Annotated in this window: 66 protein-coding genes and 1 other RNA gene (2 of these 67 only partly in view); 23 read left to right on the forward strand and 44 right to left on the reverse strand. The window is 45.1% G+C overall.

What is annotated here, in order from left to right; all coding sequences use genetic code 11:
* Positions 1 to 799, reverse strand: the beginning of a protein-coding gene (recG, locus tag D0T92_RS10685) for an ATP-dependent DNA helicase RecG (RefSeq protein ID WP_191963699.1). The gene continues 1244 nt to the left of window position 1, outside the view; 799 of the gene's 2043 nt are visible here — the first part of the coding sequence; it begins with the start codon at positions 797 to 799; the stop codon falls past the left edge of the window.
* A 112-nt stretch (positions 800 to 911) separates the two neighbouring features.
* Positions 912 to 1310 carry an MliC family protein gene (locus D0T92_RS10690; protein WP_151052729.1) on the reverse strand — a complete coding sequence of 133 codons (399 nt, stop codon included), beginning with the start codon at positions 1308 to 1310 and terminating at the stop codon, positions 912 to 914.
* A gap of 238 nt (positions 1311 to 1548) precedes the next feature.
* On the opposite strand from D0T92_RS10690, the gene ileS reads away from it, so the two are divergent.
* Positions 1549 to 4335 carry an isoleucine--tRNA ligase gene (gene ileS / locus D0T92_RS10695; protein ID WP_151052731.1) on the forward strand — a complete coding sequence of 929 codons (2787 nt, stop codon included), beginning with the start codon at positions 1549 to 1551 and terminating at the stop codon, positions 4333 to 4335.
* Between the two features lie 209 nt (positions 4336 to 4544).
* On the opposite strand, the gene D0T92_RS10700 is transcribed toward ileS, so the two are convergent.
* Both D0T92_RS10700 and D0T92_RS10705 read right to left on the reverse strand, forming a co-directional pair.
* Positions 4545 to 5195 (reverse strand): site-2 protease family protein, encoded by a 651-nt coding sequence (locus D0T92_RS10700; protein WP_151052733.1) that lies wholly within the window; start codon positions 5193 to 5195, stop codon positions 4545 to 4547.
* Positions 5196 to 5365: 170 nt separating this feature from the next.
* Complete coding sequence (locus tag D0T92_RS10705) at positions 5366 to 5986, reverse strand: L-threonylcarbamoyladenylate synthase (protein ID WP_151052735.1); 621 nt, start codon at positions 5984 to 5986, stop codon at positions 5366 to 5368.
* 409 nt (positions 5987 to 6395) lie between these two features.
* Here D0T92_RS10705 and D0T92_RS10710 point away from each other — a divergent pair, with 409 nt between their 5' ends.
* The 4 genes from D0T92_RS10710 (at position 6396) to parE (ending at position 9537) form a co-directional block, all read left to right on the forward strand.
* Positions 6396 to 6656, forward strand: coding sequence for a hypothetical protein (locus tag D0T92_RS10710; RefSeq protein ID WP_151052737.1), 261 nt, complete (start codon positions 6396 to 6398; stop codon positions 6654 to 6656).
* Positions 6657 to 6851: 195 nt separating this feature from the next.
* Positions 6852 to 6932, forward strand: coding sequence for a hypothetical protein (locus D0T92_RS11655; RefSeq protein ID WP_263641715.1), 81 nt, complete (start codon positions 6852 to 6854; stop codon positions 6930 to 6932).
* The gene (locus D0T92_RS11860) at positions 6913 to 7332 is read left to right on the forward strand and encodes a transposase (RefSeq protein WP_404821654.1); all 420 of its coding nucleotides are present in this window, start codon (positions 6913 to 6915) and stop codon (positions 7330 to 7332) included. The genes D0T92_RS11655 and D0T92_RS11860 overlap by 20 nt, the downstream gene beginning before the upstream one ends.
* Positions 7333 to 7554: 222 nt before the next feature.
* A complete protein-coding gene (gene parE, locus D0T92_RS10720; protein WP_151052739.1) occupies positions 7555 to 9537 on the forward strand; it encodes a DNA topoisomerase IV subunit B in 1983 nt (660 codons plus the stop codon).
* 264 nt (positions 9538 to 9801) lie between these two features.
* Here parE and rplQ read toward each other — a convergent pair whose 3' ends face one another.
* The 27 genes from rplQ to rplC form a co-directional block, all read right to left on the reverse strand.
* Positions 9802 to 10179, reverse strand: a complete 378-nt coding sequence (rplQ, locus tag D0T92_RS10725) for a 50S ribosomal protein L17 (protein WP_151052741.1) — start codon at positions 10177 to 10179, stop codon at positions 9802 to 9804.
* Between the two features lie 24 nt (positions 10180 to 10203).
* The gene (locus D0T92_RS10730) at positions 10204 to 11190 is read right to left on the reverse strand and encodes a DNA-directed RNA polymerase subunit alpha (RefSeq protein WP_151052743.1); all 987 of its coding nucleotides are present in this window, start codon (positions 11188 to 11190) and stop codon (positions 10204 to 10206) included.
* A gap of 25 nt (positions 11191 to 11215) precedes the next feature.
* Entirely contained in the window at positions 11216 to 11836 is a 621-nt protein-coding gene (gene rpsD / locus D0T92_RS10735; RefSeq protein ID WP_151052745.1) for a 30S ribosomal protein S4, read from the reverse strand.
* A gap of 19 nt (positions 11837 to 11855) precedes the next feature.
* Entirely contained in the window at positions 11856 to 12251 is a 396-nt protein-coding gene (rpsK, locus tag D0T92_RS10740) for a 30S ribosomal protein S11 (protein WP_151052747.1), read from the reverse strand.
* An 18-nt stretch (positions 12252 to 12269) separates the two neighbouring features.
* Positions 12270 to 12632 (reverse strand): 30S ribosomal protein S13, encoded by a 363-nt coding sequence (rpsM, locus tag D0T92_RS10745; protein ID WP_151052749.1) that lies wholly within the window; start codon positions 12630 to 12632, stop codon positions 12270 to 12272.
* 187 nt (positions 12633 to 12819) lie between these two features.
* Entirely contained in the window at positions 12820 to 13038 is a 219-nt protein-coding gene (gene infA / locus D0T92_RS10750) for a translation initiation factor IF-1 (protein WP_003684714.1), read from the reverse strand.
* A gap of 7 nt (positions 13039 to 13045) precedes the next feature.
* The gene (gene secY / locus D0T92_RS10755) at positions 13046 to 14359 is read right to left on the reverse strand and encodes a preprotein translocase subunit SecY (protein ID WP_151052751.1); all 1314 of its coding nucleotides are present in this window, start codon (positions 14357 to 14359) and stop codon (positions 13046 to 13048) included.
* 12 nt (positions 14360 to 14371) lie between these two features.
* Positions 14372 to 14806 carry a 50S ribosomal protein L15 gene (rplO, locus tag D0T92_RS10760; protein WP_151052753.1) on the reverse strand — a complete coding sequence of 145 codons (435 nt, stop codon included), beginning with the start codon at positions 14804 to 14806 and terminating at the stop codon, positions 14372 to 14374.
* Position 14807: 1 nt separating this feature from the next.
* A complete protein-coding gene (gene rpmD / locus D0T92_RS10765; protein ID WP_151052755.1) occupies positions 14808 to 14993 on the reverse strand; it encodes a 50S ribosomal protein L30 in 186 nt (61 codons plus the stop codon).
* Positions 14986 to 15504 carry a 30S ribosomal protein S5 gene (gene rpsE, locus D0T92_RS10770; RefSeq protein ID WP_151052757.1) on the reverse strand — a complete coding sequence of 173 codons (519 nt, stop codon included), beginning with the start codon at positions 15502 to 15504 and terminating at the stop codon, positions 14986 to 14988. The genes rpmD and rpsE overlap by 8 nt, the downstream gene beginning before the upstream one ends.
* Before the next feature lie 16 nt (positions 15505 to 15520).
* Positions 15521 to 15874 carry a 50S ribosomal protein L18 gene (gene rplR, locus D0T92_RS10775; protein ID WP_151052759.1) on the reverse strand — a complete coding sequence of 118 codons (354 nt, stop codon included), beginning with the start codon at positions 15872 to 15874 and terminating at the stop codon, positions 15521 to 15523.
* Between the two features lie 13 nt (positions 15875 to 15887).
* A complete protein-coding gene (gene rplF / locus D0T92_RS10780; RefSeq protein ID WP_151052761.1) occupies positions 15888 to 16421 on the reverse strand; it encodes a 50S ribosomal protein L6 in 534 nt (177 codons plus the stop codon).
* A 13-nt stretch (positions 16422 to 16434) separates the two neighbouring features.
* Positions 16435 to 16827: a 30S ribosomal protein S8 gene (gene rpsH / locus D0T92_RS10785; RefSeq protein ID WP_151052764.1), complete on the reverse strand. Its 393-nt coding sequence runs from the start codon at positions 16825 to 16827 to the stop codon at positions 16435 to 16437.
* A 14-nt stretch (positions 16828 to 16841) separates the two neighbouring features.
* On the reverse strand, positions 16842 to 17147 hold the full coding sequence (gene rpsN / locus D0T92_RS10790; RefSeq protein ID WP_151052766.1) for a 30S ribosomal protein S14: 306 nt from the start codon (positions 17145 to 17147) through the stop codon (positions 16842 to 16844).
* Between the two features lie 3 nt (positions 17148 to 17150).
* The gene (gene rplE / locus D0T92_RS10795; protein WP_151052768.1) at positions 17151 to 17690 is read right to left on the reverse strand and encodes a 50S ribosomal protein L5; all 540 of its coding nucleotides are present in this window, start codon (positions 17688 to 17690) and stop codon (positions 17151 to 17153) included.
* Between the two features lie 9 nt (positions 17691 to 17699).
* On the reverse strand, positions 17700 to 18023 hold the full coding sequence (rplX, locus tag D0T92_RS10800; protein WP_151052770.1) for a 50S ribosomal protein L24: 324 nt from the start codon (positions 18021 to 18023) through the stop codon (positions 17700 to 17702).
* 12 nt (positions 18024 to 18035) lie between these two features.
* Positions 18036 to 18404: a 50S ribosomal protein L14 gene (gene rplN / locus D0T92_RS10805; RefSeq protein WP_151052772.1), complete on the reverse strand. Its 369-nt coding sequence runs from the start codon at positions 18402 to 18404 to the stop codon at positions 18036 to 18038.
* A gap of 238 nt (positions 18405 to 18642) precedes the next feature.
* Positions 18643 to 18906 carry a 30S ribosomal protein S17 gene (gene rpsQ, locus D0T92_RS10810; protein ID WP_151052774.1) on the reverse strand — a complete coding sequence of 88 codons (264 nt, stop codon included), beginning with the start codon at positions 18904 to 18906 and terminating at the stop codon, positions 18643 to 18645.
* Positions 18906 to 19097, reverse strand: a complete 192-nt coding sequence (rpmC, locus tag D0T92_RS10815) for a 50S ribosomal protein L29 (RefSeq protein ID WP_151052776.1) — start codon at positions 19095 to 19097, stop codon at positions 18906 to 18908. Before rpmC ends, rpsQ begins: the two co-directional genes overlap by 1 nt.
* On the reverse strand, positions 19097 to 19513 hold the full coding sequence (gene rplP / locus D0T92_RS10820) for a 50S ribosomal protein L16 (protein WP_151052778.1): 417 nt from the start codon (positions 19511 to 19513) through the stop codon (positions 19097 to 19099). The genes rpmC and rplP overlap by 1 nt, the downstream gene beginning before the upstream one ends.
* Positions 19497 to 20198: a 30S ribosomal protein S3 gene (gene rpsC / locus D0T92_RS10825; protein WP_151052780.1), complete on the reverse strand. Its 702-nt coding sequence runs from the start codon at positions 20196 to 20198 to the stop codon at positions 19497 to 19499. Before rpsC ends, rplP begins: the two co-directional genes overlap by 17 nt.
* Positions 20199 to 20207: 9 nt before the next feature.
* Positions 20208 to 20537 carry a 50S ribosomal protein L22 gene (gene rplV, locus D0T92_RS10830; protein WP_151052782.1) on the reverse strand — a complete coding sequence of 110 codons (330 nt, stop codon included), beginning with the start codon at positions 20535 to 20537 and terminating at the stop codon, positions 20208 to 20210.
* Between the two features lie 8 nt (positions 20538 to 20545).
* Positions 20546 to 20824: a 30S ribosomal protein S19 gene (gene rpsS, locus D0T92_RS10835; protein ID WP_009119027.1), complete on the reverse strand. Its 279-nt coding sequence runs from the start codon at positions 20822 to 20824 to the stop codon at positions 20546 to 20548.
* A 5-nt stretch (positions 20825 to 20829) separates the two neighbouring features.
* A complete protein-coding gene (gene rplB / locus D0T92_RS10840; protein ID WP_151052784.1) occupies positions 20830 to 21663 on the reverse strand; it encodes a 50S ribosomal protein L2 in 834 nt (277 codons plus the stop codon).
* Positions 21664 to 21668: 5 nt separating this feature from the next.
* Positions 21669 to 21983: a 50S ribosomal protein L23 gene (rplW, locus tag D0T92_RS10845; RefSeq protein WP_191963644.1), complete on the reverse strand. Its 315-nt coding sequence runs from the start codon at positions 21981 to 21983 to the stop codon at positions 21669 to 21671.
* Positions 21980 to 22600 (reverse strand): 50S ribosomal protein L4, encoded by a 621-nt coding sequence (gene rplD / locus D0T92_RS10850; RefSeq protein ID WP_151052788.1) that lies wholly within the window; start codon positions 22598 to 22600, stop codon positions 21980 to 21982. The genes rplW and rplD overlap by 4 nt, the downstream gene beginning before the upstream one ends.
* Entirely contained in the window at positions 22600 to 23244 is a 645-nt protein-coding gene (gene rplC, locus D0T92_RS10855) for a 50S ribosomal protein L3 (RefSeq protein ID WP_151052790.1), read from the reverse strand. Before rplC ends, rplD begins: the two co-directional genes overlap by 1 nt.
* Before the next feature lie 429 nt (positions 23245 to 23673).
* Between rplC and D0T92_RS10860 the strand changes: the two genes are divergently transcribed.
* Positions 23674 to 25059: a GntP family permease gene (locus D0T92_RS10860; RefSeq protein ID WP_151052792.1), complete on the forward strand. Its 1386-nt coding sequence runs from the start codon at positions 23674 to 23676 to the stop codon at positions 25057 to 25059.
* Between the two features lie 20 nt (positions 25060 to 25079).
* Positions 25080 to 25631, forward strand: a complete 552-nt coding sequence (locus tag D0T92_RS10865; protein ID WP_151052794.1) for a gluconokinase — start codon at positions 25080 to 25082, stop codon at positions 25629 to 25631.
* Positions 25632 to 25655: 24 nt separating this feature from the next.
* Here the strand turns inward: D0T92_RS10865 and trhP are convergent, their stop codons facing one another.
* Entirely contained in the window at positions 25656 to 27011 is a 1356-nt protein-coding gene (trhP, locus tag D0T92_RS10870) for a prephenate-dependent tRNA uridine(34) hydroxylase TrhP (protein ID WP_151052796.1), read from the reverse strand.
* 367 nt (positions 27012 to 27378) lie between these two features.
* On the opposite strand from trhP, the gene D0T92_RS10875 reads away from it, so the two are divergent.
* The 3 genes from D0T92_RS10875 to D0T92_RS10885 all read left to right on the forward strand — a co-directional run bounded on the left by D0T92_RS10875 (position 27379) and on the right by D0T92_RS10885 (position 29530).
* A complete protein-coding gene (locus D0T92_RS10875) occupies positions 27379 to 28128 on the forward strand; it encodes an amino acid ABC transporter permease (protein WP_151052798.1) in 750 nt (249 codons plus the stop codon).
* Between the two features lie 55 nt (positions 28129 to 28183).
* The gene (dtd, locus tag D0T92_RS10880) at positions 28184 to 28645 is read left to right on the forward strand and encodes a D-aminoacyl-tRNA deacylase (protein WP_151052800.1); all 462 of its coding nucleotides are present in this window, start codon (positions 28184 to 28186) and stop codon (positions 28643 to 28645) included.
* Positions 28646 to 28960: 315 nt separating this feature from the next.
* Complete coding sequence (locus tag D0T92_RS10885) at positions 28961 to 29530, forward strand: hypothetical protein (protein ID WP_151052802.1); 570 nt, start codon at positions 28961 to 28963, stop codon at positions 29528 to 29530.
* A gap of 189 nt (positions 29531 to 29719) precedes the next feature.
* On the opposite strand, the gene D0T92_RS10890 is transcribed toward D0T92_RS10885, so the two are convergent.
* The 6 genes from D0T92_RS10890 to D0T92_RS10915 form a co-directional block, all read right to left on the reverse strand.
* Positions 29720 to 30547 carry an undecaprenyl-diphosphate phosphatase gene (locus tag D0T92_RS10890; protein ID WP_151052804.1) on the reverse strand — a complete coding sequence of 276 codons (828 nt, stop codon included), beginning with the start codon at positions 30545 to 30547 and terminating at the stop codon, positions 29720 to 29722.
* A 73-nt stretch (positions 30548 to 30620) separates the two neighbouring features.
* Positions 30621 to 31328, reverse strand: a complete 708-nt coding sequence (locus D0T92_RS10895; protein ID WP_151052806.1) for a thiol:disulfide interchange protein DsbA/DsbL — start codon at positions 31326 to 31328, stop codon at positions 30621 to 30623.
* Between the two features lie 21 nt (positions 31329 to 31349).
* On the reverse strand, positions 31350 to 32186 hold the full coding sequence (locus tag D0T92_RS10900; RefSeq protein WP_151052808.1) for an SPOR domain-containing protein: 837 nt from the start codon (positions 32184 to 32186) through the stop codon (positions 31350 to 31352).
* 103 nt (positions 32187 to 32289) lie between these two features.
* Positions 32290 to 33780, reverse strand: a complete 1491-nt coding sequence (locus D0T92_RS10905) for a YifB family Mg chelatase-like AAA ATPase (RefSeq protein WP_151052810.1) — start codon at positions 33778 to 33780, stop codon at positions 32290 to 32292.
* Between the two features lie 5 nt (positions 33781 to 33785).
* The gene (locus tag D0T92_RS10910; protein WP_151052812.1) at positions 33786 to 34103 is read right to left on the reverse strand and encodes an accessory factor UbiK family protein; all 318 of its coding nucleotides are present in this window, start codon (positions 34101 to 34103) and stop codon (positions 33786 to 33788) included.
* A gap of 147 nt (positions 34104 to 34250) precedes the next feature.
* Positions 34251 to 35663 (reverse strand): amino acid permease, encoded by a 1413-nt coding sequence (locus D0T92_RS10915; protein WP_225315181.1) that lies wholly within the window; start codon positions 35661 to 35663, stop codon positions 34251 to 34253.
* Between the two features lie 355 nt (positions 35664 to 36018).
* Between D0T92_RS10915 and obgE the strand changes: the two genes are divergently transcribed.
* From obgE to D0T92_RS10930, 3 genes are all read left to right on the forward strand, one after another.
* Complete coding sequence (gene obgE, locus D0T92_RS10920; RefSeq protein ID WP_151052816.1) at positions 36019 to 37167, forward strand: GTPase ObgE; 1149 nt, start codon at positions 36019 to 36021, stop codon at positions 37165 to 37167.
* Between the two features lie 143 nt (positions 37168 to 37310).
* Positions 37311 to 38729, forward strand: coding sequence for a cysteine--tRNA ligase (gene cysS / locus D0T92_RS10925; protein ID WP_151052818.1), 1419 nt, complete (start codon positions 37311 to 37313; stop codon positions 38727 to 38729).
* Between the two features lie 406 nt (positions 38730 to 39135).
* Entirely contained in the window at positions 39136 to 39762 is a 627-nt protein-coding gene (locus D0T92_RS10930; protein ID WP_151052820.1) for an MlaC/ttg2D family ABC transporter substrate-binding protein, read from the forward strand.
* 77 nt (positions 39763 to 39839) lie between these two features.
* Here the strand turns inward: D0T92_RS10930 and D0T92_RS10935 are convergent, their stop codons facing one another.
* The 4 genes from D0T92_RS10935 to moaC form a co-directional block, all read right to left on the reverse strand.
* A complete protein-coding gene (locus tag D0T92_RS10935) occupies positions 39840 to 40586 on the reverse strand; it encodes a lysophospholipid acyltransferase family protein (protein ID WP_151052822.1) in 747 nt (248 codons plus the stop codon).
* A 59-nt stretch (positions 40587 to 40645) separates the two neighbouring features.
* Positions 40646 to 41398 (reverse strand): GNAT family N-acetyltransferase, encoded by a 753-nt coding sequence (locus D0T92_RS10940; protein WP_151052824.1) that lies wholly within the window; start codon positions 41396 to 41398, stop codon positions 40646 to 40648.
* A 176-nt stretch (positions 41399 to 41574) separates the two neighbouring features.
* The gene (locus tag D0T92_RS10945; RefSeq protein WP_151052826.1) at positions 41575 to 42315 is read right to left on the reverse strand and encodes a HesA/MoeB/ThiF family protein; all 741 of its coding nucleotides are present in this window, start codon (positions 42313 to 42315) and stop codon (positions 41575 to 41577) included.
* 27 nt (positions 42316 to 42342) lie between these two features.
* On the reverse strand, positions 42343 to 42840 hold the full coding sequence (gene moaC / locus D0T92_RS10950) for a cyclic pyranopterin monophosphate synthase MoaC (protein ID WP_151052828.1): 498 nt from the start codon (positions 42838 to 42840) through the stop codon (positions 42343 to 42345).
* A gap of 273 nt (positions 42841 to 43113) precedes the next feature.
* On the opposite strand from moaC, the gene ppc reads away from it, so the two are divergent.
* The 4 genes from ppc to pepN all read left to right on the forward strand — a co-directional run bounded on the left by ppc (position 43114) and on the right by pepN (position 50447).
* Positions 43114 to 45816 (forward strand): phosphoenolpyruvate carboxylase, encoded by a 2703-nt coding sequence (gene ppc / locus D0T92_RS10955; protein ID WP_151052830.1) that lies wholly within the window; start codon positions 43114 to 43116, stop codon positions 45814 to 45816.
* Positions 45817 to 46042: 226 nt separating this feature from the next.
* Positions 46043 to 47092 (forward strand): metallophosphoesterase, encoded by a 1050-nt coding sequence (locus tag D0T92_RS10960; protein WP_151052832.1) that lies wholly within the window; start codon positions 46043 to 46045, stop codon positions 47090 to 47092.
* An 87-nt stretch (positions 47093 to 47179) separates the two neighbouring features.
* Entirely contained in the window at positions 47180 to 47734 is a 555-nt protein-coding gene (orn, locus tag D0T92_RS10965) for an oligoribonuclease (RefSeq protein ID WP_151052834.1), read from the forward strand.
* 76 nt (positions 47735 to 47810) lie between these two features.
* Positions 47811 to 50447 carry an aminopeptidase N gene (gene pepN / locus D0T92_RS10970; RefSeq protein ID WP_151052835.1) on the forward strand — a complete coding sequence of 879 codons (2637 nt, stop codon included), beginning with the start codon at positions 47811 to 47813 and terminating at the stop codon, positions 50445 to 50447.
* A gap of 176 nt (positions 50448 to 50623) precedes the next feature.
* Here pepN and D0T92_RS10975 read toward each other — a convergent pair whose 3' ends face one another.
* Both D0T92_RS10975 and D0T92_RS10980 read right to left on the reverse strand, forming a co-directional pair.
* On the reverse strand, positions 50624 to 51631 hold the full coding sequence (locus D0T92_RS10975) for an IS5 family transposase (protein ID WP_151049983.1): 1008 nt from the start codon (positions 51629 to 51631) through the stop codon (positions 50624 to 50626).
* Between the two features lie 88 nt (positions 51632 to 51719).
* Positions 51720 to 52865, reverse strand: coding sequence for a cytochrome-c peroxidase (locus D0T92_RS10980; RefSeq protein WP_151052838.1), 1146 nt, complete (start codon positions 52863 to 52865; stop codon positions 51720 to 51722).
* 432 nt (positions 52866 to 53297) lie between these two features.
* Here D0T92_RS10980 and D0T92_RS10985 point away from each other — a divergent pair, with 432 nt between their 5' ends.
* The 6 genes from D0T92_RS10985 to rpsI all read left to right on the forward strand — a co-directional run.
* Positions 53298 to 54287 (forward strand): NAD(P)H-dependent glycerol-3-phosphate dehydrogenase, encoded by a 990-nt coding sequence (locus D0T92_RS10985; protein WP_151052840.1) that lies wholly within the window; start codon positions 53298 to 53300, stop codon positions 54285 to 54287.
* A gap of 114 nt (positions 54288 to 54401) precedes the next feature.
* A complete protein-coding gene (locus D0T92_RS10990; RefSeq protein WP_151052842.1) occupies positions 54402 to 54794 on the forward strand; it encodes a hypothetical protein in 393 nt (130 codons plus the stop codon).
* Positions 54795 to 54797: 3 nt separating this feature from the next.
* Positions 54798 to 55094, forward strand: coding sequence for a cell division protein ZapA (locus tag D0T92_RS10995; protein ID WP_151052844.1), 297 nt, complete (start codon positions 54798 to 54800; stop codon positions 55092 to 55094).
* A gap of 23 nt (positions 55095 to 55117) precedes the next feature.
* Positions 55118 to 55296, forward strand: a non-coding RNA gene (gene ssrS / locus D0T92_RS11000) — 6S RNA.
* Between the two features lie 179 nt (positions 55297 to 55475).
* Entirely contained in the window at positions 55476 to 55904 is a 429-nt protein-coding gene (gene rplM, locus D0T92_RS11005) for a 50S ribosomal protein L13 (protein ID WP_151052847.1), read from the forward strand.
* Between the two features lie 9 nt (positions 55905 to 55913).
* Positions 55914 to 56151, forward strand: partial view of a 30S ribosomal protein S9 gene (gene rpsI, locus D0T92_RS11010; RefSeq protein ID WP_151052849.1) — the 5' portion only. The gene runs 155 nt beyond the window's last position; only the first 238 of its 393 coding nucleotides appear in the window; it begins with the start codon at positions 55914 to 55916; its stop codon lies beyond the right edge, outside the window.

Below are 56151 nucleotides of genomic sequence, written 5' to 3' on the forward strand. Positions count from 1 at the left end.
GTTGCTGTGCCTGCGTAAGCCCGAACGGTAAAGCCGCAAGCAATTTATCCGACCAAGCCCCCGTACCCGTCAGCGGCTTGGCCTGTCCACTGACACGTTTCTGCCGTGCCAGCCGCATGGAAAGTTGTTGTGCCAATAATTCATCAAACTTCAAACGCTGCCACGCCGGCAAAGTGCCGTCTGAAAGCTGGTAAATACCATATTCAGGCGGCGGCGCGTGCAACAACCGCAGGCTTTCGGCCAAGTGCGGCAGTTTCAGACGGCCTAATAATTCATCCGGCAAAGTGTCATGTAACGATACGGCTTCTAAGGCCGTCTGAACAATCCGCCGTAAAGTGGGCTGGTTTAATCCGTTCACACTGGGATAAACCGGCGTTAGGCTTTCTGCCAAACCACTGTTTTCGGCATCACGGATTTTCGGGTGAATCATTTCGCTGCCATAGAAGCCGTGTTTGATTTCGCCAACCGCCCGTATACGTTTGCCCTCCGCCATTTGTTTTTGATGGCTGGGATAGAAATGAATAAACCGTAAAAACAAAACACTGCCGCCATCATCACGTATCTGCACGATAAGCTGTTTACGCGGCTTAAACCGAACTTCCTGATGAATCACCTCACCCTCAACCTGACAAGGCACACCGAGCGGCGCATCTTTTATCGGCATAATATGGGTTTCGTCTTCATAACGCAGCGGCAGATGCAGCACGACATCCCATGGTGTTTGAAGATGAAGCTTTTCCAATTTTTTGGCAGTCGCCTCTGTGATTTTGAGTAGTTTTTGATGTTCGGGGGTCATAATATTCAAGAAACGGTTTCAGACGGCTATTTTAAACGATTTTCTCAAAACCTTATTAAAAAGGCCGTCTGAAAACTTTTCAGACGGCCTGATATTCTAAGAAACAGTATTGACTTTATGAACCAAGACGACAAGTAGTTTCGGTTACATTGCCATAAGGGTCGGTAAAGGACAAGATGCCATCATCGGCTTTTTGCTGCCATGACGTTTTTTTGTCGGCAGATACATAACGTTCGCCTGAACCAGAAACGGCAATATCCAATACAGCGTTGTATTTTCTATCATTCAAACCATATTCAACGGCTACTCTGTCTGTACCCGCATCTTTAACCGTTACAGTAAAGGCATTGCGGCAAGTAAACGTTTGAGTAGGCCGGTGGGCATGGCTATGGCCTTCGTGTGCATGGCTGTGCCCATGATTATGATCTTCATGGTGGTGACGAGGTTCGTCTGAAGCACATGCAGCCAAAGCCAACGCAGCAGTTAAAGGTAAAAGCATTTTCAAAGTTTTCATCAATCATTCCTTAATGAATTAAAGCTAAAAATATAGCAGCCGCTTTCATACGGCTGAATATAATATAATGCCTGTCTGAGCATGACTCGCTCCGCTTAACCTGAATTTACCTGTGTTTTCCCAGTCTGTTGTGCTTTTCAGACGGCTCAATCCCTTATAAAATGAGAGAGTTTATTACGTCTGTCAAATAGGCGGCCTAAAAACTTTAATAAATCAATAATCCCATCACGAGAAAACCATGACCGATTACAGCAAAACCGTCAATCTTCACGAATCACCCTTTCCTATGCGTGGCAATCTGGCTAAGCGCGAACCTGCGTGGGTGAAAGATTGGCAGGATCAACAACGCTACCAAAAACTACGCCAAAAAGCACAAGGCCGCCCCAAATTTATTCTTCACGACGGCCCGCCCTATGCCAATGGTGATATCCATATCGGCCATGCCGTCAACAAAATTCTAAAAGACATTATTATCCGTAGCAAAACACTGGCCGGATTCGACGCACCGTATGTACCCGGTTGGGACTGCCACGGCCTGCCGATTGAAGTAATGGTAGAAAAATTGCACGGCAAAAACATGCCCGAGGCAAAATTCCGCGAATTATGCCGCGAATATGCTGCCGAACAAATCGCACGCCAGAAAAAAGACTTTATCCGTTTGGGTGTATTGGGCGACTGGAACCGCCCCTATCTGACCATGGACTTTAAAACTGAAGCCGATACCGTACGCACCTTGGGTGAAATTTATAAAGCAGGCTATCTCTACCGTGGTGAAAAACCCGTACAGTTTTGTTTAGACTGCGGCTCTTCACTGGCAGAAGCAGAAGTCGAATATAAAGACAAAATTTCCCCCGCCATTGATGTTGCCTATCCATTTAAGGATACCCAAGCACTTGCCCAAGCTTTTGGCTTAGAAAATATCGACGGCGATGCATTTTCGGTTATTTGGACAACTACCCCTTGGACACTACCCGCCAGCCAAGCCGTCAGTACAGGTGCAGAAGTGGTATACCAGCTGATTGATACACCCAAAGGTGTTTTAGTCTTAGCAAAAGATTTGTCGGAAGAAGCACTGAAACGTTACGGTATTGATGCAAGCGAAACCAAAGTTCTGGCGGAAACCACCGGTGACAAGCTTGAAAACCTACACATGAACCATCCGTTTTTAGAACGCGATATCCCGATGTTAAACGGTGAACACGTTACCACCGATGCTGGTACCGGTTTGGTACATACCGCACCGTCACACGGTTTGGAAGACTATTTCGTCTGCCTCAGATATAACATCAAGCTGGATAACCCGGTTAACAGCGAAGGCCGCTATCGTAGTGACGTACCGCGTGTAGCCGGAATGACGGTTTGGGAAGCCAACCCCGTGATTATCGAGTGGCTTACTGAAGAAAACCGCTTACTAGCCAACGCAAAAATCGAACACAGCTATGCTCACTGCTGGCGGCATAAAACCCCATTGATTTACCGTGCTACCGGCCAATGGTTTATCGGTATGGATAAAGCCGGCACAGATGGTAAAACTTTACGCAATAAAGCGCTGACTGCTGTAGACGATACCGAATTCTTCCCGTCATGGGGTCGCGCGCGACTGGAAGCCATGATTGAAGGCCGCCCTGACTGGGTAGTTTCCCGTCAACGCTATTGGGGCACCCCGATGACCTTTTTCGTGCATAAAGAAACCGGTGAGCTTCATCCTCGTTCTGCCGAACTGCTCGAAGAAGTTGCTAAACGCATTGATGAAAAAGGTATTGAAGCCTGGTTCTCACTTTCCGCCGAAGAGCTTTTAGGTGAAGAAGCTGCGGACTATGAAAAACTGAAAGACACCATGGATGTGTGGTTTGATTCGGGCAGTACTCACTTCTCCGTATTGAAGCAACGCGAAGAACTGGCATGGCCTGCTGATCTTTATCTGGAAGGCAGCGACCAACACCGCGGCTGGTTTCAATCCTCCATGCTGACAGGCTGCGCCTCAATAGGCCGCGCACCCTACAAACAACTGCTAACCCACGGTTTTGTAGTAGATCAAAACGGTAGAAAAATGTCGAAATCTATCGGCAACGTAGTGGCTCCGCAAGAAGTGTATAACGAGTTCGGTGCCGATATTCTGCGCTTATGGACAGCATCAACCGATTACAGCGGCGAATTGGCGATTTCTAAAGAAATCCTCAAACGGGTTACCGAAAGCTACCGCCGTATCCGTAACACACTCAGCTTTCTATTTGCCAACCTCAGTGATTTCCGCCCAATCGAGCACGCCGTGCCACAAGATCAAATGGTGGAAATCGACCGTTATGCGCTGATTCTGGCACGCCGTCTGCAAGAGCGCTTAGCCGGCGACCACTACCCGCGCTATGCTTTCCATTATGCGGTTAAAGATATTGTGAGCTTCTGTTCGGAAGACTTAGGTGCATTCTATTTGGATATTCTAAAAGACCGTCTCTACACAACCAAAGCTGACAGCCATGCCCGCCGCAGTGCCCAAACCGCGCTGTATCACATTACCCGCAGTCTGGTTTTGCTGATTTCACCAATTCTCTGCTTTACCGCAGAAGAAGCATGGGACATTATCGGTGGCGGCGAAGAAGATAGCGTTCTATTCCATACATGGCACGAATTTCCGCCCATCAATGAAAAAAGCGAAACCGAGCTGGTAAAAAAATGGCAGGCCGTACGCGAAGTACGCGAAGCCACTACTGCGGCGATCGAACCATTGCGCAGCAATAAAACTGTTGGTTCCTCATTGCAAGCCGAAGTGGAAATTACTGCCCCCGAAGAATTAGCCGACTATCTGAAAACATTAGGGGATGAATTGCGCTTTGTACTGCTGGTATCTAAAGCCACCTTAACCAAAGGCAACGAATTAAATGTTGTCGCCAAAGTTAGCAATGGTGAAAAATGCGAACGCTGCTGGCACTATACTGACGATGTCGGTTCGGTTGCCGAGTATCCAAATATTTGCAAACGCTGTGCCGATAATATCGGCGGAGAAGGTGAAGATCGTCTGTATGCTTAGGGTTCAAGCGGCCAATACAAACAATAATTGAATATAATCTTATTAAAAATTTGAGAGCAGATTATATTAATTTTTATACCAATCGGATATTTTCAAATTATTATTTTTATTGGTTAATAAATATTCCAAAAATAAATAAAAGGCTGTCTGAAATTTTTCAGACGGCCTTTATTATTTAAATTACAAAGAATACCTACCCATCTCAAACATCATTGAAATATACCCGCAATACTGCTAACCAATACAATAATGCCAGAAATAAAAGGCATCATAATTTTACCCAATAATCCCGTCATCAGCAGAATCAAAATAATCCAAGTACCATAAGGTTCTATTTTACGATACTGCATCGAAGCACGCACCGGCAGGAAACTGTCTACAAAACGTCCGCCGTCTAAAGGCAGAATCGGAATCATATTCAGCACAAACAATACCGCATTAATCAGCACACCATATTTTGCCATTTCACTTAACGGATATTGAAACGAATCGGGCACATAAGGTGCAAAAGCCAAGACCAATCCCCATCCGATCGCCATAATCATATTAGATAACGGCCCCGCAATTGCCACAACACGCATGCCCATACGCATATTACGAAAATTACGCGGTATAATCGGTACTGGTTTTGCCCAACCGAATAAAAACGGTGTAAATATAAACATCAGCAATGGCACCAAAATCGTACCAATCGGATCAATATGGGCAACCGGATTCAGTGTCAATCGGCCCAACTGCTCTGCCGTACGGTCTCCCCAATAACGTGCGGCATAACCATGCGCCGCCTCATGCACGGTTATAGCCAGCAAAACAGGCAGCAATGCCAGTAAAAATACACCTAAATCAAAATTTTGAAACATGGTTTTCCTTTTTGAGTATGTATGTAGCAAGAAACGGCATAATATTATCAGTTGAACAGCTTTTTCATACGATAGTGATTGCTATATTATTTAAATATAAAAATATGAATCTTAATTATTTCATGACCAATAAATGCTATTCCCCACCCTTCGTTTCAGACGGCCATATGCTATAAGCCGAATAAACTTTTATCGCCCTTACCTTCACGAATCAATTCTACACCATCAGTCATATCAATCACCGTAGTCGGTTCCGTACCGCACCAACCGCCGTCTATAACCAAATCAACCACATGTTCCAAACGTTCTCTGATCTCGTATGGATCTGTTAACGGTTCGCTGTCTTCAGGCAGCATCAATGTACAACTCAACAACGGCTCACCCAGTTCGGCCAACAATGCCAATGCAATTTTATTATCGGGAACACGCAATCCTATGGTTTTCCGTTTCGGATGCAACGTACGGTTAGGTACTTCTTTCGTTGCCTGTAGAATAAAAGTATAACTGCCCGGCGTAGCCGCTTTAAGCTGACGAAACTGGCTATTATCCACTTTGGCATAAGTACCTAAAGCGCCTAAATCGGCACACATTAAAGTAAGATGGTGTTTCTGATCAATATGACGGATATTCAGAATCCGTTCCATTGCCTCTTTGTTTCCTAGCTGACACCCTAAGGCATAGCATGAGTCGGTCGGATAAACCAATATGCCGCCTTTTTGTATAATTTCAACCGCTTGCTTAATCAACCTATCTTGCGGATTATCCGGATGAATAGCAAAAAATTGTGCCATATCGTATTCCTATAAAATGAATATAAAAGATATTGACATATTAAAATAAAAAAACAATATCAATATTTAGTCAAACTTCTTAAACCACCTATGTATCAAATTATATCGCAAAGCTCAGTACCCAATAACACTAATAAGCTTTTCCACACTTTATCTTCTAAACAATCAGATATATATATAGCAAAATCATAATGCAATTATAAAATAGCCAATAATATATAAAAACATCATAAAACTATATCCAAGCATTGATTTCCTATTAAGAAACGAATTTTAAATAAAATTGATATTTATCAAATATTGGTTATTTCATACAATACACACATCAACAAGGCAAGCAGCAATTTTAAATTGTTGCCAAATGCTGACCCAAACACAAAACACATCATACATAAAAGGATTTTTTATCATGAAAAAAACTGTACTTACTTTCGCCGCTTTAGCTACTTTTGCCGCTTCTTTCGCCTCTGCTAGAGGTGCTCATATGCCTAAGTATGACCATGCCAATGACTCAGGCCCGATTGCCGGTTTACAAGCAGTACAACATGAAGGCATGATCCGTGCCGGAAAAAATGATGACAGCGTTAAATTTATCGCACCCCGTGGTCAAACTTCCGATGCTGTATTCCAATATCACTATGACCACTTAGGCCGCACTGAAAACCGCTAATAAATTATTTGAGTGTTGATAACAGGATGAAAAGGCCGTCTGAAAAATATGAACTGCACCCCAAAAGTTGGACACCCTTCCAACCCATTAAGGTGCAGTTTTCTTATGAGCAAATATACATTAGACTTTAAATACCAAGCCGTATAATATTACCGGCATGTACGCAGCCAACAGCGTACTGCCGATCATTTTAATATTTCCCGTACCCATTTACGCCGTTGGATAGCCGCATACAACCAAGACGGCATCCGCGCACTTGAGCATCCGCGCACTTGAGCATCCGCAGGCCATTCTGACCATCAAACGCAAAAACCCCTTTATCGTCGACAAACCCGACCACGAAAAAACACAGGCAGAACTGATCGAAGAGTTGCGCTATATGCGGGCGGAGAACGACTATCTAAAGGAATTAAAAGCCTACCGCCGCACGTTGGCGGAACACGGCATAGTGAAAAGTATGTCGCGTAAAGGCAATTGTTGGGACAATGCACCGATGGAAAGCTTCTTTGCGATACTGAAGACGGAATGCTTTTATCAAGAAGGCAAACTTTCGATAACAGAGCTGATGCAGACAATAGACGACTATATACGGTACTACAATCATGACAGATGTAGTTTGAAATTGAAAAAGCTGAGTCCTGTGGCATACAGAACCCAGCTCGAAAAGGCAGCCTGAAAAGGCTTTTATGTTTATCCAAGATTTTGGGGGCAGATCAACCTTTCAGACGGCCTGATTAATCTGCCTACTTTTCAAACTGCTTGCCAAACCATGTTAAAATCCAAACCCATAATCTATTCTCTGCACTATCCGCCACATTATGTAAACATTCAGACGGCCTATACCATATAAACCATTCAAGGCCGCCTGAAACTTTGAAATGAAAAATAATTGCCAGCTATGACCACATCCCGATACAGCGAATCCAGCATCACCGTACTCAAAGGCTTGGAACCGGTAAAAGAACGTCCGGGCATGTACACCCGTACGGAAAATCCTACCCACATCTGCCAAGAAGTTATTGACAATGCCGCCGATGAAGCACTGGGCGGCTTTGCAACGGAAATCAAAGTAGAAATCCATGAAGACGGTTCGCTGTCTGTATCCGATAACGGGCGCGGTATTCCGGTCGGCCTGCATCCTACCGAAGGGTTGCCCGTTGTCGAGCTGGTTTTTACCCGCCTACATGCCGGTGGTAAATTTAATAAAAAAGATGGCGACAGTGCCTACGCATTTTCAGGCGGCCTGCACGGTGTGGGCGTATCAGTGACCAATGCCCTTTCCAAACGTTTGGAAGTCACAGTTAAACGCGAAGGTAAAATCTACCGCATCGTTTTTGCCGGCGGCGATGTTATCGAACCGCTTACAGAAATCGGTAAATGTGCCATTAAAAATAGTGGTACTGAAGTGAGGGTATGGCCGAACAGTCAATATTTTGAAAGCCCGTCATACAGTATTCCCGAGCTGGAACGCCTACTGCGCGCCAAAGCCGTATTGCTTCCCGGTGTAACCGTGTCGCTCATGCGGCCTGTTAAAGGACAAGCAGATAAAAATACCCAAACTTGGCACTACCCTAACGGTTTAAAAAGCTATTTGGCAGATTTAATCAGTGAAGCACAAGAAGCCGTACCGGTATTTTCGTCAGAAAACTATATTTCAGACGGCCACGATACAGATTTCAGCAAAGGCGAAGGCGCGGCTTTTGCCTTAACTTGGCTGGAAGAAGGTTCATCCAATAATGAAAGCTATGTCAATCTGATTCCCACGCCATTGGGCGGCACCCACGAAGCAGGGTTAAAACAAGCCGTATTTCAAGCAGTTAGTAATTTTATCAACCACCATAACCTGTTACCACGTGGTGTAAAAGTACAAAGTGATGATGTTTTCAGCCGTGTTGCCTTTGTGTTATCCGCTCGAGTACTCGATCCGCAATTTCAAGGACAAACCAAAGATAAACTCACCAACCGCGATGCATTAAAGCTTGTGGCTGCCGTTTCCGGCGACCCGCTAGAACTATGGCTGAATCAAAATATCGAAACCGGTAAAAAAATTGCCGAACTGGCTATCAAACAGGCACAAGCCCGTATGCGTTCGGTGAAAAAAATCGAGAAGAAAAAAGGCAGCGGCGTTGCCGTATTGCCAGGTAAACTCACCGATTGCGAAAGCGAAGATATCCGAGAAAACGAACTCTTCTTAGTTGAGGGCGATTCAGCCGGCGGCTCGGCCAAACTCGCACGCGATAAAGCCACCCAAGCCATTCTACCTTTACGTGGCAAAGTGCTAAACAGCTTTGAAGTTCATCAAGACCAACTATTTGGCAATACCGAAATCCATGATATTGCCGTTGCCATCGGTGTTGATCCACATAATGAAAATGACAATCCCGATTTAAGTGGGCTGCGTTATGGCAAAATTGCCATTCTCTCAGATGCCGACGTCGACGGTTCACACATCCAGGTATTGCTGCTGACTCTGTTTTATAAACATTTCCCCAAACTGGTTTCAGACGGCCATATCTATGTTGCCCAACCGCCTTTGTTTAGGGTAGATGTCAATGCGCAAGGAAAAAGCAAACCGGCGCGCAAATTATATGCACTTGATCAGGCCGAATTAGACAGCATATTGGAGCGCCTACAAAAAGAAGGTGTTAAAGAAACTGCCTATTCTATTAGCCGCTTTAAAGGCTTAGGTGAAATGAATCCCGACCAACTTAAAGACACTACCATGCACCCTGATACGCGCCGGCTACTACAAGTCAAAATTCCGGTAACCGCCCATGAACAAACACAGCATATTTTTACCAAACTCATGGGCAAAGGCGAAGCCGCCAGCCGCCGCGCTTGGATGGAAGCAGAGGGAGATACGGCAGAAGTTGATATTTAATATCTTGAAGATTACCAGCACAGCTACAAAGCCAATTTCCTAATAAAAATATAGCTAATCTTTTACTTTTTTGATATTAAAGCGGATAAGTTACTTACTTATCCGCTTTAATACTTGCACGCACACCCAAACTAAAAACTTAATTTGAAACTAAAAGCTAAAATTAATAATAAAATAATTCTACAAAATATAAAAACCGCTTGATAAACTTTATTTTATCAAGCGGTTTTAAACAAAATATCTAAAATAATATTTTAAATATGATTACTCAGAAACAACCTCAGCGGCTTTATCAACCAACTCAACCAGTGCCAAAGGTGCGTTGTCACCTTTACGGAATCCATATTTCAAGATTCTGATATAACCGCCATTACGAGCAGCAAAACGAGGACCTAAGTCATCAAATAATTTTACTACCACATCGCGATCACGAGTACGGTTAAAAGCCAAACGGCGATTAGCCAAAGAAGGTTTTTTACCTAAAGTAATCAGCGGCTCTACAACTCGACGCAATTCTTTAGCTTTAGGCAAAGTAGTTACAATAGTTTCATGGCTTAATAATGAATTAGCCATATTACGTAACATTGCAGCACGATGGCTGCTTGTACGGTTTAATTTACGATTACCATTACGATGACGCATGTCATAATCCTTTAATGTTCAAACTTACGGCTTTTCCAATCCGACAGGCGGCCAAGCTTCTAATTTAGACCCTAGCGTCAATCCTTTTGACGCCAATACTTCTTTAATCTCATTCAAAGATTTACGGCCTAAATTAGGTGTTTTAAGGAGCTCTGTTTCAGTACGCTGGATTAAATCACCAATATAATAAATATCTTCAGCTTTCAAGCAATTTGCCGAACGCACAGTTAATTCCAAATCATCTACAGGACGCAACAAAATTGGATCAATTGGAGGTGTTTTTTCCTCAACTTCCTCAACAGGTGTTCCTTGCAAATCTGCAAATATAGACATTTGATCAATTAAAATACGTGCAGCACTGCGCACAGCTTCTTCAGGTTCAATAGACCCATTAGTTTCAATATCTAAAACCAACTTATCTAAATCTGTACGCTGTTCAACACGGGCAGGCTCAACTTCAAAACTAACTCGGTTGATTGGTGAAAAGCTAGCATCCAACTGAATTGCACCAATTTGTTTGCCTTCATCGCGTATAATGCGACGTCCTGAGACAGATTGATACCCACGACCTTGTTCAACTTTAATTTCCATCTCAATCTGACCATTGTCAGACAAATGGCAAATCACATGTTCAGGATTAATAATTTCCACGTCATGTGGCAAGCTGATATCGCTTGCCAACACAACGCCTGAACCTGATTTTTTTAAAGTTAACTGAACTTGAGTACGTCCATGCAGTTTAAATACCACACCTTTCAAGTTCAAAAGAACATCAACAACATCCTCTTGCATGCCATCAACTGTAGAGTATTCATGCAGCACACCGGAAATTGCAACTTCAGTAGGGGCAAAACCATTCATGGATGACAGTAAGATACGACGCAAAGCATTACCAAGAGTGTGTCCGAAACCACGCTCAAAAGGCTGCATAGATACTTTAGCACGAGTAGACGAGAGAGTATCCACATCAATTTGACGAGGCTTCAAAAATTCAGATGTGCTATTTTGCATTTAACTGTCCCTCACTAAGCCAGCATTATTTAGAGTAGAACTCTACCACCAGCTGTTCATTAATATCGCCAGTTAATTCTGAGCGATCCGGTACATTTTTAAATGTACCTTCCATTTTATTCACATCAACAGAAACCCAGCTAGGCAACCCGATTTGAGTAGCTAATCCTAAAGCTTCTTGAATTCGAACTTGTTTTTTGGCTTTCTCTCTGATGGCAACAACATCACCAACTTTAACTTGGAATGAAGGAATGTTAACCACTTGTCCATTCACAGTAATAGCTTTATGAGAAACCAATTGACGAGCTTCAGCTCTTGTAGAACCAAAACCCATTCTGTATACAACATTGTCTAAACGAGACTCCAACAATTGGAGTAATAACTCTCCAGTAGAGCCTTTACGGCGATCAGCTTCTGCAAAATAACGACGGAATTGTCTTTCCAATACGCCATAAATACGACGAATTTTTTGTTTTTCACGAAGTTGTAAGCCATAGCCAGACAAACGAGTTTTTCTAGCACCATGTTGTCCCGGCATAGAGTCTATTTTACATTTAGACTCTAAAGAACGACGGGCACTCTTTAAGAATAAATCTGTACCTTCTCGGCGTGCTAATTTACATTTAGGGCCAATATAACGAGCCATATCTCAAATCACTCCAATATTAAATACGACGTTTTTTAGGTGGACGGCAACCGTTATGCGGTAACGGAGTAACGTCAGTAATGCTGGTAATTTTAAAACCAAGAGCGTTGAGCGCACGAACAGAAGATTCACGACCCGGTCCAGGGCCTTTAATACGAACTTCTAAATTTTTAACACCATACTCTTGGGCAACTTTACCAGCGCTTTCTGCTGCTACCTGAGCAGCAAACGGTGTACTTTTACGAGAACCTTTAAATCCAGCACCGCCTGAGGTAGCCCAAGATAATGCATTTCCTTGACGATCTGTAATAGTAATGATGGTATTGTTAAAAGAAGCATGAACATGCACAATACCTTCACTCACGGTTTTACGTACTTTTTTGCGTACACGTGAAGCTGTGTTTGCTTTAGCCATTAATTAAATCCTTAAAAATTATTTTTTACCGGCAATTGCTTTGCGTGGGCCTTTTCTAGTTCTAGCATTAGTACGTGTACGCTGACCACGAGTAGGCAGACCACGACGATGTCTAAAACCACGATAACAACCCATATCCATCAGTCGTTTAATGCTCATAGTCACTTCACGACGCAAATCACCTTCTACTTCATATTTAGAAACTTGCTCACGCAAAGATTCTAATTGTGACTCATCTAAATCTTTTACTTTAGTACTAGGCTCAATATTTGCAGCCTGACAGATTAATTTAGCACGAGTCGAACCAATACCGTAAATAGCTTGTAAGCCAATTACGATATGGGCATTATTCGGGATATTTACCCCTGCAATACGAGCCATACTTTTTTCCTTTTGGCAAAATAGGTTAATATATCACAAAATCAAATTTAAAGAAACCACTCTTAATCTTGACATTGTCTATGACGAGAATCAGTATAAATAAAATATAATGACTGATTACAGCGAATAATTTCACAGATGCAACCAGTTTGTTTTATAAAAAGTTGCATAAGGATTTTCTCTTTAATTATCTTGCTCTAAATACTATACGCGCTCTGGTTAAATCATATGGAGTTAATTCCACAGTAACCTTATCTCCTGGGGAGATCCGTATATAGTGCATTCGCATTTTGCCAGAAATATGACCTAAAACAACATGATCATTTTCCAGTTTTACTTTAAAAGTTGCATTAGGTAAAGTTTCTAAAATTTCACCCTGCATTTGTATGGTATCTTCTTTAGCCATATTATATTTACTTATGAGTTAATGATTTCATATCTGAACGCTTAATTAAGTGTTCATACTGCTGAGTCACTTTATATGCATCAATTTGAGTACTAAAATCCATTGTCACCACCACTAAAATAAGTAGTGATGTACCACCTAAATAAAAAGGAATATTCAACACTGAAGTTAAAAATTCAGGAATCAAACAAATAATAGTTATGTATAATGCACCAAACAATGTTAAACGTAAAACAACATTCTCTAAATATTTAGAAGTTTGTACGCCGGGTCTGATACCTGGAACAAATGCACCACTTTTCTTCAAATTCTCAGCCATTTCTTTGGGGCTAAAAACTAATGCAGTGTAAAAATAACAGAAAAAAACTATTGTTGTTGCAAACAATAAAATATAAATTGGCTGGCCATGCTGAAGCATTCCTATAGCTTTTTGAATCCAACTATTTGTATCAACTGAACCAAACCAACTTAATAAAGTAGAAGGGAAAAGAATAATACTAGACGCAAAAATTGGCGGTATAACCCCAGCCATATTTAATTTGAAAGGCATATGAGTATTCTGGCTTTGAATTACTCTATTGCCTAGTTGTCTTTTAGCATATTGCACCGGTATTTTTCTCTGAGCACTTTCAAAATACACAACAATATAAATTAACAATATAACACCAACAACCAAAGACACAGCTGTAAACATACTCATTGCGCCCTGATTTGTTAATGTAATTAATTGAATGATCCCAGAAGGTACTCCGGCAGCAATACCAGCAGTGATTATTAGGGAAATACCATTACCAACACCACGTTCAGTAATTTGTTCACCCAACCACATTAAAAACATAGTACCAGTTACCAAACAAACAACGGTAGAAATAAAGAATTCCAGTTGAGAAACTACTACTATATTTTGCTGAAAAACAAATGTAGCTACACCAAAACTTTGCATTATTGCTAATAATACAGTACCGTACCGTGTATATTTGGTTATAGTCTTACGACCAGCTTCTCCTTCTTTCTTCAAAGCCTTTAACGAAGGAAGAATTTCAGAAGCCAATTGGACGATAATTGATGCCGAAATATATGGCATAATACCAATCGCAAAAATACTAAAGCGCTCCAGTGACCCTCCTGAAAACATATTCAACATTCCCAGAATGCCACTGCTTGCACTTTCATAAAGCTTAGCCAATGCAGCTGCATCAACTCCAGGCACAGGTATATGCGCACCAATACGAAAAACAATTAATGCGCCCAATAAAAATACTAAACGTTTTTTTAAATCTCCGAACTTAGTCGGACCTGATAATTTTAGTTGATTCGCCACTTAATATAAGCCTTATTCTTCTACTTTGCCACCAGCAGCTTCAATCAAAGATTTCGCACCTTTTGTGGCTTTAATACCTTTTAAAGTAATCGCCTTACCAATAGAGCCAGTTGCAATTACTTTAACATTAGCAATATTAGTATTTACCAATCCTGCTTGCTTAAGAACTAATAAATCAATTTGATCAACAGCAATTGAATCCAAATCCTTCAAACTCACTTCTGCTGTAGAATTTGCAGTTAACGATTTAAAGCCGCGTTTCGGCAAACGGCGCTGTAAAGGCATTTGACCGCCTTCGAAACCTACTTTATGAAAACCACCGGCCCGACTTTTTTGGCCTTTATGGCCACGGCCACCGGTTTTACCCAACCCACTACCAATACCACGACCAACACGTCGTTTAGCATGAGTTGAACCTTCTGCAGGCTGAATAGTATTTAAATACATTTTACGACTCCACTTTTAAAAGGTAACTGATTTTATTGATCATGCCACGATTTTCTGGAGTATCCAACACTTCTACTGTATGTTCACGATGACGTAATCCTAAGCCACGTGCACAATCTCGATGAGCTTGAATAGTACCAATCAGGCTTTTAGCTAAAGTTACTTTAATCGTTTTCGCTTCACTCATGACTTACTCCTAAAATATCTTCAACATTCAAACCACGCTTAGCAGCAATATCAGCTGGAGTATATAATTTACCCAAGCCATTCAAAGTGGCTCTTACAATATTGTAAGGGTTAGTAGAACCATGAACTTTAGCAGAGATATTATGGATCCCCATTGCATCAAAAACCAAACGCATAGGACCGCCTGCTTTTACACCACTACCTTCTTTTGCAGGTTGCATAAATACACGGGTTGCACCATGTTTACCAATTACTTCATGATGAATGGTTCCATTTTTTAATGGAACTTTAATCATTGAACGACGGGCTTGATCCATAGCTTTTTGAACAGCTACAGGTACTTCCTTAGATTTACCTTTACCCATTCCGATTCGACCATCACCATCACCAACAACAGTCAAAGCAGAAAAGGCCATTATACGTCCACCTTTAACTACTTTAGTTACACGGTTAACAGCTACCATTTTCTCAATAAAGCCATCACCACGTTCTTCAATATCATGTTTTGCCATTTAAATCTCCAATCCTTTAAAAGCTCAAGCCATTCTCACGAGCAGCTTCTGCTAAAGCTTTCACACGACCATGATATTGAAAACCTGAACGATCGAAAGCAACTTTATCGACACCAACAGCTTTAGCTTTTTCAGCAATACGTCTACCAACAGCTACAGCCGCCTCAACAGTGCTACCAGACTTCAAACTATCTTTCAAATCAGATTCCAATGTGGATGCCTGAGCTAACACTTTGTCACCCTCAGCATTGATAATCTGAGCATAAATATGGCTATTTGATCGGAACACACACAATCTAACCATTTTCAAATCCGCAATATGAGCACGGGTTTTACGTGCACGGCGGAGTCGAGTTGTACGTTTATTCATTAAAGAACCTCAATTATTTTTTCTTGGCTTCTTTCATTACCACCACTTCGCCTACATAGCGAACACCTTTACCTTTATAAGGCTCAGGAGATCTATAAGAACGAATTTCAGCGGCCACTTGACCAATAACCTGTTTATCGGGACCAGTTAGAACAATTTCTGTTTGGCTAGGAGTTTGAACTGAAACACCTTCTGGCATTTCATAAACAATTGGATGAGAAAAACCTAAAGATAAATTTAAAGTTTTACCTTGTGCCTGAGCTCTATAACCAACACCAATTAATTGTAATTTTTTCTCAAAGCCTTCAGATACGCCTTTAACCATATTATTAATTAAAGCACGAACAGTACCAGACATAGCATTTGCATGTTTGCTGTTATTTTTTGCAGAAAACATTAACTGCCCATCTTTCAGCTCAACTGATACATCATCGGTCATTGGTAAAGACAACTCACCATTTTTACCTTTAACCGTAATAACATCTGTTCCAAATTTAACATCAACCCCAGCAGGAACAGTCACTGGATTTTTAGCTACACGTGACATCTTTTATTCTCCACTAGGCAACAATGCATAATAACTCACCACCCACTCCTTCAGAGCGTGCTTTACGATCAGTCATTACACCTTTAGAAGTACTTACAATAGCGACACCCAAACCATTCATTACGTTTGGAATATCATTTGAAGCTTTATAAATACGCAAACCAGGGCGAGATACGCGTTTAATTTGCTCAATTACAGGACGACCTGCATAATATTTCAATTGAATCTCCAATATTGGCTTCATATCGGCAGAAACTTGAAAATCTTCAATATAGCCTTCTTCTTTTAAAACTTGTGCAATTGCACATTTTAATTTAGAAGATGGCATAGCAACTGAAATTTTATTTGCACGCTGTGCATTTCGGATACGAGTCAACATATCGGAAATAGGATCATGCATACTCATAACTAATACTCCTATTACCAGCTAGCTTTAACAACACCCGGAATCTCGCCACGCATAGCAATTTCACGGATTTTAATACGACCCAAACCGAATTTACGGAAAGTGCCACGAGGACGACCAGTCAATGCGCATCTGCGACGCTGACGAACTGGTGCAGCATTGCGCGGGATTGCCTGTAATTTTAAACGCGCTTCAAAACGCTCTTCATCTGAAGCATTTGAATCATTAATGACAGCAAAGATAGCCTCACGTTTGGCAGCATATTTTTTAGCCAAAGCAATGCGTTTCAATTCGCGATTAACAAGTGCTTTTTTAGCCATGAATTATCCTTTAAAGGGAAACTTGAATAATGATAGTAAAGCTTTTGCTTCTTCATCTGTTTTAGCAGTTGTAGTAATGGTAATATTCAAACCACGTAAAGCGTCAATTTTATCATATTCAATTTCAGGGAAAATAATCTGCTCGCGAATACCCATATTGTAGTTACCACTACCATCAAAAGACTTACCACTTACACCACGGAAGTCACGAACACGAGGTAACGCAATTGTCACCAACCGGTCTAAAAATTCAAACATTTGTTCGCGGCGTAAAGTAACTTTACATCCTACCGGATAATTATCACGAATTTTAAACCCAGCAATTGATTTACGAGCAACAGTCACAACTGGCTTTTGCCCAGCGATTTTCTCTAAGTCAGAAACCGCATGCTCCATTACTTTCTTATCAGCAACTGCTTCACCAACACCCATATTTAAAGTAATTTTTTCAATACGGGGCACTTCCATAATTGATTTATAGTTAAATTGCTTCATCAATTCAGGAACAACTGTGCTGTTATAAAACTCTCTCAAACGAGCCATATTATCTCCTTATGCCCCAATGATAGAGCCATTAGATTTAAAAAAGCGAACACGTTTAACTTTACCATCGCTCTCGATCAGCTTAACGCCAACGCGGTCTGCTTTATTTGTCTCAGGGTTTACAATAGCAACATTTGAAATGGCTAAAGGCATATTTTTTACCACAATACCACCTTCAATGCCGCGCATAGGGTTTGGTTTTTGATGACGCTTAACGACATTTACGCCATCAATAACAATTTTATCACCCAAAACCTTAACAACCTCACCTTGCTTGCCTTTATCCTTACCGGCAATAACAATAACTTTGTCACCTTTAATTATTTTGTTCATCGTCATCACTCCTTACAAAACTTCAGGTGCCAATGAAACAATTTTCATAAAGCGCTCGGTACGTAACTCACGAGTTACCGGACCAAAAATACGCGTACCTAAAGGTTCCAATTTATTGTTTAACAAAACAGCGGCATTATTATCAAATTTAATTAATGCTCCATCAGTACGACGAACACCTTTGGCCGTACGCACAACCACAGCATTATAAACATCACCTTTTTTAACACGACCTCTAGGGGCCGCATCTTTAACTGCGACTTTAATAATATCACCAACTGAGGCATAACGACGCTTCGAGCCGCCTAAAACTTTGATACACATAACACGACGCGCACCAGAATTGTCAGCCACACCTAAAATGGTCTGCATTTGAATCATTTTATTACCTTTTTAAAAACCAACTTAATTTACCTTTTTCAAACCATCTACTAACACATTTATTAATAATTTGGCAGTAGTTGTTTGAAACCTATCTAGGGTTCTAGTAAACCAGTCTTGGATCCCGAAGGGGAAGAAACTTTCAGAGGAAATTTGAAAGATAAGAAACGAAGTTTACATATAAATCAAAATTTATGCAACACTTCGTTTCTTTATTAAAACCGTACTGTATTAATTTTTAAACAGCACGTGCTTTTTCCACTAGGTCTTTAACGATCCAAGATTTCGTTTTAGATAACGGACGAGTTTCAGCAATGACCACAATATCGCCAATTCCATATTGATTTTGCTCATCATGTGCATGAATCTTAGATGAACGACGTATAATTTTTCCATACAAAGGATGTTTTACTTTACGCTCAACTAAAACTGTTACCGTTTTATCCATTTTGTCGCTAATGACTTTGCCTTGCAAAGTACGGATATTTTTTACTTCGCTCATTATTTAACACCTTTTTCAGTTAAGATGGTTTTAATACGAGCAATATCACGACGTACCCGCTTCATTTCACTTGACTTACCCAATTGGCCTGTAGCATTTTGCATACGTAAGCCAAATTGTGTTTTCAGCAAATCAAGTAAATCTGCATTTAATTGCTCAATGGACTTATCTTTCAATTCATTCGCTTTCATTATTGACCTACCTGTCTTACTACAAACACTGTTGGAATAGGCAATTTAGCTGAAGCCAATTGAAAGGCTTCTCTAGCCAAAGTCTCAGGTACTCCATCCATTTCATACAGCATTTTACCAGGCTGAATTTCTGCCACATAGTATTCGGGAGAACCTTTACCGCCACCCATACGCACTTCAGCGGGTTTTGATGTAATCGGTTTATCAGGAAACACTCTGATCCAAATACGTCCGCCACGCTTAATATGACGAGTCATAGTACGACGAGCAGCTTCAATTTGACGAGCAGTAAGACGACCTCGACCCACTGCTTTTAAACCAAACTCACCAAAGCTAACCTTGTTACCACGGGTAGCAATACCGGTATTGCGGCCTTTATGCTGTTTGCGATATTTCAGTCTAGTTGGCTGCAGCATGACGACCACCTGCCTTTCTTTGTCTTTTCTCTTGTCCGGATTTTACTTGTGTCGCTTTTTCATTACCTTCACCGGTATAAACCCAAACTTTCAAACCCAACACACCGTAAGTTGTATGTGCTTCACTGGTAGCATAATCAACATTAGCACGCAGAGTATGTAGAGGCACACGTCCTTCACGATACCACTCGCTACGCGCAATATCAGCACCATTCAAACGGCCGGAAGTCATAATTTTAATGCCCTTAGCACCAACACGCATAGCATTTTGCATAGCACGTTTCATAGCGCGACGGAATTGAACACGTTTTTCCAACTGCTGAGCAATACTGTCAGCAATAATTTGTGCATCCAACTCAGGCTTGCGGATTTCTTCAATATTTACATGAACGGGAACACCCATCAATTTTTGCAAATCACGCTTCAAAATTTCAATATCTTCACCTTTTTTACCAATAACCACACCCGGACGGGCAGAGTGAATGGTAATACGTGCAGATTTTGCCGGGCGCTCGATAACAACACGGCCAACAGAGGCATTAGCTAAGCGCTTGCGCAGATATTCTCTTACATCAATATCTTGTTTCAATACTGTTGGAAAGTCTCCGCTTTTTGCAAACCATTTTGAAGACCAGTCTTTAGTTACCGCCAAGCGAAAGCCTGTAGGATTAATCTTTTGTCCCATAGCTTTTCCTTAATTACCTACTGTCACATTAATATGACAAGTTTGTTTTTCGATGCGGTTACCACGACCTTTAGCACGCGCCTGAAAACGTTTCAGACTCGGGCCTTTGTCAACAAAAATGGTGACCACTTTCAGCTCATCAATATCAGCACCTTCGTTATGCTCTGCATTTGCAATAGCTGATTCCAGTACTTTTTTGATTAACTCAGCACCTTTTTTAGGGCTGAATGCCAAGATATTTAAAGCTTGGGCAACGTCTTTGCCACGAATCATATCTGCAACCAATCTGGCTTTTTGTGCAGAAATACGGGCGTTTTTATGTTGTGCATTTACTCTCATGATTCACCTTATTTCTTTTTAGCCTTTTTATCGGCCAAATGGCCTTTAAAGGTACGGGTCAATGAGAATTCACCTAATTTATGGCCAACCATATTATCACTGATGAAAACAGGAACATGTGTACGTCCGTTGTGTACAGCAATAGTCAAACCGATAAAATCAGGCAGGATAGTAGAACGACGCGACCAAGTTTTAATAGGACGCTTATCGTTATTTGCACGAGCCGCATCTACTTTTTTGAGCAAATGCAGGTCTACATATGGGCCTTTTTTTAATGAACGAGCCATATTAATTAACCTTTATTTGAGTAACGGCGGCGAACAATCATATTGTCCGTGCGTTTGTTATTACGAGTACGGTAACCTTTAGAAGGAGTACCCCATGGGCTAACAGGTTCACGAGCCTCACCGGTACGGCCTTCACCACCACCATGAGGGTGATCAACCGGGTTCATCACCACACCACGAACAGTCGGACGGATACCACGCCAGCGGTTAGCACCGGCTTTACCGATTTTCTTCAAGCTTTGCTCTTCATTACCTACTTCACCAATGGTAGCACGGCAATCAACGTGAATCTTACGCACTTCTCCAGAGCGCAAACGCACTTGAGCATAAATACCTTCTTTGGCCAACAGAACTGCTGAAGTACCCGCAGAGCGTGCAAGTTGAGCACCTTTACCAGGTTTCATTTCAATACAGTGAATGGTTGTACCAACAGGAATATTGCGAATAGGCAAAGTATTACCTGTTTTAATAGCAGACTCGGCACCAGACACCAAAACCGCACCCACTTTAACACCACGCGGAGCAATGATGTAACGACGCTCACCATCTGCATAGCACAGCAATGCAATGTGCGCAGTACGGTTAGGATCGTATTCAATACGCTCAACTTTAGCAGGAATACCATCCTTATTACGCTTAAAGTCTACAATTCTATAATGATGTTTATGACCACCACCTTTGTGACGGGTCGTAATATGACCGTTATTATTGCGGCCGGCTGTAGAATTTTTCTTCTCCAGCAAGGCTGCATAAGGTGCACCTTTATACAAACCTTCAGTGGTTACACGAACCATGCCGCGACGACCAGCAGAGGTAGGCTTCATTTTTACAATAGCCATGTTTCTTATTCCTTATCTGCAGCTGCAGCAGCGGCTTCCAAATCCAGTTCCTGACCGGCAGCCAAGCTTACATACGCTTTTTTGACATCACTACGACGACCAACCGTACGTCCGAAACGCTTTGTTTTACCTTTAGTGGTAACGGTGGTAACCGAAGCTACTTTTACATCAAACAACAATTCTACGGCAGCTTTGATTTCTTGCTTGGTAGCATTCGCCAAAACTTTAAAAGTCATTTGATTACGTTTTTCAGCCAGCAAATTGCTTTTTTCAGAAACAACAGGCGCCAAAATCACTTGAGTTAAACGTTGTTGATTCATACCCATTGCTCCTCTAACTGCGCCACTGCTTCTTTAGTCATCACTACTTTTTTGTAACGTAACAGACTATAAGGATCAACTTGTTGCGCTTCCAATACCAATACATTAGGCAAGTTACGTGAAGCTAAGTATACGTTCTCATCCAACTGTTTGGTTACAAAAAGAACTTGTTCCATACCAAGATTTTTTACTTGCTCGGCAAAAACTTTGGTTTTAGGCGTATCAACACTCAATGCCTCAATAGCAAACAAACGCTCGTCGCGCGCCAATTGAGACAAAATCGTTGCCATACCTGCACGGTACATTTTACGGTTAACTTTTTGAGTGAAATTTTCATCAGGTTTATTCGGAAATGCACGACCACCTTTACGCCATAACGGAGAAGATGTCATACCAGAACGTGCACGACCGGTACCTTTTTGACGCCACGGTTTTTTCGTAGAGTGTTTTACTTCGGCACGTGTTTTTTGCGCACGGTTACCTGAACGGGCATTTGCCAAGAAGGCATTTACCAGTTGATGAACCAATGCTTCATTATATTCACGACCGAACAAAGCATCAGAAACAGACAAGCCGCCTGAAACCTGACCTTTTGCATCAATTAATTTCAATTCCATTACGCACCTACTTTCACGCTGGGACGCACTACCACATCACCGTTTACAGCACCGGGAACCGCGCCTTTTACCAACAGAAGCTGACGTTCTGCATCCACTCGTACAATTTCTAAGTTCTGTACAGTTGATTTGGTATTGCCGTATTGTCCGGCCATACGTTTACCAGGGAATACACGACCGGGATCCTGAGCCATACCGATAGAACCAGGAACACGATGTGAACGCGAGTTACCATGTGAAGTACGTTGAGCACCGAAATTATGGCGTTTAATAGTACCTGAAAAACCTTTACCTTTAGAGGTGCCGGTTACATCTACCAATTGGCCTGCTTCAAACATAGCAACAGTAATTTCGTCGCCGGCTTTCAGCTCGCCTAATTTTTCTTCAGTCAAAGCAAATTCGATCAAACCGCGACCGGCTTCAACACCTGCTTTCGCAAAATGTCCGGCATCGGCTTTATTCACGCGATTTGCTTTTTTCTGACCAAAGGTAACTTGAACGGCCGTATAGCCGTCAGCATCTTTGGATTTTACTTGAGTGACGCGATTCGCAGACATATCCAACACGGTTACCGGAACAGAAACACCCTGCTCGTCAAACACGCGAGTCATACCTACTTTGCGCCCAACCAGACCTAACGTCATGATTATTTTCCTTTTTTAAGTAAAGGGGTCAATTACGATTGACTGACCATTGGACTAAAACAAACTTTGGCGGATTGCCAAGCGGCAAACTATACCATATATCCATTTCTATATTCAAGAAATATTCAAGTAAAAACTGTATTTTACAGCCCAATAGCAGCTTACCTTAATTATCTGTATATTTATTTCACATGACATGCAATTACTCTAGTTGCAATAAATAAAATTTTATGCGTACTCTTTTTACAATATCGGTCGGGCAAAAAAGATTTCAGACGGCCCCATTTTTTGAATTTATGTGTCCGAACGTTTTATCTATATAAATGTCTTAAATTCATATCCAAAAACTTATTGAACGCACATTAAAGAAAAATCTGATTGTTTTAATATCACTTTCAAACAACCTATTTTTAACAAGGAGTTCTCTGGATGGATACTTGGACTCAAACTTTAAGCACCGGCACTTTATTAGGGATTGCCGCTGCCGCTATTCTGCTGATTTTATTATTAATTGTTAAACTTCGTATCCATGCATTATTAACATTAACCATTGTCAGCCTGCTAACAGCCATCGCCACCGGCTTGCCGACAAGTGAAATTGTAAATGACGTACTGGTCAAAAATTTCGGCGGCACGCTCGGTAATGTTGCATTATTGGTGGGATTGGGGGCAATGCTGGGGCGATTGGTTGAAACATCAGGCGGCGCACAATCTTTGGCAGATTCGTTGGTGCACATGTTTGGTGAAAAAAATGCTCCTTTTGCCTTAGGTGTCGCCTCTTTAATTTTTGGTTTTCCGATTTTCTTTGATGCCGGCTTGGTAGTTATGCTACCGATTGTTTTTGCTACCGCCCGCCGTATGAAAGCACCCGTATTGGCTTATGGTTTGGCTTCTATCGGTGCTTTTTCCGTGATGCATGTTTTTCTGCCGCCCCACCCCGGCCCTATTGCCGCCTCTGAATTTTACGGTGCGGGCATCGGTTATGTATTACTACTCGGATTACCTTTGGCTTTTATTACTTGGTATTTCAGCGGTTATCTGTTGGGTAAGTTTCTCGGCAGGCATATTTATGTTCCCATACCCAACTTACTCAGCGGTGGCACACCGGATAACGATAGTCCTGATGAACCGGCAGGAGCCGGTACGGTTATCGGGATTATGTTGATTCCGATGTTATTAATTTTCTTGAACACCGGTTTGGCAACATTAACGGCCGAAAATATGATTGACGGCAATGCTTCATGGGCATCATTTTTGCGCATGATAGGCTCTACACCCATAGCCTTATTGATTTCGGTTTTGGTGGCCATGTTCGTTTTAGGCCGTAAGCGCGGTAAAGAAGCCTCTGCACTGGAAAAAACTATTGATGGCGCACTTGCTCCAGTGTGTTCGGTAATCCTGATTACCGGCGCGGGTGGTATGTTCGGCGGAGTTTTACGCGCTTCCGGCATCGGCCAAGCATTGGCAGACAGCATGAGTCAATTGGGTATTCCCGTGCTTTGGGGATGTTTCTTGGTAGCTTTAGTCCTACGCATTGCACAAGGTTCTGCAACAGTGGCACTCACAACTGCAGCCGCGCTAATGGCCCCCGCGGTAGCCGCAGCCGGATTAAACGATTGGCAATTGGCTTGCGTGGTGTTGGCCACTGCCGCAGGATCCGTCGGAGCCAGTCATTTCAACGATTCGGGCTTCTGGTTGGTCGGACGATTATTAGATATGGATGTACCGACCACATTAAAAACATGGACGGTTAACCAAACACTGATTGCCATTGTCGGCTTTGCCTTATCTGCATTGGTTTTCAGCATACTGTAACAACCATGAGGGAAACGAATATGGATCAATCTACCTTACATATTGTAATTATGGGTGTTAGCGGGTGCGGGAAAACCACGCTTGCCATAGCGTTACAACAATATTTTCAATGCCCCTATGCAGAAGGTGATGATTTTCACCCTCAAGCCAATCGCGATAAGATGGGCTCCGGCATTCCGCTTACGGATAAAGACCGTTATCCATGGTTGCGCAGTTTGCGTGATTGGATGACCAAGCAAACAAAAACCGGAGCGGTTGTAGATATTATTACCTGTTCGGCACTAAAACGGCAGTATCGCGATATTCTCCGAGAGGCTGATGGTAAAGTTGTTTTTATTCACCTTGATCCACCATACGAAATCAATCTCGAACGTATGAAAGCACGCAAGGGTCACTATATGAAAGCAGGTATGCTGGCATCACAATTAGAAACGTTGGAAGCCTTACAAACTGATGAAGAAGGTATCCGTATTAATAATGCCAGCAATCCTGAATCAGTTCAAAACGAAGTTTTACAATGGATAAATCAACAAAACTTTAAAGCATTAACAATGCATCCAAATAACAGTTAAGTCCAGCGGGTTCAAATTAATATTTTAAGGATTCATAATCCTAGCAACCAATGCGCGGTCTTTGCCCGCCATATTCGGAATCTTCACTTGAATACCATTGCCGGGCGCCACATCCACTGCTTCGCCTTTGCGCGTCATGGCCTCTAAAACAATAGTCTGATTGCCTTGCGGATGGATAATTTCAATCGTATCGCCGACGGCAAAACGGTTTTTCACTTCCACCGTTGCCCAGCCCTGCGCGTCGATTTCGGTCACTTGGCCGACAAACTGGCTTTGTTTGGCCAATGAATGCCCGTTCAGATAGTTTTGATAATCTTGTGTTTGGTGCCGCTCCAAAAAGCCTGAGGTATAGCCGCGGTTGGCCAAACCCTCCAATTCGGCCAGCAGGCTGTAATCAAACGGCTTGCCGGCTACGGCATCATCAATGGCTTTACGGTAGGCTTGCGCCACGCGGGCAACATAATAAACCGACTTGGTACGCCCTTCTACTTTCAAACTGTCCACACCGATTTCCGCCAATTTCGCCACTTGCTCAATCGCACGCAAATCTTTGGAATTCATAATATAAGTGCCGTGTTCGTCTTCCATAATCGGCATCAACTCACCGGGACGGTTGGCTTCTTCAATCAAAAAGACTTTATTGGCTTCGGGATGGCGCACCTGCCCGTTAATACCTTCGAATGCAGCATCGGCCTCTTCTTGTGCCTGATGGAAATTAAAGCCCTGCAATAATTTGGCGTCGCCCATTTCATCGGTTTCGGCATTGTGGACTTTATAATCCCAGCGACAAGCATTGGTGCATGTGCCCTGATTCGGGTCGCGGTGGTTGAAATAGCCGGAAAGCAGGCAGCGGCCTGAATAAGCAATACACAAAGCCCCGTGCACAAACACTTCCAACTCGATATCGGGGCATTCTTGGCGGATTTCGGTGATTTCCTCCATGCTCAATTCGCGCGACAAAATAATCCGCTCCACGCCGATTTTCTGCCAAAATTTCACGCCCCAATAATTGGTGGTATTGGCTTGTACAGAAAGGTGAATCGGCATTTCCGGCCATTTTTCACGCACCTGCATAATCAAACCCGGATCGGCCATAATCAACGCATCCGGGCGCATGGCGATTAACGGCTCCATATCGGATAGAAAGGTTTTTAATTTTGAATTATGCGGCAGGGTGTTAACGGTTAAAAAGAATTTTTTACCGCGTTGGTGCGCCTCGGCAATTCCCTGTTCCAATACGGGCAATTTGGCAAATTCATTATTACGGGCACGCAGAGAATAACGCGGGCTACCAGCATAAACGGCATCGGCGCCATAATCAAAAGCGGCGCGCATACGCTCGAGGCCGCCGGCGGGAAGAAGCAATTCTGGTGATTTCATGGTGTGTCTGCTTTGTTATTAAAATAATATGTTTCAAACAGTTATGCCGTCTGAAACGAAACGGGCAAGGCTTGGAATTATGCGCCTTTTCAGGCGTTAGGTCAATTTAAGCCAAGCAGGATAGGGCTTTCAGACGGCATGGCATTTGCTATCCGATATAATACGGTTATATGGCGCATTTATAACAAGGCCGTCTGAATACCGATAAATAGCCTGTTATATATACCTTGTTTTTCAATAATCCTTCAGTTTCTTCGCCATAAATCATCTCAAGTTATGTATTTTCTTGTAAAATACAATGCTTATCTAAACGCGGCGGACAACACAACCGCTTTTTTGTTTACTCAAACCACTACAGAGCCGACACATGAATTTCCGCTTCGACATTATTTACGAATATCGCGAGATGTTCTTCTACGGTGCGCTCACCACATTGGGGCTAACCGTTGTCGCCACGTTGGGCGGCACCATTTTAGGTTTATTCGGTGCGCTTGCCCGTATTATCCGATTTGAAAAAGGCAACCTGCTCACACGCGCTATCGCGTGGCTGCTGAGAACCATCTCGCTGATTTACGTTACCTTATTCCGCGGCACGCCTTTATTCGTACAAATTTTTATCTGGTTCAACGTTTGGGCGGTCGCACTCATCCACCCGAATGACGGCCTGCTGATTAGCGGCGAACTTGCCAGCGAATTACGCCGCAACTACGGCGCATTGATTGCCGGCGGTTTGGCACTGATTTTCAATGCCGGCGCCTACATTACCGAAATTTTCCGTGCCGGTATCCAATCTATCGATCGCGGCCAAATTGAAGCCGCCCGCTCATTGGGGATGACCTATCCGCAAGCCATGCGCTATGTGATTCTGCCACAGGCACTACGCCGTATGCTGCCGCCATTGGCCAACGAGTTCATTACCCTATTAAAAGACAGTTCGCTACTTTCCGCCATTGCCGTGGCCGAATTGGCTTCGGTACAAGCTGCTATTTCCGGCCGTTATTCGATTTTCGATACGCCGCTTTATACCGTCGCCCTGATTTATCTGGCCATGACCATGTGTTTGGGCTGGCTGTTTTCCCGACTGGAAAAACGATACAGCACCACAGGCCACCGATAAACCATTATGGCCGTCTGAAAATATTCAGACGGCCTTTTTACAGTGAAACCCAACCATGCGCGCCGTCATTCAAAAAGTCACCCATGCCGAAGTCAACGTTATCGAAACAAACCACAGCGAAACCGCCGGTAAGATTCAAAGCGGCTTAATGGTTTTGCTCGGAGTCGGCCATGAAGATACCGAAGCCGATGCCCGCTATATTGCCGACAAAATCGCCCTGTTGCGTATTTTTGAAGATGATGCAGGCAAACTAAACCTTTCTCTAAAAGATACCGGTGGCTCGGTATTATTGGTATCCCAATTCACTTTATACGCCGACGCCCGCAACGGCAGACGCCCTTCTTTTTCGCAAGCAGCCAAACCCGAACAGGCCAATCGGCTTTATCAGCAGGTCGGTGCCTTTTTAGAGCAACAAGGCATCCCTGTTGAAACAGGCCGCTTTCAAACCCACATGCAGGTTAGCTTGTGCAACGACGGCCCGGTGACCTTATTGCTGGATTCTCAAAAATTATTCTAAACAAATTACTTGAGTCTATAATTTTTATACAAAAGCGTAAGTCTATATTTTATAATCAATTAAGAACCGGTATACAAATCAATCTATGGAATAAATTTCTTTTGCATTGATTTAGGAGCGGTTAAACATCTCTTAACCTTGACCATTTCCCAAATAATTTGCCATTCAGCTATTCAGAATTTCTAAAAAGAATTGATGCACTACCACATTCATTCTACTAATGTACAAATATTATATAACATAGTCATAAGCAATTTCTGGATTTACCTTAGCAAAAAAATTATATTTATATAATAAATTTTAATTGGTTATAAAATGAAAATAAAAGAAATAATTTACAATGGGGTTTCTAACGAAATAAAAAAATGGAATTTTGATGAGATTTATGTAATCTCATTATTCATATTCTTTGAATATGATGATCTTAGAACCCCGATACTAATACTTGGTTTTAATACTATCAAAAACTGGCAAGAGAGTATTAATTTAGCCTCTAATGAACAAGAAGCAAAGTGGAATTATGCATTTTGGTTACAAAATGAAGAATATCAATTCGGTTATTCAGAGGATGATAAAAAAGTTGTTGAAACCTGGATAAAGGAACTAAATTTATTCTATACTGATGAAGAAGAAGATAAATATTTTGATAAATGCATGGAGCTTGGTGAGCAAATAAGTATTGTATTTACTAAGCTATGCGTTGATGTAGCAAGTGAAATTCAAAAAAATATATTACCCTATTTAACAAATAAGAAAATTCCTATATTGGTTCACGAGCTTGAATACTATGACAAAATAGTTGAACAAAATAAAATTATCAATCCTAATGGGGAAGCAAATGAATTCATAAAATGGATATATAGTATGTGGAATCATCCTATATAACTATGGTTGTTATAAATATAATTCCGGCGCTGCCCTAGTTATCCTAGAATAATCATAATTTTTTACATATAAATAAAACAATTAATGCTAAAACATAGTTATACAACCCGAGGCCGTCTGAAAACATTTCAGACAGCCTTTTCAAGATTTATGTATCAATCAGCCATATTGCCAGAATAGTCGTACGGTTTACATTTCCGTCCAGCTTATCCAACCCATTTGCCAAGAAATCAGAATCAGCCCGCCGAATATAATCCGGTAATAAGCAAACGGCACGTAATTCTTAGATGCCACAAACTTCAGTAATGCTTTAACTGCCAACAAACCGGCAATAAAAGCAGACACAAAACCAATCACAATCAGGCCGATATCTTGCAAGGTAAACAATTCATAGTTTTTCAAAACATCATAAAAAGTTGCCGCAATCATCACCGGAACGGCTAAGAAAAAAGAAAACTCAGTGGCTACTTTCCGCTCCAACCCCCAAATCATGCCGCCCATAATCGTACTACCCGAACGGGAAGTGCCCGGAATCAGCGCACAAATCTGGGCAAGGCCAACCACCAGCGCATCACGCATGCGCATATCATCAACACGGTTAACGCGTGGCGGGATACTTTTTTGTCTGTTTTCCACCCACAAAATAATAAATCCACCGACCACCAAAGCCGTCGCCACGCTAATCGGATTGAACAGATACAGCTTAATTTGTTTACTAAACAACAAACCCACGACTGCGGCAGGGATAAAGGCCACGCCCAAATTCACAACAAAACGGTTCACTTCGGCATCTTTGCCGACATGGGTTAGCACATGCTTAAAGCGTTGGCGATATTCAAAAATAACAGCCAACACAGCTCCCAACTGAATGGCAATTTCAAATACTTTCCCATTACTACGAAAATCAAGCAAATCGCCCACCACAATCAAATGGCCTGTGCTGGAAATGGGCAAAAACTCGGTTAACCCTTCGATAATACCGAGAATCAGGGCTTTTAACGACAAAAGAATATCCATAATTATTTCAGACGGCCTTATGAAAGAAATAGAGAAGGCAGCCCTGTTTGGCTGCCTATTTACTGATTACATATTACTTATTGGCTGATTTGGCAATCAGGGCACCTTTGCTTTTCAAAGCTTGAACAGGAGCTTTGGCTGCCGGTTTTTTCAAACCACGCTCACCACGTACTTTTTCGACCAACTGATCAATGGTGTTCATTGCGCTGTTCCAATCACCGGAAAATTTAGCCTGATACTTACCGCCAACGATAATGGTCGGGGTACCGCTGATTTGATACATATTGGTCAGCTCTTCCATTTTCTTAGCTTGGGCAGGATTGCTGAACGAATCGTAAGCAGCAACTAATTTGGCGCTATCAAAGCTTTTTTGGTTTGCCGCCCATTTTTTGAATGTATCGGTATCACCCAAATTGATTCTTTGTTCGTAAACTGCTTTGAAAATCTCAGGGTTTGCCTGATATTTCAAGCCAGAGCTGGTGACTGCGGCAGCTAAGCGTGCCAAACCTAAATGCTCCGGTTGCCATACCACGTGTTCGGTACGCAAATACGTGTCAGATGGGAAGCTACGGGTATGTTTGAGTAAAATCGGGTCGAGGTGATAGCAGTGTACGCAAAAATAACCAAAGAACTCCAATACTTCAACTTTATCATCCGGTTGGATTTGCGGAATCGGTTGTGGTAAAACAGTGTAGTCGGTTCCCTCTACCAATGCTGCATTTGCCTGTGTTGCCAGAGTCAGTGCTGTGGCGGTTGCCAGTAATATAGTTTTCAATTTCATGTGTTTTTTTCCTATCTTCTATTATTTAACGGTCCGTGCAAAACTGTCGACACCGTTTTTCTTCAAAACTTGTTGGGTTTGTTTGGCTGAATTGCTGTCCAAACGGTTACTTTGTACACGGTAAACATGTTTGCCGTTCACATCAGCCTCAGTAATACGGCCAGGAACGCCCATCATAGCCAATTTGGCGCGGTGTGTTTCTGCACTTGCACGATCATTAAACGAACCCATTTGCAATACAACCATACGGCTGCTTTTAGCGGATTGTTTTTCAGCTTGGCTTGCCTTAGCTTTCCTATCTTCTTCTTTGCGAACGTCCTCACGGGCTTTTTCAATACTGCCGCTATTTAAAATTTGTTCGGCGGAAGGTTGCGTTTCTTTCTTAGGCGCTACCTTTTTCGGCTGCTCACGCTCTTTTTTTGGCTTTGGTTTGGCTTCCGTTTTTTTCTCAGCCGGTTTGCTTTCCGGTTTGGGCTGCTCTACTACACGAGGTGTAGGCTTGGTCGCTTTTTCCGTTTCAGCCGATGGCGGTGTTACTGCATTAACTTCTTCCTCAACAACAGCCTCTTGCGCTTCTTCGGATGCTTGTTGTTCTTTGATGAAGTCGCCCATTACATCAGAAGCTTGAGAAGCTTCTAAAGCCGGTTCGCTGGCAACCGAAGGCTCGGAAACAGCAGAAACGCTTCTGTCAGGCGTTAATATTTCAGGAGTAGGCGTTTCTTCAACAACCTCCTCTTTGAATACCTTTTCATTGCTTCTATTAATGAAAAAAACGACGATGGCAATCACTACCGTTGCCAGCAATAATCCCAATAAAAAGCCCGACAGGCCCTTACCACTTTGTTTTTTTGTGTTCATAAATAACCAACATCTTTCTACTTGTGATGCCGTCTGAAAAGTATCGTATCAATATATTTTCAAATGGCGCATTCTAGCAACATCTTATAGTTAAAGCAAAGCTTTACAAAGCCCGCCGAAAACCGACCGCCCGCAACACATGGCCTTTATCCACTGTTTCATCGCCGTTTAAATCGGCTAGTGTACGGGCAACCCGCATAATACGGTGAAAACTGCGTGCGGAAAGTGCTAATTTTTCCAACACGCCGGCCAAGGTTTTTTGAGCCTCTTTAGAGACCGCTGCAACGTTATCCAGTTCCGTAACGCTCAGGGCGGAATTGAGCTTATTCTGCCGCTGATATTGGCGGGCACGCGCCGCTTCCACCCGTTGGCGCACTTCGGCACTGGCCTCACCCGATTCCTGCACCACCAATTCTTCCGCCGACAATGCCGGCACTTCAATCGTCAGGTCGATACGGTCAAGTAGCGGCCCCGATATTTTACCGCGATAGCGGGCAATACTTTCAGGGGTACAGCGGCATGGTTTGACCGGATGCCCTAAATAACCGCACGGGCAAGGGTTCATGGCCGCCACCAATTGGAATTTGGCCGGATAAACCGCTTTGTGCGCCGCACGGGAAATATGGATTTCACCCGTTTCCAGCGGTTCGCGCAACACTTCTAAAACTTTGCGGTCGAATTCGGGCAATTCGTCTAAAAACAAAATACCGTTATGGGCTAAGGAAATCTCCCCCGGCCCCGAGTTTCCGCCGACAATGGCTACCGGGCTGGAAGTATGGTGCGGCATTTGTGCGGGGCGGCTGCCGTTTAAAACCTGTCTATGATTCGGCAGCAACGAACGCAGCGACCATACCTCAATTAATTCTTCGTCGGTTAACGGCGGCATAATACCCGGCAACCGTTGCGCTAACATCGATTTACCCGTACCTGGCGGGCCGACCATCAGCAAACTATGTCCGCCTGCCGCCGCAATTTCCAAAGCCAATCTTGCAGTATGCTGCCCTTTGACATCGCGTAAATCAGGCAAATCGGCATATTCGGACGGCTTGCAGTCTGCATCGTAAACAGTTTGAGCCAGTGGCTCAACTGCATTCAGATGGGCGGTCACCTGCCCGAGACTGTCGGCGCCGTAAACGGTACTGTCGCGCATAACCGCCGCCTGATTGGCATTTTCAGACGGTAACACAAACGCCCTGCCCGCCTGCATACCCTGCCATGCCATCGCCAAAGCGCCGCGAACAGGACGTAACATACCTGACAACGCCAACTCTCCGGCAAATTCATATTCAGGCAGTTTGTCTGCCGCCACTTGGCCGGAAGCCGCCAAGATACCGAGTGCTATCGGCAAATCAAAGCGCCCCGACTCTTTAGGCAGATCAGCAGGCGCAAGGTTGACGGTAATCTTTTTAGCGGGGAAATCAAACCCGCTTTGAATAATGGCCGCCCGCACACGGTCGCGACTTTCCTTCACTTCGGTATCAGGCAGCCCAACAATATTGAAAGCAGGCAATCCGTTGGCAAGATGAGCTTCCACCTCGACCAACGGGGCATTCATGCCGCTTAATGCGCGGCTATAGACAACGGCCAAAGACATTGATTTCAGACGGCCTTGTTTTCTGTATTTTCCGCCTGTTCGGCATTTTCCGTAGCAGATGGCATATCACTTGTTTCCACTTGTTCAAGCGGTTGACTGCCTTCCAATCTTGCCAAACGCTCTTCCAACTCGGTGAGTTTGGTACGGGTTTTAATCAATACCTGTTGTTGGATATCAAATTCTTCACGGGTTACCAAATCCATGCGGTTAAAGGCGCTGCCCAACATGGCTTTCACATTTTTTTCCACGTCTTTAGCAGGGCTGTTGGCAATAGTTTCGCTGAGTTTTGCCGACACTTCTTCAAATATCTTTTTACCGATCATTTCCGTATTCCTTTTTATTTACGGGTTGGTTTAAGCCATTGTATAGCGAATCAGGCCGTCTGAAAACCGTTACTCCGGTGTTTTCAGACGGCCTGAACATCATATTGACAAAGACATAAATCTTATAAAGGACACCTTAGCCATTAATCAATCGACATCTTGGCTTAAATCCACTTTCTGTAAAGGCACTTTATGGGTTTTATAACGCAGTTTATGGTAGAAATAAAAACCGAAGAATACCGGCAGACCCATATAAGTAATAATCAAACGATCCCAATCCAAACTGCCTTTCAGCACCAATTCGGTATCTTGACCAATAATCACCAATACACACAAAGCCAACGCCAGCAGCGGGCCGAATGGGAACCATTTAGCACGATAAACCAGATGGTTCAAATCTTTACCTTGGGCAAGATAGGCTCTGCGGAAACGGTAGTGGCTGACCGCAATACCCAACCATGCGATGAACCCGGTTAAGCCCGAAGCCGCCAGAATATACTCATAGGCTTTATCACTGAACAATTGCAAGAAAAATACCGCCAAAACCACAACGGCTGTCGCCAACAATGAGAACACCGGTACACCGCTAATAGAAGTGCGGGCAAACGCTTTATAGGCCAAACCGTCTTTAGCCATCGCATACAACATACGGGTTGACGCATACATACCCGAATTACCTGCCGATAAAATAGAAGTCAGAATTACCGCGTTCATCACAGCCGCAGCAAACGCCAAGCCTGCACGCTCAAACACCAACGTAAACGGCGATTTAGCCACTTCATCCACATCCGCACCCAACAGTTCGGGGCTGGTATAAGGAATCAGCAAACCGATGACCAAAATGGCCAAAATATAAAAAATCAAAATCCGCCAGAACACCTGATTAACGGCTTTGGGAATACTTTCCTGCGGATTTTCCGACTCGCCGGCGGTAATCCCGATAAGCTCCGTTCCCTGAAACGAGAAACCGGCAATCAAAAACACACCCAGCATTGTTAAAAACTGGCCGCTGATACCTTCACCTAAAAACGGCGCATCGCCCACCACCATATTGCTCAAACCGACATACTCGCCGCCGAGAATACCGAAAATCGTTAAAACACCGACACCCAAAAAGACAATCACGGTTACCACTTTAATCAGTGCAAACCAATATTCCGACTCACCGTATGCCCGTACAGACAAGGTATTCAGCATAAAAATAATGGCAAAAAAGACCAAGCTCCACGCCCACGGCTCCATAAAGCGCATCGGCTCCCAATAGGTAATCACCACGGCGGCAATCACCACGTCGGCAGCCACCGTAATCACCCAGTTAAACCAATAATTCCAACCGAGCGCAAAGCCGAGCGATGGATCGACAAACCTTGTCGCATACGTACTGAATGAACCGGAAGTCGGCAAATAAGTAGCCATTTCACCTAATGAGGTCATTAAAAAATAAACCATCAAACCGATGGCTGCATAAGCTAAAAGCGCACCGCCGGGGCCGGCCGAACTGATGGCCGTACCGCTCGCCATAAACAGCCCCGTACCAATACAGCCGCCAATGGCAATCATCGACAAGTGGCGCGTTTTCAAGCGACGTTGTACCTGAGTATTGTGTTGAATATCTGACATAATGTTAATCCGGACGAAAAGCCGCAATAAAAAGTAAAAAAACAGTAAAGAAAGCGCATCATACCTAAAAAATTTAGTGACGTGTGTGATTATTATCGGGAATTTATCCGATATCACCTCTAAATATCGTTAAAAAAATAAGCCATAGCAAGATGTAACTCCAGCAAATAAAAAATGTTTCAGACGGCCTCTTGACATATCCTTTATAATATCAACCCATTGAACATTCTTCAGACGGCCTATTGATACAACAACTTAAAAACAGGCCGTCTGAAAACAACGCTTAGAGAACCATATGAAATTTATAGACGAAGCAAAAATCGAAGTAGCTGCCGGTAAAGGCGGCAACGGCGCAGTCAGCTTCCGCCGCGAAAAATTTGTCCCGCGCGGCGGGCCGGATGGCGGCGACGGTGGCAAAGGCGGCAGCATTTTCGCCATTGCCGACGAAAACATCAACACCCTGATTGAATACCGCTTCGTCAAGCGTTATCAAGCCAAAAATGGCGAAAAAGGCCACGGTTCCGACCGCTACGGCAAAGGTGCCGACGATATTGAACTACACATGCCTATCGGCACCGTTATCCGCGATACCGATACCGGCGAAACCCTTGCCGACCTTACCCGTCACGGCCAAAAGGTCTGCCTGGCTCGCGGTGGCAAAGGCGGCTTGGGCAATATCCACTTCAAATCATCGGTCAATCGTGCCCCCAAACAGGCCACCCCCGGTGAAGACGGTGAAATCCGCAGCTTGCAACTTGAATTAAAAGTCTTGGCCGACGTCGGCCTGCTCGGCATGCCCAATGCCGGCAAATCCACCCTGATTTCAGCCGTTTCCGCCGCCCGCCCGAAAGTGGCGGACTATCCGTTTACCACCCTGCACCCGAATCTCGGCGTAGTGCGTATGGATGAAAACAATAGTTTTGTGATGGCCGATATTCCCGGCCTGATTGAAGGTGCAGCTGAAGGCGCAGGCTTAGGCCATCGTTTCCTCAAACACCTGTCACGCACCGGTTTATTATTGCACGTTGTCGATCTCGCTCCTTTCGACGACAGCATCAACCCGGCCGAAGAAGCCTTGGCGATTGTTGAAGAATTGCGCAAATATGATGAAGAAGAGCTTTACGGCAAACCCCGTTGGTTGGTACTCAACAAACTCGATATGCTCAGCGAGGAAGAAGCCGAACAACGCACTGCCGAATTTCTAAAGCAAATCGGTTGGAACCATCCCGCCCCCGACGACCGTTTCGGTTTCGACATGAAAACCCCGCGTCTGTTTAAAATCAGCGCACTGGCGCATCAAGGCACGCAAGAGTTGGTTTATCAGATTAATGCCTACCTGACCGAGAAAAAACGTTTAGCGGCAGAAACCGAAGAAGCGGAAAAATATCATGAAGCCATAGCGGAACAATCGAAAACAGATACTTCTGTGTTTAAAGCGGAATAAGGCCGTCTGAAACCAAAATCATGATATAAAACTGCTTCAAATAAAATATATACGCACCAAAGGTAAAGCTGTGCATTTAAAGCTCTGTTTGTCTGAAGTGATATAACCGATAATTATTTTTCTAAAAATCTAAAGAAAAAACCATGCTGACCGTTTACAACACACTAACCCGCCAAAAAGAACCGTTTCACCCCATCAATCCCGAAAATGTGCGTATGTACGTTTGCGGTATGACTGTTTACGACTATTGCCATTTGGGTCATGCCCGGGTGATGGTGGTATTCGATATGGTTGCACGCTGGTTGCGCCAGCAAGGCTATCCACTCACGTATGTGCGCAATATTACCGATATCGACGATAAAATTATTGCCCGCGCAGCGGAAAACAGTGAAAGCATTCAAGCGCTGACCACACGGTTTATCCAAGCCATGAATGAAGATTCGGCGGCTTTGGGCGTGATCCCGCCCGATGTCGAGCCGAAAGCTACCGAACACGTCCGGCAAATGATTGAAATGATTCAGCGTTTAATCGACAACGGCAAAGCCTATCCCGCAGACAACGGTGATGTTTATTACGCCGTGCGCGAATTTGCCGCCTACGGACAGCTTTCCGGCAAATCGTTAGATGATTTACGGGCAGGCGAACGGGTGGAAGTTGATGGTTTCAAACGTGATCCGCTGGATTTTGTATTATGGAAAGCGGCTAAACCGGGCGAACCGGCATGGGAAAGCCCGTGGGGGCATGGCCGCCCGGGCTGGCATATCGAATGCTCGGCCATGAGTGAAGAATTATTCGGCAACACCTTCGATATCCACGGCGGTGGTGCAGACCTGCAATTCCCCCATCATGAAAACGAAATTGCCCAAAGTTGCGGCGCACAAGGCGGCGGTTGCGGCCACAGCCATCATGAAGTAAACGGCAAAACCATATCCAGCCACGTGAAATACTGGCTGCACAACGGCTTTATCCGTGTGGACAATGAAAAAATGTCGAAATCATTGGGCAATTTTTTCACCATTCGCCAAGTATTGGAACAATACGATGCCGAAGTGATCCGTTTCTTTATTTTGCGCGCCCACTACCGCAGCCCGCTTAATTATTCCGATGCGCATCTGAATGATGCCAAAGGCGCATTAACCCGTTTATACACCGCGCTGAAAAATACGCCGCCGGCAGCATTTGAAGTTACCGAAAATGCCAACGACTACACCCGCCGTTTCTATGCGGCCATGAATGATGATTTCGGTACAGCCGAAGCGGTGGCCGTATTATTCGAACTGGCCAATGAAGTCAACAAAACCAATAATGCCGAGTTGTCCGGCTGCCTGAAAGCACTGGGTGGCGTTATCGGATTATTGCAACGCGACCCTGTGACCTTCCTGCAAGGCGGCAGTGCTTCAGACGGCCTTTCCGCAGAAGAAATTGAAAAGCTAATTGAACAACGCAAACAAGCGCGTGCCGAGAAAAATTGGGCCGAATCCGACCGAATCCGTGACCTGCTCAATGCTGAAAATATTATTTTGGAAGACGGCGCAGGCGGCACCACTTGGCGGCGCGGCTGATCCATTTATGCCGAACTTTATTCAATCCGATACCTCTAACAAGCAATAGATTGAAAAATAAATTTATTTTTTAATTACCACATTGAATTGAATATAGTTAAATTTGTATATATAACAAGCAATACGATGCCGTCTGAATAAATTTCAGACGGCATCATTAAAATGAAAAACAAAAATATCAAAACTAACTATTACTAAAAATATTGGCTGATGCCTCAATATTGTTTATCATAGTAATTATTTAATATAATAAAGATATCAGTTGCATATAATAAATAATTCTACAAACTTAAAACCCGGCAACACCACACAATAAAAAATAATATATAAATGATTTATCTTATTCGGTAATAAAATTGCTATTTTTATGGAATATCTACTTGCTAGAACATAATAGGGAGAAAAAATGAATAATTTAACTGCCGTTTTACTTGCTGCACCCATTGCTATTGCTACGCCTTATGCTGTTGCCGCACAAGCCAAGCTTCATCCTGCTCAAATCCAATTACAACAGAATATTGAGTCTGTTCTTAAGGTGGCACGTGATAAAAATTTGAGTGAGCAACAAAAAATCCGCCAAATTGAAAATTATGCAGATAATTATCTTGATTATCAACGCATTGCCGCGCTTGCCGTAGGCCTGCCGTGGCGTCAGTTCACCCCCAAACAAAAAACAGATTTTATTGCCGCATTCAAAGAAATGATGATTGCCATGTATTCACGTTCGGCATTATTGGGGGCATCTTCTGCACAATTCAAAATGCTGCCAAAACTGGTTGATAACGGAAGAAACAGGATAGACGTTTTCACAGAAGTGCAAACACAAAACGGCAATAAATATGAAGTGTCTTACCAACTCTATAAAAATGGTTCGGTATATAAACTCTACAATATCCGTGTTGACGGTGTGAGTATGGTTACAGTCTATCGCAACCAGTTTAATGATCTTATCAAGCAAAAAGGCATAGACGGCACTATCAGCACCGTTCGGGCAAAAGGCTTGAAAAAAGCAGACTCAATAAAAGATAAATAAATCCTATTTTTAAAAAATAAAATCGTAAAACTCAAAAAGGCCGTCTGAAAATTATTTTCAGACGGCCTTAAACTTATCTAACCCAACTGTTGCTGCTTTTCACTCAATAAACGATGTATAGCAGCTGCAGTTTCCTGCCTGTCTTCTCCGACAATAACCGGATCTAAAAAGTGTAACTCCACCACACTGGAGCTTTGGCCGACCACCATCTTCATCGACTCAATCAGACTAATATCACCATAATACGCCATAGCAGGATTCGGGCTGCTGCCGTCGGCATTCGGATAACGACACAACACCGGAATTAAAGGCACACCCGCTTCATAAGGTGCCTGAAAAAAACTGGTTTTAAAGGGCAGAATCATGCGCCCTTCCGTACTGGTGCCTTCGGGGAATAAGGTAACCGTATCGCCATTTTTCAGTGCTTCGGTTACCTGTCGGATTTTCAAGCTGTTGCCCTCCGTTCCCTTATTGCGTGCGACATAAACAGTTTGCGCCTGCGTGGCCAGATAGCCGACTATCGGCCATTTGGCCACATCATCTTTCGCCACAAACCGCCCGGGAAAGGCTGCGTTAATTGCCATAATATCGAGCCAGGAAATATGATTGCAAACCATCATTTGTCCCTGCCCTACCTCGGGTAACTTACCGTAAACTTTTAGTTTTAAACCACATGAAGCCAATACCCGCAACGACCAAAGCTGAATAGCACACAATTTATGTTGTTTACTATAAAAAGGAAACAAAACAAACATCTTTACCATGCCGTACAATAAACAGCCGACAATACAAAATAAACGGAAAATAGATCTTAAGGTTGTCATATTGAAAAATACAAATAGAGGCCGTCTGAACTCTTCAGACGGCCTCAAAATTATTAATATTAGAGCCTATCGGAAAAACGTTGCAAATAACGATCATCCAAACGGTTAACATCCATCAGAATCAAAATATCAGCACAATTAAATGCCTCATCCACACAAGGCTCGCCACAAAACCAAGCCCCTACATTGAGATAACCTTTGATTAACGACGGACAAGCAGGATTTTCAACCGGCTTCACTTTATCCCATTTTATAGGATTCAATGGTTTTACCCGCCATTGTTCAGGCGCCAGATGATCTTTTTTCAACAAATGATACAACCCTGCCGCCTCATGACCGCCGTCTTCCATACTGATACTGCCGCAGCCGATCATAAAGCGGAAATTTCCGTTTTTCATAAATTTTATCAAGCCCGCCCACAGCAACATAATCAGCCCGCCGTTACGGTAATCCGGATGGATACAGGCACGTCCCAATTCCACCGTTTGCGGCAAGATATCTTTTAGCGGACTTAAATCAAACTCATGCTCGCTATACCAACCGCCTGCTGCTTTGGCTGCCTCTTCGGTAATCAGCCGGTAACAACCGACGACTTCGCCGGAAGCGTCGTCAAAAGCCAGCAAATGGTGGCAATGTTCATCATATTCGTCTACATCTAACTCGTTACTGCTTTGAATATCCGCACCTAATTCTTGTGCGAATATTTGAAAACGTAAACGCTGTGCAGCTTCGACTTCTTCCCGGGTTTCCGCCAAACGGACGGTAAAACCAATTTTAGGGCCGGTTGCATTAAAACGGCTTTGTTCTGGCATACGGATATGCTCTCGTTTTATGAGTAAGGTGTAAATTATAACAGAGGCGGATTAGCTTTTACATTGACCGCATACATCCAGATAGACAAATATCTCAAATATTATTTATTATTGAAAAAGTTATATAAGTATTGATATTTTACAACACTTGCTCAATACGTTTTTGACACAATGATTTATCCACATACCCGACAATTCGGATCACGTTCGAAAATAAAACGATTCCATTCATTGGTAAGGGCATTATAAGTAGATAAGACACCATGATTACTTTGACCGATACCGGCCAGAATTTTTAAGGCTTCGGACGCTTGTGTGGTACCGATAATACCGACCAACGGCGCAAATACGCCGAACACCGCACACGCCCCGTCTTCGGCATGATCGCCGTCAAACAGGCAGGCATAGCAGGGGGAATCGGGTAAATCGGAGCGATATATGGCAAGCTGCCCCTCAAAGCGCACGGCCGCACCTGAAACCAACGGAGTGCGGGTGATTACGGCAGCACGGTTAATCGCTTGGCGGGTAGCAAAATTATCACAACAATCCAAGACAATATCGCATTGCTGCATTAATTCGGTTAAACGCTGTTCGGTCAGCCTTTCGTTTAACGCAGTAATATCAACACGGCTATTAATGCCTTTCAGACGGCCTGCCATGGTTTCGGCTTTACTCCGCCCTACATCCGCTTCGGTAAAAGTAATCTGGCGTTGCAGATTGGTGTCGTCGATAGTATCGTCGTCGGCAATAACCAGGCTACCCACACCGGCAGCGGCCAAATAAGGTAAAGCGGCCGCGCCCAAACCGCCACAGCCGACCACCAATACAGTGGCATCCAACAGTTTTTGCTGGCCCTCAATGCCGATATCATCAAGCAAAATATGGCGGCTGTAGCGCAGTAGGTCGCGGTCATCCATCTGTTTGCACCAATGGTTTATTTTTGATTAGTAATTTAAATTTTCAAGGCTGTCGTCGAATACGAAGGTTCCGCTTTTACCACCGGTTTTGGTTTCCAGATGAATTTGCGAAATCACCATATTTTTATCCACCGCTTTGAGCATATCGTAAATCGTCAGCAGGGAAATATTAACTGCAGTCAACGCTTCCATCTCTACCCCGGTTTTCCCTTCCGTACTGGCGGTTACCGTGGTTTTAACGCGGGCAAGCTGTACATCGACATCAAAATCCACCCGCACATGCGTCAGCGCAACGGGATGACACAACGGAATCAGAAAGCCGGTTTGCTTTGCAGCCTGAATACCGGCCACACGGGCAATACCGAGCACATCGCCCTTAGCCGCACCCTTAATGATGAATTGGATGGCTTCACGGCTCATATTAATATAGCCGCTGGCTTTGGCAGTACGCTTGGTCGGTGCTTTTTCGCCCACATCCACCATGTGGGCTTCGTTATTTTCGTTGAAGTGAGTTAAGTCAATCATGATCGTTTCCTGAATGTATTCCAAAATATTAGCTTTTCGGCCGTCTGAAAAAGGCGGCACGTTTGTGTATTTTAAGTGATTTTGATGGTGCCGACTATGGTATAACTATTGATTGTGATGAAATTTATCGCTTATATCCGAAACGATAGCAGTATTAATCTATCATAGGCCGGTATCTTACAAAAAAATGTTTTTTAGAAATTGCCCCTATGATGGCTTCCCTTTTAACCTTACTATACAATTCTTGAAATTTTTCTATTCAGAAAGGCCTCTATGCAGCTTCACATACTCAATCATCCCAAAGATGCCCCGCTGGCAGAAGATGTCGAGTTTTTGACACAATCGTTATTCAAACTGTTACACAATGAAACCACCGAAATCGTATTGGATGCCGTCAAAAAACTGGCGGAGTCTAACGACAGCAGCCCTATTATCGAAGAAGTGCTGCCTTTGCTGAACGAAAACCAAGTCCAAAACCTGATTCTTGCCTGCAGTATGTTTTCGCAAATGCTCAATATTGCCGAAGACGTCCACCACGAACGCCGCCGCTTGGCACACGAACAGGCCGGCAGCCGTGCTGTAGCGGGCAGTTTGGCCGACACTATCCGCAAGCTGCAAGAACATCAGATTGAGGCTGCCACGGTGCAACAACAACTCGACCACACCCACATTGCCGCCGTACTCACCGCACACCCGACCGAAGTCCAACGGCAGGCCACATTGAATTTCCACCGCCGTATCAGCGCCCTATTGCCAAAGCGGGAAAGTTGCAACAGTGCCGAAGCCTTGGCCGAACTTCAACGCGAAGTCGATACCACCCTGTTGGCCTTATGGCAAACCAGCGAAACGCGTCATTACAAAATCACCGTCAACAACGAAATCAACAACGGCGCCTCGATTTTTCCACTCAGTTTTTTCCAAGCCCTACCCAAACTCTACCGCAGCATGGAAAAAGAATTTCAGACGGCCTATCCCAAAATCCGCGTGCCCGATATTCTGCAAATCGGCGGCTGGATAGGCGGTGACCGCGACGGCAACCCTTTCGTTTCCGCCGATACTTTGCGCTATGCCTTTACCCAACATGCCGACACCGTTTTCCATTATTACCGCCGCGAACTGGCCGCGCTGTATCACGACTTGCCGCTTTCCATCCGCCGCGTTGATGTAAGTGAAGCCCTGTTGGCGCTGTCCGCCCGCTCGCCCGATACCGAAATCGCCCATGAAGAAGAGCACTACCGCCGCGTCATCGCCTACATTATGGCGCGCCTGATTGCGCGCGGTCATGAAATCGGTTTAACACTGGGCTGCCGTTTCGGTTTATTAGAACCTTACCGCGATGCCGACGAATTTATCGCCGATTTGGAAATTCTCAGCCGCTCATTGCATGAAAACGGCAGCGGCATGCTGGCAGACGCCCGTTTGGCGGATTTAATCCGCATGGCTTCCGTATTCGGCTTTTATATGATGCCGCTCGACCTGCGCCAACATGCCGCCAAGCATGGCGAAGTAGTGGCCGAATTGTTTCAAAAAGCCGGGTTAGAAGCCTACGAAACCTTATCGGAATCGGAAAAGCAAACGGTTTTATTGCGCGAACTACAACACCAACGGCCGCTATACAGCCCCTATATCGATTACAGCGACCATACCCGCCACGAACTGGCCATTTTCCAAGAAGCCCGAAAAATCAAAAACGAATTGGGCGAACATGCCATCAACCAAAGCATTATTTCCAATTGCGAACAGCCTAGCGATTTACTGGCCTTGGCATTACTGCTGCAAGAAAGCGGCCTGCTCACACTGGAAAACGGCAAACCACACAGCCGCATCAATATCGTGCCGCTGTTTGAAACCATCGAAGCCTTAGAAAATGCCTGCTCGGTAATGAATACCCTATTCAGCCTGCCGTGGTATCGCGATTTATTATCCGGCCGCAACAACATTCAAGAAATTATGCTCGGCTATTCCGATAGTAATAAAGACGGCGGCTATGTCAGCAGCTCATGGGGGCTTTATCAGGCCGAATTAGGCTTAGTCGAACTCTTCAAACAGCACGGCATCCGCATGCGCCTTTTCCACGGGCGCGGCGGCAGCGTCGGTCGCGGCGGCGGCCCCTCTTACCAAGCCATTCTGGCGCAACCGGCCGACAGCGTCGCCGGCCAGATACGCATTACCGAACAGGGCGAAGTGATTACCGCCAAATACGCCGAACCCGGCAATGCCCGCCGCAACCTCGAAACACTGGTGGCCGCCACCCTCGAAGCCAGCCTGCTGCCGCAACACAAAATACCCGACAGCCAGCTAATGCAGGCGCTTTCCGACAGTGCGTTTAAACACTATCGCGCCTTGATTACCCGTGACGGCTTTATCGACTACTTCCTGCAAACCAGCCCGATTCGGGAAATCGCCTCCCTCAATCTCGGCAGCCGTCCGGCCAGCCGCAAAACCTTGGCGCGGATTCAGGATTTGCGCGCCATCCCGTGGGTATTCTCATGGACACAAAACCGCCTGATGCTGCCCGCATGGTACGGCTTCGGCAGTGCGGTCGAAGAAGTTTGCCAAGCCGATCCGGGCCGTCTGAAAGATTTACAGCAACATGCACAAAGCGATCCGTTCTTCCAAGCCATGCTCTCGAATATGGAGCAAGTAATGGCCAAAACCGATTTAACACTGGCGGAAAACTACGCCGGCTTAAGCGAATCGCCCGAACAGGCAGCGGAAATTTTCGGCATGATCAAAACCGAATACCTCAAAAGCCGCCAAGCATTGCTGGATATTCTGCAAGCCGACGAACTGCTCCGCGACAACCGCACCCTCGCACGCTCGCTGGCCTTGAGAATTCCCTACCTCAACGCCCTCGGCAGCCTGCAAATCGCATTGCTCAAGCGGCTGCGGCAAGACCCCGACAACCCGCGTCTGCTGCAAATGGTACATCTCACCATTAACGGCGTTGCCCAAGGTTTGCGCAATACCGGCTAACGTATCCGCAACCGAATCAGGCCGTCTGAAAAGCCATTTATCCCTTTTCAGACGGCCTGATTTTTTATACTTACCGTTATCGTATCAACCATACCTTTCAGACGGCCTCACCCACCGAAAACAGCCGAACAAGCCGTTTGGCGCTATAATTTACGTTTGAAATGTAGGTTCTGACTTCTACATTTTTCTATTCCCGATAACGGATAACAACAAGAGAATCCACACCATGCCCTACCGCTACCGACAACCCCTACCCGATACGCCGCTGGATATTATCGGCGACGTACACGGCGAGCTTGAACCGCTTCAAGCCCTGCTTCATCAGCTTGGCTACAACAGCGACGGCAGCCACCCGCAGGGTAGGAAAATCGTGTTTGTCGGCGACTTATGCGACCGCGGCCCCGACAGCCCTGCGGTTTTAAACTGGTTTTTCCAAGCGCATCAGGCCGGAAATGCCTTGATGGTACTCGGCAATCACGAGCTGAATTTATTGGTATCCGACCCCAAAGACGGCTCGGGTTGGTTTTTCCCCCAACGCGGTAACGCCGACACCGAACGCTACGCACCGTGGCACATTCTTCCCGATTCGGAAAAATCCGCACTCACCGACTGGTTGGCCGAACAGCCGCTCATCCTCGAACGGCACGACCTGCGCATTGTCCATGCCGCTTGGATAGCCCGAACCTTTCCGGTACTCGATGCCGCTTACGGCGAAAGCATTGTCGAACAATACCGCCGCTTTGATGACGAACTGAAACAACAACTCCGAACCGCCGACTGGTATGCCGATTATCTCGACGAACAGCAACGCTATAAATCGCTGCTCGACGATGCCGACCACCTGCCGCCCGCCATGCCCGCTACGGCACAATACGAACTCAACCGCAGCCGCCTCCACCCCATCCGCGCCCTCACCAGCGGCATTGAGCACCTTGCCGCCAAGCCTTTCTATGCCGGCGGCCGTTGGCGTTTTACCGCCCGCTACGGCTGGTGGAACGACTATACCGACACCGTTCCGGTACTCATCGGCCATTATTGGCGCAGCCGCTACCCGCAACCGCCCGCCCCCGACAGGGAAAATATCCTCCCTGCCGCCGGCAACGCATGGCACGGCGCGAACAATAATGTGTTTTGTGTGGATTTTTCCATCGGCGCCCGTTGGCGCGACCGCAAACACGGCATACCGCCGCAACAATCCAAATTCTTTCTGGCCGCCTTACGCTGGCCGGAAAACGTGCTGGTATTCCACAACGGCGAGCGCGAACCCACCGTTTAAACGCCTGTCTCAAATGTTCAGACGGCCTCCAAGCCATAAATCCTTTATAATAAGCGCTGATTAAAATAGATAAGGCCGTCTGAAAACATGACTCAAAACGCAACCCATCTTTGTTGGCTCGATATGGAAATGACCGGGCTGAACCCCGAAACCGACAAAATTATCGAAGTCGCCATGATTATTACCGATCAGGATTTAAACGTATTGGCACAATCGGAAGTGTATGCCATCCATCAAAGCGACGACATCCTGAACAATATGGACGCATGGAACACCGCTACCCACGCCCGCACGGGGCTGACGCAGCGGGTACGCGAATCGAAACACACCGAAGCCGAAGTCGAGCAAAAACTATTGGACTTTATGGCAGAATGGATTCCCGCCCAAACCACCCCGATGTGCGGCAACACCATCCACCAAGACCGCCGTTTTATGGTGCGCTATATGCCTCGTCTTGAAACCTACTTCCATTACCGCAATCTGGATGTTTCCACTTTAAAAGAACTGGCACGCCGTTGGAATCCCGCCGTTTACAAAGGCGTGGTCAAAAAAGGCGCGCATCAGGCTTTAGACGATATTTTGGAAAGCATTGAAGAAATGCGCTATTACCGCGAACACTTCCTGCGGCTGCCGACGGCATAAACCGACAGGCCGTCTGAAAACAACCGCCTGAAACAGCCCGATAACGATCTCACCGAATTTTATAAAAGAGCGCTTTATGAGCAAAACCGTACATTATCTGAAAGACTATCAGGCTCCGGCCTACACCGTTTCCCACACCGACCTGCATTTCGACATACAGGAACCCTACACCACCGTTCAAGCGGATTTGGCCGTTGTGCCGCAAAACATCGGCGCCCCGTTGGTATTGGACGGTTCCGCCGAATTGCTATCCGTCCGCATCAATGGCAACGACGTCAACGACTACACACTGGCCGACGAAAAGCTCACCATAGCAAACGTGCCGCACGAAGCCTTTACCCTATCGGTAGCAACACGCATCAAGCCGTCTGAAAACAAATCGCTGATGGGATTGTATGCATCGGGTGGCAACCTATTTACCCAGTGCGAACCGGAAGGTTTTCGTAAAATCACGTTTTACCCCGACCGCCCCGATGTGATGTCGGTTTTCACCACCACCATCACTGCCGACGAAAGCCGCTACCCCGTTTTACTGTCCAACGGCAACAAAACCGACAGCGGCAAACTTTCAGACGGCCGCCATTGGGTAAAATGGTCGGATCCGTTTGCCAAACCCAGCTACCTGTTTGCCTTGGTAGCCGGCGATTTGGCCAAAACCAGCGACAGCTTCACCACCCGCAGCGGTAAAAAAGTCGCCATCGAATTCTATACCGCCGCAGCCGACCAAAACAAAACCGGATTTGCCGTCGAATCACTGAAAAACGCCATGCGTTGGGACGAAACCCGCTTCGACCTCGAATACGATTTGGATATCTACATGGTTGTCGCCGTCGGCGACTTCAATATGGGCGCAATGGAAAACAAAGGCCTGAATATTTTCAACACCAAATACGTTTTGGCCGACAGCCGTACCGCCACCGATGCCGATTTTGCCGGTATCGAAAGCGTGATTGCCCACGAATATTTCCACAACTGGACAGGCAACCGCGTTACCTGCCGCGACTGGTTCCAACTTTCACTCAAAGAAGGGCTGACCGTTTTCCGAGATCAGGAATTCTCAGCCGACCGCGCCGGCATGCTGACCCGTATCGAAAACGTCGCCCTGTTGCGGCAGCACCAGTTCCCTGAAGATGCCGGCCCCACCGCCCACCCCGTCCGCCCCGCTTCTTACGAAGAAATGAACAACTTCTACACCATGACAGTTTATGAAAAAGGCGCGGAAGTGGTGCGCATGTACCACACTTTCTTAGGTGAAGCAGGCTTCCAAAAAGGCATGAAACTGTATTTCCAACGCCACGACGGCCAAGCCGTCACCTGCGACGACTTCCGCGCCGCCATGGCCGATGCCAACGGCTTTAACTTCGACCAATTCGCCTTATGGTACAGCCAAGCCGGCACTCCTGTTTTAGATGTTGCCACCGAAGCGCAAAATAACGGCGACTACCTTATCCGCATCAAACAACACATTCCCGCCACGCCGGATATGGCCGATAAAAAACCGATGATGATACCGGTGAAAATCGCCCTCTTTAGCGCCGAAACCGACTCATTCGGCCAACCGGTCGCATTCGGATTGAACGACAGCGATGCCTTGCAAACCGAAACCGTTTTGCGCGTTACCGAAGCCGAACAAACATTCGTTTTAAAAGGCGTTAACCGCCAAGTCGTTCCCTCGCTACTGCGCGGTTTCTCCGCCCCCGTGCACCTCAACTACCCATACAGCGACGAAGATTTAAGCGTTTTATTGGCCGCCGACAACGATCCTTTTGCCCGTTGGGAAGCCGGACAAACCCTATACCGCCGCGCCATTGCCGCCAATGAAACCGCTTTGGCACAAAAGCAACCGCTGCCGGAACACACTAAGCTCTTGCAGGCAGTCGAATATGTGTTAAAAGCGGATTTGGACGCCGGTTTCAAAGCCATGCTGTTAGGCATACCGCCCGAAGCCGAATTATGGGCCGACCGCGACGCTATCGATCCCTTGCGCATCCACCACGCCCGCGAAGCCCTGCTTGATATCATCGCCACCCGCTTCAAAGATTATTTTTACGCCCTCAATAGCGAAGGTGCGCAACATGAGCAACAAGCCGACCCGGCCACCCGCTACGAATACAGCCCCGAGCTGGCCGGCTGGCGCAGCTTGCGTAATGTCTGCCGCACTTTTGTCTTACGCGCCGATCCGGCACATATCGACATCGTCGCCGAACGCTATGCCGCTATGGCGCAAAACATGACCCACGAATGGGGCATCTTGTCAGCCGTCAACCACAACGAAAGCGATAAGCGCAATGAATTGCTGACCGCCTTTGCCCAAAAATTCAGCGAAGACGCTTTGGTGATGGACAAATATTTCATGCTCGTTGCCTCCAGCCGCCGCAGCGACACCCTCACCCAAGTTCAGACAGCCTTGCAACACCCCAAATTCAGTTTGGAAAACCCCAATAAAGCACGTTCGCTACTGGGCGCGTTCAGCCGCAACATCCCCCATTTCCATGCCGAAAACGGTTCGGGCTATGCCTTTATTGCCGATAAAGTGATGGAAATCGACCGCTTCAACCCGCAAGTTGCCGCCCGCTTGGTACAGGCCTTCAATATCTGCAACAAACTCGAACCTGTACGCCGGCAACACATGACGGAACAACTCAAACGGATTCAGGCACAACAAGGCTTATCGAAAGATACCGCCGAAATTGTCGGCAAAATCTTGGCTTAAGCCGTTTGTAGAAACAATAAGGCCGTCTGAAAAAATCATTCAGACGGCCTGAGACCTTTGCGAAATAGTCCTTCACCCGACAGCCGAACTCCAAACACAGGATTTCGGCTGTTTTTGACCGCAATATCCCCTTTATTACTCCTCAGATGCCTAATTAATAGGCATCCGGCTGCCTTTTAGGCAGCAATAGGCGCACGTAGCCTGTTGGCCGCCTTCAACAGGTTCAAACATATCGCTTTCAGATGACTTTGCGCCGCTACTTTCTCCAGCCCGAAGTAGGCTGCCCGGGCATAGCGGAATTTACGGTGCAGCGTACCGAAACTCTGTTCCACTACATAACGGGTTTTCGATAAATATTTGTTGCGGCGGGTTTGCGCTTCCGTCAGCGGACGGTTGCGATGGGATTTACTCATAATGCCGTCTTTCAGTTTATATTCTTCCAGATACTTTCTGTTTTCCGCACTGTCATAACCTTTATCCGCATAGACCGTTGTCTCTTTGGCAATGCCTGCCAATAAAGGCAACAGATGTTTGCACTCATGGGCATTGCCCGCTGTAATATGCAGCTTCTCAATGTAACCTTCCGCATCGGTACGGGTGTGCTGCTTATAGCCTAATTGATGATGACCGTTCTTCTTCACCCAACGGGCATCTTTATCTTTGCTCGGTGTGGTTTGACCGGTTATCTCTCCTTCGCTATCAACCTCTATGGACTGACGTTGTTTACTGCCGGCCGTCTGAATAATCGTCGCATCAATAACGGCAGCCTGTGCCTTCTCTACCTTTAAGCCTTTCTCAGTCAGTTGGCGGTTAATCAAATCCAACAGTTCGGCCAAGGTATTATCTTGTGCTAACCAGTTGCGGTAACGGCAAAGGGTACTGTGATCGGGAATATTCATCTCGTCAAAATGACAAAACAGGTTGAAATCAATACGGGTAATGAGACTGTGTTCGAGTTCGGGGTCGGAAAGGCTATGCCATTGGCCGAGTAAAACGGCTTTAAACATAGCCAATAAGGGATAGGCGGGACGGCCGCGGTGATCTCTGATATAACGGGTTTTCTGACGATTCAGATACTGCTCTACCGGCTGCCAATCAATTACCTGTTCGAGCTTTAATAAAGGAAAGCGGTCAATGTGTTTGGCAATCATGGCTTGGGCGGTTTGCTGAAAGAACGTACTCATGAGAAATCCCTTAAATATCTTTGGTGAAGAATTTAAGGGATTTTTAGGGTTTTTGCAAAGGTCTCGGCCTTATTGTTTACTTCAAGATTTAATTTTCAGGACGGCTTTCCGCAGCGGAATGAGCCGGTAATTCAGGTACGGTACGAGCCGAATCAGGCACCGAACCGGACAAGGTATTCAAGAATGCCACAATTTTATCCACTTCTTCTTGCGGCAACTGTTTACCTAATTGAGCTTCACCCATAATGCTGACCGCTTTATCCAACTCCCACACACTACCATCGTGGAAATAAGGATAAGTACGCGCCACATTGCGCAAACCGGGTACACGGAAAACAAATTTGTCATTTTCCGCTTTCGTTACTTCAAAACGGCCTTCATCATGATTTTTACTTCCGGTAAACTGCCAATAAGGCCCTTTCGCCAAACCGAATTTTTGGAACGAATTACCACCAAGCACCACACCTTGATGGCAGGCAATACAACCGTTATTAATAAATGACCGTACTCCTTCGCGCTCTTTCGGGCTCAAAGCATTGATATTGCCTTTCAAATAATCATCCCATCGGGTCGGCGTTAATAATGTACGCTCGAATGCAGCAATGGCATGTGTAATATTTTCGAACGATATCGCACCACCGTTATCGGCAAAGGCCTCTTTAAACATCGCCTGATATTCAGGAATAGCTGAGATTTTTTTCTCAACGGCTGCCTGATCGGCATTGGCCATTTCCACAGGATTCAACAGCGGACCACCAGCCTGCTCTTCCACCGTAGCGGCACGTCCGTCCCAGAACTGGCTGCCCAATAAAGCTGCGTTCAACACAGTGGGCGAATTACGTGCACCGAAACTGCCTTTATGGCCTTGGCTTGTCGGTAAAGCATCCACCCCGCCTGTGGCCAGATTATGGCAAGAGTTACAGCTTACGGTATTGCCGCGTGACAAACGTGGTTCATACCATAATTGATGCCCCAATTTAACCTGCGCTTCTGTAACCGGATGTGCTTTCTGCATTTCCGCAGCATCAGGCAAAGGTTGGAAAAGCGTTTGCGCCTGTTTCAATAATTCTTTATCTTCTTCCGATGCATTACTGTTATCAACAGATACGGCCGAAGCGGCAGGCGCAGAAGATGCTTCCTGAGGAGCAGTCGTTTCGGTAGCGTTATCGCCACAAGCAGAAAGTGCCAATAATACTGCAACAACAAAACTGCTTTTTTTCATTTTGGATTTCATGGTCGTTCCCCACACAAAAAAATGATTTTGATGATATATACTCAAAATACGTAAAACCTGATGGCAATATAAAGTATTTACTCTTTTCACAACTTGCTTTAAATCAATATTTTTATTGTCATAACCATCAACAATAATATCGATTAAATTTATTAAAAGTATTATGTGACGGTATTTAAAGTAAAAAAGGAAACCATCTTAATTATCTAAGTCGTAATATGGTTTTTTAAGTCATCCGATAGCCCAAAATATTCTCACTCTCTGCCCATCATGTTTTCCTTTAAAAAATTTCCGGCCATTGCCCCTCACCATACATTTTTAAACCTCATCACGAACACCCAACATTCTTCCTAAACTTTAAAACCCGTGAACTTGCGCCATCAGCATGATTGTTTTAAAGTAAACAGCATTACATCTGCGAGAACACCAAACATGAACATCACCGTTATAGGCGCAGGCTCTTGGGGAACTGCATTAGCCATCCACTTCGCCCTACACGGGCACCGTGTTGCTTTATGGGCACGAAACCGCAACCATATTCAAACCATCGAAGCAGACCGTGAAAACAAACATCATCTGCCCGGGTTTACCTTTCCCGAAAACCTAACCGCACACACGGATTTAACCGATGCGTTAAAAGACAGCGAACTGGTTTTAATCGCCACTTCCGTTGCCGGCCTGCGCGACAGCGCACAATTGCTGGCCGAACACAACGCCGGCCACCTACCGGTATTAACCGCCTGCAAAGGCTTCGAGCAAGACACCGGATTGATGGCGTTCCAAGTCGTGAAAGAAGTGCTGCCGGACAACAACTGTATCGGCCTGCTTTCCGGCCCCAGCTTTGCGCAGGAATTGGCCAAACAACTGCCTTGCGCCGTGGTGTTGGCTTCTGAAAACAAAGCATGGATTGAAGCATTGGTAGGCAGCCTCAATACCAACGTATTGCGCCTATACGGCAGTGAAGACGTCATCGGCGTGGCCGTCGGTGGTTCGGTGAAAAATATTATGGCCATCGCCACCGGTCTTTCAGACGGCCTCGAATACGGCTTAAACGCACGGGCCGCCTTGGTAACACGCGGCTTGGCCGAAATCACCCGCTTGGCCGTTGCCATGGGTGCCCAACCCAAAACCATGATGGGCTTGGCCGGCATCGGCGACCTTATCCTCACCTGTACCGGTGCGCTTTCACGCAACCGCCGCGTCGGCTTGGGCTTGGCAGAGGGTAAAGAGCTGCATGAAGTATTGCTGGAAATCGGCCATGTATCCGAAGGCGTCAGCACCATCGAAGAAGTATTCAACACCGCCTGCAAATATCAAATCGATATGCCCATCACACACACACTGCTGCAACTTTTGCGCAAAGAGCTCAACCCGCAGCAGGTTGTCGAACGGTTGATGGATCGTGAAGCCCGTTTCGAATAATCACTCAACCCATACAGCAGGCCGTCTGAAAAACATTACGTTCAGACGGCCTTATTTGACAGTATCTTTTATCCCTACTATGCTTGCGCCCATATCAACCGAGCGGTGTACAACATGAATCAGTATCTAGACAAACTCGAAGCCGGCGTTTACCAACTGATACAAAAATTTGAAACCCAAATAGGTGAAAACAAACGCCAACAGGAAGAAATCGCCCGCCTGCAGGCAGCGATTGCCAAACAGCAAGAAGCACAGGCGCAACAAAAAAACGAACACGAAGCTGCAGTAGACGAACTGAGCGAAGCGCTCGTGGCGCAGATGAACAATCTCAAAAATGAAACCCAGCAGCGGATTCAAGAGGTTACCGATGAAATGCAGAGCAAAATAGACGCATTGACCGCTGAAAACCAAAAATACCGCGACGCATTGGCCGCCAATGCCGAACACCTCCGCACCCTATTGGCACGCCTGCCGCAAGAAAATACCACAACCGTACAAGAGGGCTAAACCATGAGTATCGAACAAGTAAATCTGGATATTATGGGTCGCTCCTTCACCATCGGCACCCCTACAGAAGAAAAAGCCACTCTGTTGCAAGCCGTTAACATGTTGAATGAAAAGTTTAATACGATTAAAGAAAGCGGCCGTATCGTCGAAACCGATAAGATTTTGATTATGGCTGCATTGAACTTGGTGCACGACTTATTAAAAATGTCGATGAAAGACGATTTGGCAATCGGCGATTTTGAGCGTAAAATAACAGACATGACTAATGCTTGTGAAAAAGTTTTATCAAAAATAAACTGAATCAAACAAGCGTTAAAACTTTTATATCCCTGCGGTGTTCGCGACGGCATATATTCCTTTGAACCAATACGTTCGCTTAAGGTTGCCGAGAGTTTGCAGTGGGCGTGCGCGTCTTCACAGATGAACCCGAAACTGCCCGTGGTGACCACCTTGTCTACAAGGTTCAAGCGGATTCAGCCGAAACGGCATATGCGGGGATACCCTTTTAAAAGCACCGTGTTAACACGGTGCTTTTTCTCTATCACCGTCAAAACAACATAACGGTGGCAAACCCGCCATATAGCGCCCCGCATCCATGCCAGAGAAAATCTATTCAGATTGACAGCCACTAAAATCATCTATAAAATTGGCAGCTTTCTATATCTATCTGGATTACCCCTTATGAAAACCTTTTCAGCCAAGCCGCATGAAGTAAAGCGCGAGTGGTTTGTGGTTGACGCCCAAGACAAAGTTTTGGGTCGCGTTGCCGCAGAAATCGCACGTCGTTTGCGCGGCAAACATAAGCCCGAATATACCCCCCACGTTGACACCGGCGATTACATTATCGTAATCAATGCAGACAAATTACGCGTTACCGGTAAAAAAGCGTTGGATAAAAAATACTATCGCCACTCAGGCTACCCCGGCGGTATCTACGAGCGCAATTTCACCGAAATGCAAGATCAATTCCCTGAGCGTGTTTTGGAAAAAGCCGTAAAAGGCATGTTACCCAAAGGCCCCTTAGGCTACGCCATGATTAAAAAATTAAAAGTGTATGCCGGCTCAGAGCACGGTCATGCAGCCCAACAACCCAAAGTTTTGGAAATCTAAGGACACGACATGAACGGTAAATACTATTACGGCACAGGCCGCCGAAAAAGTTCAGTGGCTCGTGTATTCTTGCAAAAAGGCACTGGTCAAATCATTGTAAACGGCCGCCCGGTTGACGAATTTTTCGCCCGCGAAACCAGCCGCATGGTCGTGCGCCAACCTTTGGTTTTAACCGACAACGCAGAAGCATTCGATATTAAAGTGAATGTTGTCGGCGGCGGTGAAACCGGCCAATCAGGCGCCATCC

Origin of the sequence: Neisseria zalophi (assembly GCF_008807015.1) — a bacterium.
Classification (GTDB): domain Bacteria; phylum Pseudomonadota; class Gammaproteobacteria; order Burkholderiales; family Neisseriaceae; genus Neisseria; species Neisseria zalophi.

Bases quoted from the DNA above. Each gene is read 5' to 3' on its own strand.
- D0T92_RS10690 (WP_151052729.1), bottom strand. From the start codon at position 1,310: ATGAAAACTTTGAAAATGCTTTTACCTTTAACTGCTGCGTTGGCTTTG.
- ileS (WP_151052731.1), top strand. From the start codon at position 1,549: ATGACCGATTACAGCAAAACCGTCAATCTTCACGAATCACCCTTTCCT.
- D0T92_RS10700 (WP_151052733.1), bottom strand. From the start codon at position 5,195: ATGTTTCAAAATTTTGATTTAGGTGTATTTTTACTGGCATTGCTGCCT.
- D0T92_RS10705 (WP_151052735.1), bottom strand. From the start codon at position 5,986: ATGGCACAATTTTTTGCTATTCATCCGGATAATCCGCAAGATAGGTTG.
- D0T92_RS10710 (WP_151052737.1), top strand. From the start codon at position 6,396: ATGAAAAAAACTGTACTTACTTTCGCCGCTTTAGCTACTTTTGCCGCT.
- parE (WP_151052739.1), top strand. From the start codon at position 7,555: ATGACCACATCCCGATACAGCGAATCCAGCATCACCGTACTCAAAGGC.
- rplQ (WP_151052741.1), bottom strand. From the start codon at position 10,179: ATGCGTCATCGTAATGGTAATCGTAAATTAAACCGTACAAGCAGCCAT.
- D0T92_RS10730 (WP_151052743.1), bottom strand. From the start codon at position 11,190: ATGCAAAATAGCACATCTGAATTTTTGAAGCCTCGTCAAATTGATGTG.
- rpsD (WP_151052745.1), bottom strand. From the start codon at position 11,836: ATGGCTCGTTATATTGGCCCTAAATGTAAATTAGCACGCCGAGAAGGT.
- rpsK (WP_151052747.1), bottom strand. From the start codon at position 12,251: ATGGCTAAAGCAAACACAGCTTCACGTGTACGCAAAAAAGTACGTAAA.
- rpsM (WP_151052749.1), bottom strand. From the start codon at position 12,632: ATGGCTCGTATTGCAGGGGTAAATATCCCGAATAATGCCCATATCGTA.
- infA (WP_003684714.1), bottom strand. From the start codon at position 13,038: ATGGCTAAAGAAGATACCATACAAATGCAGGGTGAAATTTTAGAAACT.
- rplO (WP_151052753.1), bottom strand. From the start codon at position 14,806: ATGTATTTAAATACTATTCAGCCTGCAGAAGGTTCAACTCATGCTAAA.
- rpmD (WP_151052755.1), bottom strand. From the start codon at position 14,993: ATGAGTGAAGCGAAAACGATTAAAGTAACTTTAGCTAAAAGCCTGATT.
- rpsE (WP_151052757.1), bottom strand. From the start codon at position 15,504: ATGGCAAAACATGATATTGAAGAACGTGGTGATGGCTTTATTGAGAAA.
- rplR (WP_151052759.1), bottom strand. From the start codon at position 15,874: ATGAATAAACGTACAACTCGACTCCGCCGTGCACGTAAAACCCGTGCT.
- rplF (WP_151052761.1), bottom strand. From the start codon at position 16,421: ATGTCACGTGTAGCTAAAAATCCAGTGACTGTTCCTGCTGGGGTTGAT.
- rpsH (WP_151052764.1), bottom strand. From the start codon at position 16,827: ATGAGTATGCATGATCCTATTTCCGATATGTTGACTCGTATCCGAAAT.
- rpsN (WP_151052766.1), bottom strand. From the start codon at position 17,147: ATGGCTAAAAAAGCACTTGTTAATCGCGAATTGAAACGCATTGCTTTG.
- rplE (WP_151052768.1), bottom strand. From the start codon at position 17,690: ATGGCTCGTTTGAGAGAGTTTTATAACAGCACAGTTGTTCCTGAATTG.
- rplX (WP_151052770.1), bottom strand. From the start codon at position 18,023: ATGAACAAAATAATTAAAGGTGACAAAGTTATTGTTATTGCCGGTAAG.
- rplN (WP_151052772.1), bottom strand. From the start codon at position 18,404: ATGATTCAAATGCAGACCATTTTAGGTGTGGCTGACAATTCTGGTGCG.
- rpsQ (WP_151052774.1), bottom strand. From the start codon at position 18,906: ATGAGCGAAGTAAAAAATATCCGTACTTTGCAAGGCAAAGTCATTAGC.
- rpmC (WP_151052776.1), bottom strand. From the start codon at position 19,097: ATGAAAGCGAATGAATTGAAAGATAAGTCCATTGAGCAATTAAATGCA.
- rplP (WP_151052778.1), bottom strand. From the start codon at position 19,513: ATGCTGCAGCCAACTAGACTGAAATATCGCAAACAGCATAAAGGCCGC.
- rpsC (WP_151052780.1), bottom strand. From the start codon at position 20,198: ATGGGACAAAAGATTAATCCTACAGGCTTTCGCTTGGCGGTAACTAAA.
- rplV (WP_151052782.1), bottom strand. From the start codon at position 20,537: ATGAGAGTAAATGCACAACATAAAAACGCCCGTATTTCTGCACAAAAA.
- rpsS (WP_009119027.1), bottom strand. From the start codon at position 20,824: ATGGCTCGTTCATTAAAAAAAGGCCCATATGTAGACCTGCATTTGCTC.
- rplB (WP_151052784.1), bottom strand. From the start codon at position 21,663: ATGGCTATTGTAAAAATGAAGCCTACCTCTGCTGGTCGTCGCGGCATG.
- rplW (WP_191963644.1), bottom strand. From the start codon at position 21,983: ATGAATCAACAACGTTTAACTCAAGTGATTTTGGCGCCTGTTGTTTCT.
- rplD (WP_151052788.1), bottom strand. From the start codon at position 22,600: ATGGAATTGAAATTAATTGATGCAAAAGGTCAGGTTTCAGGCGGCTTG.
- rplC (WP_151052790.1), bottom strand. From the start codon at position 23,244: ATGACGTTAGGTCTGGTTGGGCGCAAAGTAGGTATGACTCGCGTGTTT.
- D0T92_RS10860 (WP_151052792.1), top strand. From the start codon at position 23,674: ATGGATACTTGGACTCAAACTTTAAGCACCGGCACTTTATTAGGGATT.
- D0T92_RS10865 (WP_151052794.1), top strand. From the start codon at position 25,080: ATGGATCAATCTACCTTACATATTGTAATTATGGGTGTTAGCGGGTGC.
- trhP (WP_151052796.1), bottom strand. From the start codon at position 27,011: ATGAAATCACCAGAATTGCTTCTTCCCGCCGGCGGCCTCGAGCGTATG.
- D0T92_RS10875 (WP_151052798.1), top strand. From the start codon at position 27,379: ATGAATTTCCGCTTCGACATTATTTACGAATATCGCGAGATGTTCTTC.
- dtd (WP_151052800.1), top strand. From the start codon at position 28,184: ATGCGCGCCGTCATTCAAAAAGTCACCCATGCCGAAGTCAACGTTATC.
- D0T92_RS10885 (WP_151052802.1), top strand. From the start codon at position 28,961: ATGAAAATAAAAGAAATAATTTACAATGGGGTTTCTAACGAAATAAAA.
- D0T92_RS10890 (WP_151052804.1), bottom strand. From the start codon at position 30,547: ATGGATATTCTTTTGTCGTTAAAAGCCCTGATTCTCGGTATTATCGAA.
- D0T92_RS10895 (WP_151052806.1), bottom strand. From the start codon at position 31,328: ATGAAATTGAAAACTATATTACTGGCAACCGCCACAGCACTGACTCTG.
- D0T92_RS10900 (WP_151052808.1), bottom strand. From the start codon at position 32,186: ATGAACACAAAAAAACAAAGTGGTAAGGGCCTGTCGGGCTTTTTATTG.
- D0T92_RS10905 (WP_151052810.1), bottom strand. From the start codon at position 33,780: ATGTCTTTGGCCGTTGTCTATAGCCGCGCATTAAGCGGCATGAATGCC.
- D0T92_RS10910 (WP_151052812.1), bottom strand. From the start codon at position 34,103: ATGATCGGTAAAAAGATATTTGAAGAAGTGTCGGCAAAACTCAGCGAA.
- D0T92_RS10915 (WP_225315181.1), bottom strand. From the start codon at position 35,663: ATGATTGCCATTGGCGGCTGTATTGGTACGGGGCTGTTTATGGCGAGC.
- obgE (WP_151052816.1), top strand. From the start codon at position 36,019: ATGAAATTTATAGACGAAGCAAAAATCGAAGTAGCTGCCGGTAAAGGC.
- cysS (WP_151052818.1), top strand. From the start codon at position 37,311: ATGCTGACCGTTTACAACACACTAACCCGCCAAAAAGAACCGTTTCAC.
- D0T92_RS10930 (WP_151052820.1), top strand. From the start codon at position 39,136: ATGAATAATTTAACTGCCGTTTTACTTGCTGCACCCATTGCTATTGCT.
- D0T92_RS10935 (WP_151052822.1), bottom strand. From the start codon at position 40,586: ATGACAACCTTAAGATCTATTTTCCGTTTATTTTGTATTGTCGGCTGT.
- D0T92_RS10940 (WP_151052824.1), bottom strand. From the start codon at position 41,398: ATGCCAGAACAAAGCCGTTTTAATGCAACCGGCCCTAAAATTGGTTTT.
- D0T92_RS10945 (WP_151052826.1), bottom strand. From the start codon at position 42,315: ATGGATGACCGCGACCTACTGCGCTACAGCCGCCATATTTTGCTTGAT.
- moaC (WP_151052828.1), bottom strand. From the start codon at position 42,840: ATGATTGACTTAACTCACTTCAACGAAAATAACGAAGCCCACATGGTG.
- ppc (WP_151052830.1), top strand. From the start codon at position 43,114: ATGCAGCTTCACATACTCAATCATCCCAAAGATGCCCCGCTGGCAGAA.
- D0T92_RS10960 (WP_151052832.1), top strand. From the start codon at position 46,043: ATGCCCTACCGCTACCGACAACCCCTACCCGATACGCCGCTGGATATT.
- orn (WP_151052834.1), top strand. From the start codon at position 47,180: ATGACTCAAAACGCAACCCATCTTTGTTGGCTCGATATGGAAATGACC.
- pepN (WP_151052835.1), top strand. From the start codon at position 47,811: ATGAGCAAAACCGTACATTATCTGAAAGACTATCAGGCTCCGGCCTAC.
- D0T92_RS10975 (WP_151049983.1), bottom strand. From the start codon at position 51,631: ATGAGTACGTTCTTTCAGCAAACCGCCCAAGCCATGATTGCCAAACAC.
- D0T92_RS10980 (WP_151052838.1), bottom strand. From the start codon at position 52,865: ATGAAATCCAAAATGAAAAAAAGCAGTTTTGTTGTTGCAGTATTATTG.
- D0T92_RS10985 (WP_151052840.1), top strand. From the start codon at position 53,298: ATGAACATCACCGTTATAGGCGCAGGCTCTTGGGGAACTGCATTAGCC.
- D0T92_RS10990 (WP_151052842.1), top strand. From the start codon at position 54,402: ATGAATCAGTATCTAGACAAACTCGAAGCCGGCGTTTACCAACTGATA.
- D0T92_RS10995 (WP_151052844.1), top strand. From the start codon at position 54,798: ATGAGTATCGAACAAGTAAATCTGGATATTATGGGTCGCTCCTTCACC.
- rplM (WP_151052847.1), top strand. From the start codon at position 55,476: ATGAAAACCTTTTCAGCCAAGCCGCATGAAGTAAAGCGCGAGTGGTTT.